Genomic DNA, 57,671 nt, shown 5'->3' with positions numbered 1-57,671 from the left:
GGTTTTCTGGCGGTCTATGTGGCGGGCATCGTTGCCGGCAACCGCAGGATTTTCGCCAAGGAGACCATCAGACGTTTCCATGAGGGGCTGACCTGGCTTGCCCAGATCATCATGTTCCTGATGCTCGGCCTTCTGGCCACCCCGTCGCAATTTCCGGCAATCGCCATCCCGGCCGTGCTGCTGGCGCTTTTCCTGATCTTCGTCGCCCGCCCGCTCGCGGTGTGGCTCAGCCTCATGCCCTTCAGCTATACCCAGCAGGAAACATCCTTCGTGGCATGCGTCGGCCTGCGCGGCGCGGTTTCCATCCTGCTTGCCATCATGCCCATTCTCGGTGGGCTCAACGATGCACAGATCTATTTCAACGCTGCCTTCATCATCGTTTTGGTATCGCTGCTGGTGCAGGGCTGGACCATCAAGCCGGTGGCGACAAGGCTCGGGCTGATCGTGCCCCCGCGCATGGGCGACGTCGACAAGCTGGAAGTGGACCTTCCCGGCACCGCCAATCACGAGCTGATTTCCTACCGTGTCGCCAAGGGCAGCGCCATCATGCAGGGCGAGCGCATTCCACGCTGGGCGATGCCCTCGCTGGTGGTGCGCGACGGCAAGTCGATCCGCTACCAATATGCCGGCCGGCTGCGCGAAAACGATCTCGTCTATCTTTTCATCGCGCCCGGCTATTCCCGCCTGATCGACCGGCTGTTCGCCAGCGCCCTGCCGGTTGCCGATGACGACGCCGATTTCTTTGGCACCTTCGCGATCTCCCCCGCCCGACCGGCCAAAGAGCTGGATGCGGCCTATGGTCCCGGCCTGATTTCTCAGACCGAACAAGCCATGAGCATCGCCGAATTGATCGAGGCGCGTCTTGCCGGAAAAGCCGATTATGCCGACCGCGTGCGCCTCGGTTCCATTGTCCTCATCGTTCGAACGCTGGACGAACATGAGGCCATCACCGGCATCGGCATCTCATTGGAACCGGTCGAGCCGGCCACCAGCCTGCCGATCTTCATCAGCTTCGGCGAGATCATCCGCCGGGTGCGCGACCATCTGGCGCAGCGGCGTCAATTGCGCTCCGGCAATGCCATCGAGGACACTGCCGCGCCTTCGAACGCAGTGAGAGAAAATGAGGCCTGACCGGCTTGCGTCGGCAATCAGGCATAGTATGGTCCGTGCCGAACTCGCAACAAATCAGGATCGACCTATGCCCGCTTTCAAGACCATCGACGACCTTAACGACATTGCCGGAAAGCGCGTTCTCGTCCGCGTTGATCTCAACGTGCCGGTTGCGGATGGCAAAGTAACGGACGCGACCCGTATCGAGCGGGTTGCACCGACCATTCTGGAGCTGTCCGGCAAGGGCGCGAAAGTCATTCTGCTTGCCCATTTCGGCCGGCCGAAGGGCGAACCGGTGGCCGACATGTCGCTTTCGCAGATCGTCCCCACCGTCGAGGAAGTGCTCGATCACGCCGTTTCCTTCGCAGCCGATTGCATTGGCGCGCCGGCAGCGGATGCGGTCGCGAAGATGAACGATGGCGATATCCTGCTTCTGGAAAACACCCGTTTCCACAAGGGCGAAGAAAAGAACGATCCGGCCTTCGTCGAGGCTCTGGCGGCCAATGGCGACATCTATGTGAACGACGCCTTCTCCGCCGCCCACCGCGCCCACGCGTCCACCGAAGGTCTTGCACGCCATCTGCCCGCTTATGCCGGCCGCACCATGCAGGCCGAGCTTGAGGCACTGGAGAAGGGTCTCGGCCAGCCGGTCCGTCCTGTGGTTGCCATCGTCGGCGGTGCGAAGGTTTCGAGCAAGATCGATCTCCTGATGAACCTCGTCAAGAAGGTCGATGCCCTCGTCATCGGCGGCGGCATGGCCAACACCTTCCTTGCCGCACGCGGCACCAATGTCGGCAAATCGCTGTGCGAACACGATCTGGCCGAAACCGCAAAACAGATCATGATCGAGGCGGCGACATCCGGTTGCGCCATCGTCCTGCCGGAAGACGGCGTGGTGGCCCGCGAGTTCAAGGCCGGTGCGGCCAATGAAACGGTCGATATCAACGCCATTCCCGCTGACGCCATGGTTCTCGATGTCGGCCCAAAATCGGTTGAAAGCATCAAGGCCTGGATTTCCCGCGCCGAAACATTGGTTTGGAACGGCCCGCTCGGCGCCTTTGAAATCGAGCCTTTCGATGCGGCGACCGTTGCAGCTGCAAAACACGCCGCCGAATGCACGAAATCGGGCAAACTCGTTTCCGTCGCCGGTGGCGGTGATACGGTCGCGGCGCTCAACCATGCCGGTGTTTCCGACGATTTCACCTATATCTCGACAGCGGGCGGCGCCTTCCTCGAATGGATGGAAGGCAAGGAATTGCCGGGCGTTGCCATCCTGACCGCCGCCAAGTAAACTCATTTCACTTGCCTGACACGAGGCCGGACAAGCCCTGCTTGGCCGGCCTTGTTTTTTGGTAAGCGCACATGGGAGGAAAAGTTTCAAACGATTGAAATCATTTCAATCGTTTCAATGAGTTAGCGTGCCATTTCCCTGCCCTGGAACTTCTGTTATCGGGAATTTATTGTGCCTTGGGAGAATAGCAAATGACCGAACGTCTCGAAGACATCGCAATCAAAATGGTCGCCGACGGCAAGGGCCTGCTCGCCGCCGACGAATCCACAGGAACGATCAAAAAGCGTTTCGACAGCATCAATCTGGAGTCCACCGAGACCGCCCGCCGCGACTATCGCGAGATGCTGTTCCGCTCCGACGACGCCATGAAGAAATACATCTCCGGCGTCATCCTTTATGAAGAGACCCTGTTCCAGAAGGCTGCCGACGGCACGCCTTTCGTGGATATCATCAAGGCGGCCGGCAGCCTGCCGGGCATCAAGGTGGATATCGGTGCAAAGCCGATGGCTTACCACCCACATGAATTCATCACCGAAGGCCTCGACGGTCTTTACGAGCGCCTGCGCAAATACCACGAGGCTGGCGCCCGTTTCGCCAAGTGGCGTGGTGTCATCACCATCGGTGAGCAGCGTCCGAGCTGGGGTTCGATCAAGGCTAACTCCCAGTCGCTCGCCCGTTACGCCGCTCTCTGCCAGCAGGCGGATATCGTGCCGATCGTGGAGCCTGAAGTGCTGATGGACGGCGAACCCGGCACGCACGACATCGATCGCTGTGCGGAAGTCACGCAATGGGTTCTCCAGACCGTCTTTGCGGACCTGTTCGACGCCCGCGTCAACCTTGAAGGCATGATCCTCAAGCCGAACATGATCATCGACGGCAAGAAGGCCCGCAAGGCTTCCGTCGAGGAAGTGGCGGAAAAGACCGTCAAGGTTCTGAAGGCGACCGTGCCCTCCGCCGTTCCGGGCATCGCCTTCCTTTCCGGCGGCCAGTCCTCCGAAGAGGCGACGGCGCATCTCTCCGCCATCAATGCCGGCTACGACCTGCCCTGGTCGCTGACCTATTCGTATGGCCGTGCCCTCCAGGATACAGCGCTCAAGACATGGGGCGGCAAGCAGGAGAATGTCGCTGCCGGCCAGCGTGCCTTCACGCACCGCGCCGCCATGAACAGCCTTGCCGCAAAGGGCAACTGGAAGCTGGAACTCGAAAAGGCCGCATAAGGCCAGGCCGACAGCCATGCCGAAAAATCAAAGCCGCCCCATGGGCGGCTTTTTTCTTTACGGGCGCAGAAGCAGCGTCGCCGACCAGATGACAAAGGCTGCGACCGCTATCTTCCAGCAATCGCCTCTTTTCTTAAGACCCGGCAGGCCGAGCGGCCGGATGATCTGGACCACCATGGCAAGCAGTAAAAAAAGGCCGATCGCCTTTGTCATTTATTGAGCCTTTTCTTTATTTCTGCATCGTCACAGGCTGGACATTTTTACCGTTCACCAGAAGAGTGCAACTCATTCGGGTAATCCCGTTTTGTGACCTGTCCGACCGCCCGTCCGAACGCATGAGAGTGTCTTCATGAGCAGAAATCTTCTACCCGTATTCGCTCTTTTATCCAGCACTCTGTTTCTTTTTCTCGGCAACGGCCTGCAGGGCCTCGTGCTGCCGGTTCGCGGTTCGGCGGAAGGTTACTCCAATGAAACCCTGGGCTTTCTCGGCACTTCCTGGGCGGCCGGCTTCGTCATCGGCTGCTTTGTGGCGCCCGCCATCGTTCGCCGTGCGGGGCATGTGAGGGCCTTTGGCTCCTTTGTCGCGCTCATCTGCCTGACGGTACTGATGACCGGCCTGATCGTCGATGATGTCTGGTGGATTGCCCTGCGCGCACTTACCGGCTTCTGCACGGCCGGCACTTCGATGATCATCGAAAGCTGGCTGAACGAGCGCGCCACCAATGAGAGCCGTGGCATGATCTTTTCGCTCTATATCGCCATCACGCTGCTCGGCGTCGTGGCGGGGCAGATGATCGTGCCGATGGGCGACATCAGCAATACGTCGCTGTTCATGATCTGCGGCATCATCTATTGCATCGCCATTCTGCCGGCCACGCTTTCCAAGGCGGCGAGCCCCCAACCCTTGCAGAAGGTCAGTCTGGATTTACCGGCGCTCTACCGCAATTCACCGGTGTCCTTCATCGGTATTCTGATGATCGGCATCGCCAACGGTGCGTATGGTACGCTCGGCGCCGTCTTCGGCGCGCGGGCTGGCCTGGACCCGACCATGATCGCCATCATGGTGTCCGTCACGATTTTCTTCGGCGCGCTGGCGCAATTTCCGGCAGGCCGTCTTTCAGACCGGATAGACCGCCGTTACGTGTTGGCTGGATTGGCCGGGCTTGGCGCCGTCGCGGGCCTTGCCGTTGCCGTGGTGCAGCCGCGTGATGTCTATGTGCTGATTTCCATGGTCGCCATTTACGGCGCCGCCGCCAACGCGCTTTATCCCATCGCCGTGGCGCATGCCAACGACTATGCCGCCGCTGAAGACTTCGTCAAGGTCTCGGGTGGATTGCTGCTGCTTTACGGCATCGGCACCATTATCGGCCCAACACTCGGCGGCGCGGTCATGACCTATTCCGGCCCTTATGCCCTGTTTTTTGTGACAGCCGTGGCCCACGTGCTGATCACCGCCTATGCCATCATCAGAAGCCGTCAGCGCGCCGCCCTTTCAACCGGCGAGAAGGACAATTTCTCGACGATGATGCCAACCACACCTTCACCGCTCGTCACGCCGGAAAGTATTGCGCTTGACCCCCGCGCGCCGCAATATCCCGAAGACGATGGCGACTATGTGGAAAAAGGAGCAGGCATATGAGCCTCTTTGACGATGACCGCCCACAAAAACCCGTGGCGCATGAGATCGGCAGCGATCTCAGCCTTCTTTCAGTCGATGAGTTGGGTAGCCGTATCGACCTTCTGCAAGCGGAAATCACCCGGCTGGAGGAGGAGAGGACACGAAAATCCGCCGGCCGACTAGCGGCGGAGAACCTCTTCCGATCCTGAGAGCAATTCAAGAAAAGGCCGCAGGCAATGCCCTTCGGCGGCAGTCTGCCGCGCTGATGGTAAACGGGAATAAATATTCTGGCGCAGTCTTTCGTTTACCATTAACCAAAAATTAAGCTTTCTGAGAGATTACTATACATGTCCAGTTCTTCTGGACCTCAGGCATCTTCTCCATTCGGCGAATTGGTCTGATTTTTCTCCCTGTTTTACCTTGAGAGCCGCTTTCGCGGCTCTTTTTTTACCGCGCACCGGATTCGGTAAAACTGTGGGTATTAACCCTTCTTTAATAATTGCCTTGCGCATTTCGGGTAAAGATACCATCCTGAAAACACTAAAAGGCCGGAACAAAACATCCGAGTCTTCGTTGCCTGACAGTGTGGTGCGTGAGCAGGGATTTAAAGAAATGTCGGAACAGGTTTTAAATACCATAAGCTTTGCGGGGCGCGCTGCTGCTTCCAACCAGTTCAAAACCCTCTATACTGAAGGCATGACTTTGGTTGAGGAAACGGCAAGCTATCTCGACGGCGCCGGCCGTGTTGCCTCGAAGGTTTTGCCGCGCATGGCATCGGTGCTATATGCAGCGGAATCGATGCGCCTTACCACTCGCCTGATGCAGATGGCCTCCTGGCTGCTTCTGCAGCGCGCCGTCAACAATGGCGAAATGACGCGAGACCAGGTTCTGAGCGAAAAGAGCAAGGTGCGTCTCGACAGCTTCAACGTCGACCGCAACGCGCCCGGCTGGAACGACCTGCCGGAATCCTTCCGCGATCTTATCGAGCGCTCGCTGCGCCTCCAGAACCGCATCGCCCTGCTCGACCGCGAAATCTATCGTCCGACCGAAGCCACCAAGGTGCCGGACAATGAAAACAGCGTGCAGGCGCAGCTCAATCTCCTGCGCACGGCTTTCTCGATCAACTGAGAAAAGACCACCTTATCCGGACAATTTGAAAAGCAGGCTCACCAGCCTGCTTTTTTGTGTCCGCCAATACCGTTTGTCGCCCCTGGAAACGGCAACAAAAAAGCCCGGTTTTACCGGGCTTTTTTAAACGATCCGTTCGCAAGAGAATCAGAAACCGAGGTTGCCGAAACGCTTGTTGAACTTGGAAACGCGACCACCGCGGTCCATAAGCTGCTGGTTGCCGCCCGTCCATGCCGGATGGGACTTGGGGTCGATTTCAAGGTTCATGACAGCGCCTTCCGAACCCCAGGTGGAGCGGGTTTCGTATTCGGTGCCATCGGTCATGACCACCTTGATCGTGTGGTAAGCGGGATGGATATCAGCCTTCATGACAATCTTCCTGGTTAAGTGACGTGCGGTCCATTGCCGCAATTGCGTCAATTGAGCCATTTCAATAAATGAAGCCATAGACCAGATGGGCTATGGCTTCCCAATTCGATGCGGAGCCTATACATGAAGGTCGCCGAGATAACAAGAGCCTGCCATACCCTTGTGAAAGGAGATGGCCGCTAGGGCAGGAATTTTACCGCACGCCGGAAATCTCTCCCTAAAAAGCCAAAAATGGCATGGAACGAGGAGCATCAGGCACGTGGCAGACATAGAAGAGCAGAAAGCGGCAAAACAGAGAAGCCTGAAGCCACTTTTCAGCCTGTTTCCCTATCTCAGGCGTTATCGCGGCCTGATGGCGGCCGCCCTTTTTGCGCTTGTTCTTTCTTCCGCCACCACACTGGCCCTGCCGCTTGCCGTTCGTCGCATCATTGACCACGGTTTCCAGACGCCGGATGGCGGCATGATCAACAGCTATTTCGCCGTGCTTCTGGCGATTGCCGTCCTGCTCGCGCTCGCCAGCGCCATGCGTTATTATTATGTCATGACCATTGGTGAGCGGGTCGTCGCCGATCTGCGTCACGATGTCTTTGCCCACCTCACCACATTGTCGCAGCAGTTTTTCGATAGCAACCGCTCCGGCGAACTGACCTCGCGGCTGACCGCGGATACGGTGCAAATACGCTCAGCTTTCGGTTCATCGGCCTCGGTGGCGCTGCGCAACATCATCATGTGTTGTGGCGCAGTGGCAATGATGATCTATACCAGCCCCGGCCTTTCCGGCCTCGCGCTGCTTGCCATTCCCTTCATCGTCTTTCCGCTGATCGCCTTTGGACGGTCTGTTCGCGCCCGCTCCCGCACGACGCAGGATACGCTGGCCAATTCCGCCGCCTATGCGTCCGAAACGATCGCCGCGAGCCGCACGGTGCAGTCCTTCAATGCCGAAGCGCTTGCGAATGCCCGTTACGGCGCCTCCGTGGAAGCGGCCTATCAGGGTGCACGCGCGGCGATCGGCGCCCGCTCCATCCTCACCGCGGTCGCCATTGCGCTGGTCTTCGGCAGCGTCGTCGGCATTCTCTGGTATGGCGCGCAGAGCGTCCTTTCCGGCGGCATGACGGCGGGTACGCTTGGTCAGTTCGTGCTTTATTCGGTCATCGCCGCAAGCGGCCTCGGCCAACTCTCGGAAGTCTGGGGTGAACTGGCGCAGGCGGGTGGTGCCGCCGAACGGCTTTCCGAACTGTTGAACGAGCGCTCGCCCGTCGCGGCACCCACGGCGCCCCTCGCCATGCCGCAACCGCCACGCGGCGAAGCGGAATTCGAAAATGTCGATTTTGTCTATCCGCTGGCGGCGGGACGCCCGACCCTTTCCGGCCTTTCCTTCAAGGTCGGCGCCGGTGAAACCGTTGCCATTGTCGGCCCATCAGGCGCGGGCAAAAGCACGGTGTTTTCGCTGCTGATGCGGTTTTACGATCCGCAACAGGGCCGCATCACGGTCGATGGCGCTGATATTCGTGACATCAGCCTTACCGATCTGCGCGCACGCCTGTCCATCGTTCCGCAGGATGTGGCGATCTTTGCCTCATCCATTCACGATAATATCGCCTTCGGCCGGCCGGAGGCGACTCGCGAAGAGGTCCGCGCCGCCGCCATCGCCGCCCAGGCCGACAGTTTCATCGAGCGCCTGACAGATGGTTACGACACGCAGGTGGGCGAGCGCGGTGTGACACTTTCCGGCGGCCAGCGCCAGCGCATCGCCATTGCCCGCGCCATTCTGCGCGACGCGCCGATCCTGCTTCTCGACGAAGCGACCTCGGCGCTCGATGCGGAAAGCGAAACGCTGGTGCAAAAGGCGCTCGATGAGCTGATGAACACCCGTACCACCATCGTCATCGCCCACCGCCTCGCCACGGTTCTGAAGGCAGACCGCATTCTGGTGATGGATGACGGCCGCATCATCGAGGAAGGCACACATCAGAGCCTCATTCGCCAGAACGGCCTTTATGCACGACTCGCCCGACTGCAATTCCAGACCGGCCCGGATGAGCTGCGCGCCCAGGCGTGAGCCGTTTAAGCCAACACGCTGCGCCCCGCAATGCGGCCTGAAAACAGGCAACCGCCAAGGAATGTGCCTTCGAGCGCATTATAGCCATGCATGCCGCCGCCGCCAAAACCGGCCACTTCGCCAGCGGCATAAAGGCCCGGCACCGGCTCACCGGCAGCATCCAGCACGCGCGCCTCAAGATCCGTATGCAGGCCGCCGAGCGTCTTGCGCGTCAGCACGTGCAGGCGCACCGCGATCAACGGCCCCATCGCCGGATCAAGCAAGCGGTGCGGTTTTGCGGTCCGCATCAGCTTGTCGCCGAGATAACGGCGCGCGCCATGGATCGCGGTTACCTGCGCATCCTTGCTGAAACCATTCACGATTTCCCGATCACGCGCTTCAATCTGCCGGCGGATATGATCGATATCCAGCCGCGCGTCGCCGCTGATGGCGTTCATTGCCACCACAAGCTCCTCCAGCGTGTCGCGGACAGCGAAATCCTCACCGTGTTCCATGAAAGCCCGCACCGGCCCCGGCGGCTCCTTGCCCAGCCTTTTGAGCAGCAGCCGCACATCCTTACCCGTCAGATCCGGGTTTTGCTCGGAGCCTGAGAGGGCGAATTCCTTCTTGATGATCGCCTTGGTCAGAATGAACCAGCTATGACCGCTGCCGCGCTCGCCCAGCATTTTTAGCGTGCCGAGCGTATCGAAGCCCGGCATGGCGGGGGCGGCAAGACGGTTTCCATCCGCATCGCACCAGAAGGATGAGGGGCCGGGCAGGATGCGGATACCGTGGCCCGGCCAGATCGGGTCGTGGTTCTTCACACCCTCGGTGTAGTGCCACATGCGATCAGGGTTGATGACGGCTCCGCCCGCCGCTTCGGTGATCCCGATCATGCGGCCATCCACATGTGCCGGCACGCCGCAGACCATATCTGCCGGCGGCTTGCCCAGCCGCTCCACCGGCCAGTTGCGCCGTACCAGCTCCTGATTACCGCCAATGCCACCCGAACTGACGATAATCGCCGCGGCCGAAAGGGTGAAATCGTCCTCAACTTCGCGGCTGCTCTGTTGCCCACGCAACACCGGATCCGTTGCAAGGACCGCACCGGAAACGCCAGTCACCCGGCCATCGATGATATCCAGATGGTCGACGCGGTGGCGGAAACGAAAGTTGAGCCGGCCACTTGCCGCCATGGCCTTCGCCTTTTCGATGAAAGGCGCCAGCACGCCGGGGCCGGTTCCCCAAGTCACATGAAACCGCGGAACGGAATTGCCGTGACCATCGGCCAGCGCCCCGCCACGCTCGGCCCAGCCGACCACAGGAAACCAGCGCATGCCGAGGCGGTGCAGCCATTCACGTTTCTCACCAGCGGCGAAAGTCAGATAGGCTTCAGCCCAGCGGCGTGGCCAATAATCCTCGGGACGGTCGAAACCAGCCGAACCGAACCAGTCCTGCCTTGCGAGATCGAGATTGTCACGCACCCGCATCCGGCGCTGCTCGGGGCTATCGACAAAAAACAGACCTCCCAGCGACCAGAAGGCCTGTCCGCCAAGGTTCTGCTCGCCCTCCTGATCCACGACACAGACGCTCAGTCCTCGTTCGGCCGCTTCGGTCGCCGCAACCAGCCCGGCAAGCCCTGCACCGACAACGATCACATCATATCGTTCCATCAACCCCTCCCAGATATGACGGAATTACCTTTACGCGAACGTAAATCCACTTCGGCAAGAAGGCAACCACCATGATGCGGCGGCGATGTCAGCGTTCGGTCAGCTTGAGTTCGATACGACGGTTCTGCTGCCGCGCATCAGGCGTATCGCCTTCTGCAATCGGCTGATATTCGCCAAAACCAGCGGCAACCAGCCGGTTTGCCGGCACACCCCTGGAGATCAGGAACTTCACCACCGAGGTGGCGCGGGCCGAGGAAAGCTCCCAATTGTCGCGGAAACGGCCCGAACCGGAAAGCTGGACATTGTCCGTATGGCCATCCACGCGCAGGACCCAGTTGATCTCCGCCGGGATTTCCTTGGCGAGATCGATCAGTGCAGCCGCGAGCTTCTCCATTTCAATTTGCCCTGCCGGATTGAGGTCGTTGCCACCGGAGGGAAACAAGACTTCGGACTGGAAGACGAATCGATCGCCGACGATGCGGATGTTTTCGCGGTCTGAAAGAATTTCACGCAGCCGGCCGAAAAAATCCGAACGATAGCGGTTCAGTTCCTGCACCCGCTGCGCCAGCGCGACATTGAGGCGGCGGCCGAGATCGGCGATCTTGACCTGAGAGGAAGTGTCCTTGGCTTCCGATGCCTGCAAGGCAGCTTCCACCGAAGCGATCTGTGCCCTCAGCGCCGCGATCTGCTGGTTGAGCAATTCGATCTGCGCAGAGGCACGGGAATTGGCCTGTTTCTGGTCGTCCAGTTCGCCGGTCAGGCTACCGATCCGGGCATTGGCGTTGGCATTGCTGCCCGATCCCGCATCGAGAAGCGCCTGCAGGCGCGACCGTTCGTTTTCCGATGACGCGAGCGTCGATTGCAGGCTTGCCAGCGCGTCCTCAATATCCTGCTTGTTGCCCTTTTCCATGGCCAGAAGTTCGGTCAATTCGGCAATCTGGCTGTTGAGGCGCGTCAGCACCTCGTCCTTGCCGGTAATTTCCCGCGACAGCACGAACTGCGCCAGCACGAAGACGGTCAGCAGAAACATGATGGCCATGAGCAGCGTCGACAGCGCATCGACGAAACCCGGCCAATAATCCACACCCCTGTCGCGGCGGCGGTTGCGCGCAAGCGCCATGGCTACTCGCTCCCGTTATCGTGCCGGGTGCGTCCGGGAGATTTTGTCTCGCTGTCGATCCGGGTCGATAATCGGTCAAGCGTGCGGCGGAGCGATTTCGATTCCTCCTGCTGCGCCTCGATCCAGTCGCGCAGCATCTGCTGTTCGCTGCGCATATTCTTGACGAGGCCCTGAATGCCTTCGGCAAGGCTGGTCATGGCCGCAAGCGAGCGCTCGGTGCTGACCATGGCGCCCGGTTCCGCCTTGAACTCCCTCGGTCCTTCCACGCCCGTATCCGTTACCGAAGACAGCCAGTTTTCAAGCTGGGTGTAAAAGCGGTTCTGCGCACGTCCCGCCTGAAGATCGAGAAAACCAAGGATCAGCGAGCCTGAGAGACCAAGAAGCGACGAAGAAAACGCCGTTCCCATGCCCGCCAGCGGTGCAGTGAGACCGGCCTTGAGCGAACCTAGAATATCGTTGCTGTCGCCGGCGCTCGGGTCGAGCGACTGGATGACATTGCTGATGGCGCCGATGGTGCCGATCAAGCCCCAGAAGGTGCCGAGCAGGCCGAGAAACACCAGAAGGCCAACGAGATAACGCGATGTATCGCGGGTCTCATCAAGGCGCGTCGCGATGGAATCGAGAATGGTCCGCTGCGTGACGGCGGAAAGCCTGACTTCACCGCGCTTGCCGATCAGCGTGCTCATGGGGGCGAGCAATTTCGGCGCGCGGCCAACCTTTTCGGCGCTGCCGGCGGCGCGGAAAGCATTAAACCAGCGCACTTCGGAACGCAGGCTCATGGTTTGGGTAAACACCAGAATGATGCCGATGGCGAGAACGCCAAGAATGAAGCCGTTGAGACCGGGATTGGTCATGAAGGCGGTATGCGCCTGCCGGTAAAGAATGGCCGCCAGAAAACCGACGAGGATCAGAAACAGAACCATCGTCCACAGAAACGGTGTGGGGCTGGACAGCTTGTGGCTGTATTGCCGCGTGGCCACCGGTTTCTCGACGCCGAGATCAAGTAACTCCGAATCCGCCATAACGTTCGCATTCCCTTCGGTCACGTATCTAGCGGAAGCTATTTGAAAATTGCGACGATTTGAAGCGAAAAGCCGGTCTTTCGTCACAGGCATTTTACAAAACCGGAAGCGGACCGTGCGAAGAAAAACAAAAACGCCCGGCAGGGGTTCGCCGGGCGCCTGAAACTTGCATTAAACGGCAGGTTTTCTGCCGAAATCGATCAGCGGCCCGGTATCGGGCGGTTCGCGACTTCCACAAGCGACTTGTGGATATATTCATTTCCAGCTGCAACAGTGCCGCTGCCGAAGATATCCGTGCCGCCCTTGATGTCGGAAGCAAAGCCGCCGGCCTCACGAATCAGCACCAGGCCGGCCGCCATATCCCAGGGCGAAAGTTCGGCTTCCCAGAAACCATCGAGACGGCCCGCTGCGACATAAGCAAGGTCGAGTGCTGCAGCGCCCATACGGCGGATGCCAGCAGCTTCGCCCATGACGTGACGAAGCTCGACGAGGAATTTGCCGTGATTGCCGCGGCCGAGATGCGGAACGCCGCAGCCGATGACGCAATCGGTCAGCGCCTTGCGCGCAGCAACGCGAATGCGGCGATCGTTGAGGAAAGCGCCGCCGCCGCGCTCGGCGGTGTAGAGTTCGTCGGTGGCTGGATTGAAGATCACGCCGGCAACGACTTCCCCGTTGCGCTCCAGCGCAATGGAAACGGCGAAATGCGGAATGCCGTGAAGGAAATTGGTTGTGCCATCAAGCGGATCGACGATCCAGCGATGCGCACCATCCGAGCCCTTTTCCTCGCCGCCTTCCTCGCCCAGAAAGTCGTAGGTCGGGCGGGCTTTCATCAGCTCGTCGCGCACGATCTTTTCGGCTTTCAGGTCTGCCTGCGAGACGAAATCGCTCGGTCCCTTGACTGAAACCTGAAGGTTCTGCACTTCACCGAAGTCACGCGACAAAGACTTACCCGCCTTGATGGCGGCCTGAACCATGACATTGAGAAGGGCTGAACGGGCCATCGAATTTGTTTCCTGGAAAGCTTGCGAACCGCCCGAAAGCGCATCGGGCAGGCACGTCATTATTTTCTTGAATTGAAAGTTTGCGGTTCAAGACCACAAAACGCGCGGAAATTCAAGGCAAAAAGCCCGCATCGGCAAGCTGGCACCGGAAGACCGGGCCTGCATTACGTTGGGCGGAAACGATTTGCGGCCTCGATCCCCTTTTTCTGCTGCTCGTCGGTGATGCCGAGATAAAAATCCTCGAGAGCCGGATCCTTCAGCCCGGCGCGGCGGGAAAGCACATACCATTTGGCCGCTTCCACCGGATCGGGCCGGGTGCCAAGCGCCTGAATGTAAAGATGCGCCACCTTGTTCTGCGCAATGACATTGCCGCGCTGCGCTGCGCCATAAAGCCAGCGGAAGCCCTCTTCCAGATTTCTCTCGCCACCAAAACCGTTGACCAGCCAGATGCCGAGATCGACCTGTGCAGTATCGTATCCTGCCTTTGCGGCTCGCATCAGCCAGTCCCGCGCCTTGGCCTTCTTGTCTGCCGGCACATCCTTGACCGACCAGTAAATCTGCGACACCGCATATTGCGCGTCGGCAATGCCCTGCTCGGCAGATTTTTCGTAAAATGGCATGGCCATCAGCAAGCCCTTGGCGCCGGGATTTTCCGAAACCAGTATCTGCCCCCAGTTGAACTGGGCGGACGCATTGCCGGCTTCCGCTGCACGGCGCATGAAATCGTCGGCCTTGACCTTGTCGCGGGTGACGAATTTGCCTTCCATCAGGATCAGGGCGAATTTGAACATGGCGACGGGATCGCCACCCTGCGCCGCCTGCTGATACCAGAAGGCCGAGGTCTTCTCATCGCGGGCAATGCCGAGGCCGCGCGACATCATTTCGGCGACCAGCGTCTGTGCGGACGCGTCGCCGTTCTGCGCGCGGTTCAGCGCCTTGTCGAGCGCCTGCACATATTCGCCGCGCTGGAAATGCCCGTAGGCCTCATCCACTCGCCCCTTGAATTCCTTCTCAGGCGGCAGTGCCGGCAGGTCCGCGCCCATGCGCTGATAGACATTGACGCCCTGCGACGGTTGCAGATCCTTCTGTTCCTCGGATTGCACCCTGCCCTGACGGGAAGGCTGCGCCTCATCCTCCATCTGGCGGGAGAGCGCATTGCTTTCGCTCTGCGGCCCGGATTGAGCAAAGGCAACGCCCGCCGGCGGGCCGAAAACGAGCGCCAGCAGCGAAACGGAGAAGCAAAAAGGAACCGAGCGCATGAACATCGCCTGTATCAACCGCCAAACCGTGGCGCTTTTTCGTCAAGCAAAGCGTTGATTTCAGAAACGGCCTGGGCGGCACCGGCGGCATTGTCGAAAACGCCTCCGCGCATCGCCACAAATTCCACGCCGGTTTCAGCCACGGCAACCACCGACGACGGATCCGTACCGCCCATGACGATGGCCGGGATTTCGATCATCGACGCCCACCACTCGCCGAGCGCCAGGTTTTTGGGATGCGCCTCCGGTTTGATGTCACCTTCCAACTTGCCAAAAAACACATAGTCCGGATTGGACTCGCCCATCTCCAGAGCCTTGTGGCGGTCATCCGCATTGCCGCCGCCGACAATGAGCTTCGGCGTAAAGTTTTCCACGGCCTCGGCAAGCGCCTCGGCATTACCAGCCACATGCAGGCCATCCGCCTTCACCCGGCTGGCGACGCGGCTGTCGCCGGCGATGAGGGCAGCAGCACCCACCTTCTGAACGATCGGCACAATGAGTTCGGCCCATTTCTGAAAAGAGGCGTCATCCAGGTCGTATTGCGGGATGATGACGGAAGCCACATCGCCGCCACGCAGTGCGCCCTCCAAATCTGTCGCCTGCTTTTGCGCATCGCCCGATTGCGGGACGATCAGGACAAGGCGGCAACGGTCGTCAACTATGGTCATCGGTTCGTCCATTTCAGGCAGAAGACACTTCCGGCGCGATCTGCACTCGTTTTGATAAGATAAATCCGATAAACCGGACCGGCGAAAGGATCAACCATCCATCCATGCTGACCGATTTTCATTTTTTTCTCGTCGCCATTCCCGCAGTCGTGCTTGTCGGCCTTTCCAAGGGTGGACTGGGCGGTGCGCTGGCACTAATGGGCGTGCCGCTTATGGCGCTTGCGATCCCGCCCGTGCAGGCTGCGGCGATCTTCCTGCCGATCCTGATCGTCATGGATCTGGTTGCGCTCTGGGCCTGGCGGCACCACAATCATCGCCAGACGCTCCTCATCATGCTACCCGGCGCAATCGCCGGCATTACGCTCGGTTGGGCCACCTCGAGCCTCATATCGGCAGACGCCATGCGCCTTGTCGTCGCCTCGGTTACCATCCTCTTCGTCATGCGTTATTTTTACGAGAGCTTCAAAAGCCGAAGGGGACAGGCAATTCCGGCGAAACCGCAAAGACCGACAGCCGCAACGCTCTGGTCCAGCCTGTCGGGTTATGCAAGCTTCGTGGCCCATGCCGGCGGCCCGCCTTTCCAGATCTATGTCCTCCCCCTGAAGCTCGATCCCAAAACCTATACCGGCATGAGCGTCCGTTTCTTCGCCATTATGAACGCGATCAAGCTCATCCCATACTTCGCACTGGGCGCGCTGGACGCCACCAACCTCAAGACATCGGCAAGCCTGCTGCCGGTGGCGATGCTGGCGACACTTGCCGGCGCAAAGGTGGTGAAATACATGAAACCGGCGGTGTTTTATCCGCTCATGTATGCCATGGCGCTTGTCGCGGCGCTGAAACTGCTATGGGACGGACTGCCTTTATAGCCTTCGAGCCAATAAAAAGCCCCGGCTGCACCGCGGTGCTGCCAGGGCTTAAAGAAATCCAACCGTCAGCCCTTCATTTTATCGAAGGCTGCGGTTTGTCATTATTCAATGCCTAGTGGAGGCTTTGAGCCTCTGCAATTCGTCCTTCAGGCGCAGTTTACGACGTTTGAGGTCGGCAATCTCCGTATCGTCCGAAGACGGGGAAGCAAGAATACTTTCGAGCTGCTCCTCCAGAGCGCCGTGTTTCTTTTCGAGCGATGCAATATGAGCCTGAATGGTCATGCGGCACGTCCTTCCTTTTTTAAACCTACCTCCAGCTCTCCATCGCTGGAGTTTCAGGTTTGCGACGACAATGTGACATGGATTACCGATATTGTCGAAGGCGAAATGAAGGCAATAAGTGGGCAATTTGGTCGCAAGGGATAACTTCCCGTTACCGCGATTTGATGATAGAGGCTCGTGAACGATGACATACGCGCCGGAGGCTATCCGGCTGGCATAAAATGGGGATGACAAGATGCCCGATCAGGACCAGGCGGACATCAGGCTCACGCTGGCGCGGCTGCGCCAGGAGCATGAGGACTATGACGCGGCGATCAACGCGATGATCCAGACCAGCTGCGACGCGCTGCGGATACAGCGCATGAAAAAGAAGAAGCTGGCCGTCAAGGACAAGATGACCCAGATCGAAGATCAGGTCATTCCCGATATCATCGCCTGATCTGGAGAAATCACGTGACAGCAGAGACACCCCCCGTCGCCATCATCATGGGCAGCCAGTCTGACTGGGAAACCATGAAGAACGCCGCCGATACGCTCGATGCGCTTGATGTGGAATATGAAGCGCGCATCATTTCCGCCCACCGCACGCCGGACCGGCTTTATGACTTCGCCAATGGCGCCAAAGACGAAGGATTCAAGGTCATCATCGCAGGCGCGGGCGGCGCCGCCCATCTACCGGGCATGACGGCCGCCATGACGCCGCTGCCTGTCTTCGGCGTTCCCGTACAGTCCAAGACCATGTCCGGACAGGACAGCCTCTATTCCATCGTGCAGATGCCCGCCGGCATTCCTGTCGGCACGCTTGCCATCGGCAAGGCCGGCGCCATCAATGCCGCACTCCTTGCGGCCGCGGTTCTGGCGCTTGGCGACGACGATCTGGCCGACCGGCTGGATGCATGGCGCGCACGCCAGTCGGCGGCTGTCGCCGAATATCCGATGGACAGCGCCCAGTGATGGCGAAGATGAATGATCTGACCATCGGCATCATTGGCGGCGGGCAGCTTGGCCGCATGCTGGCGATGGCGGCGGCGCGCCTCAACCACCGTACCATCGTGCTGGAACCGCAGGTTGATTGTCCGGCCGCCCAGGTTTGCAACGACCAGATCGTCGCAGATTATGACGATGAGCGCGCCCTTGCGGAACTCGCCCGTCGCTGCGATGTCGTGACCTACGAATTCGAGAACGTGCCTGTGGCGGCAGCCGAAACGCTCGCCGCCTCCGTTCCCGTCTATCCGCCGCCGCAGGCGCTCAACGCCTCACAGGACCGGCTGACCGAGAAACGCTTCCTAAACGGTTGCGGCATTCCGACGGCCGATTTTCGCGCCGTGGACAGCCAGGAAGAACTGGAGGCCGCCTTGGCAGCTTTCGGCGGCAAGGGCGTGCTGAAAACGCGCCGCATGGGTTATGACGGCAAAGGACAGCGCCTGTTCCGCGGCGGCGAGGACAGCACGGGTGCTTTCGACGCGCTCGGTGGCGTGCCGCTCATCCTTGAGAGCTTCGTCGCCTTCGAGCGGGAAATATCGATCATCGCCGCTCGCTTCAGGGACGGCACCGTCGTCTGCTACGATCCGGCTGAAAACGTCCATCTGAACGGCATTCTGCACACATCGACCGTGCCGGCAGCGCTCTCCGAAGCGGCTGCGGCAGTTGCCGTCCAGTCTGCGGAGAAGCTTCTGGCGGCGCTCGATTATGTCGGCGTCATCGGCATCGAATTCTTCGTGCTTCCCGATGGCTCTCTGGTTGCCAATGAAATGGCGCCGCGCGTGCACAATACCGGCCACTGGACGGAAGCAGCCTGTGTGATCTCGCAATTCGAGCAGCATATGCGCGCGGTATCTGGCCTTGCCCCCGGCAGCGCGGTCCGTCATTCGGATTGCGTCATGACCAACCTCATCGGTGACGACATTGATGATGTTCCGGCATGGCTGTCGAAAAAAGACTGTCTCGTGCACCTCTACGGCAAGACGGAAGCACGGCCCGGCCGCAAGATGGGCCACGTGACCGAGCTTTTGCACACAGGAAAAGCCTCAGTCTTTTAAGGCAAAGACACCGGAAAGTGTTGACAGGCAGGGGTCAAACGGGTAATTGCCTGCCAACCGAAAAGAGCGCGCCCCGTTGCGCGCTTTTGATTGTTTGAATAAGCACGGTAAAAGCCGTGCAAAACTGCGGACCAGTAAAATGAAAATCAAGAATTCGCTTAAAGCGCTTAAGGCCCGTCATCGCGATAACCGCCTGGTTCGCCGCAAGGGCCGCGTCTACATCATCAACAAGCAGAACCCGCGCTTCAAGGCTCGTCAGGGCTGATTGACTGCGACTGCGGTTCGCGATCAATGTCGCGGATCACTTTGTTGACAGAGCAAAACTTTGCATTTGATATTGGGCGCAGGCGGGTTAATCTTTAGCCCATGCGCCCAAATCGTTTTTGCATGGCTATTATCGTCGCTCAGGGTCTCCTGTTATCAGGACTGACTTCCATTGCTCATGCCGCGGACGGACAAACGCCTGCGGCGGCGGAAGCCGCGCCTTTACCGGTCGGAACCATCGACACGCTTTTTGCATCGCTGAAAAAAGAGCGAAATGCGGTCAAGGCGCGCAGCATCGCCAACCAGATCGCGTCCGAGTGGAACGATTCCGGCAGCGCGACGATCAATCTCCTGATGCAATGGGCAGGCGAAGCCTCCGACGAAAAGCGCAATGCCGCCGCCTATGATTTTCTCGACCAGATCATTCTGCTCGATCCGGACTATGTGCAGGCGCCCTATCGCCGCGCCATGGTGCATTTTGCCGATGGCGACACCCGCAAGGCCATGGCGGACATAAACCTGACGCTGGAAAAGGAGCCGCGCTATTTTCCGGCGCTGGCAAGCCTCGCCAATATCCTCGAAGCCTCCGGCCGCGAAGAGCTGGCGCTGAAGGCTTGGGAGCGTTATCTGGCGCTTTATCCTGCCGACAAGGATGCCCGCAAACAGGCCATCGATCTTTCCGAGAAGCTTGCCGGTACACGCGGCTAAGTCCTAAGGGACCAAACAAAAATCGCCGCAAAAGCGGCGATTTTTTATTGAGCGATCGTCAGCCGATCATTCCATGCCAAGTGCCGCCATATAGGTCTGCAGGATGGTTTCTTCCTCGATACGCTCGTTGGCGTCCTTCTTGCGCAGGCGGATGATGGTGCGGATTGCCTTGGTGTCGTAACCACGACCCTTCGCCTCACCCATGACATCCTTGATATCACCCTGAATGGCAGCCTTTTCTTCTTCGAGACGCTCGACGCGCTCAATGAACTGGCGCAGTTCTGCGGCGGCGACGGTTTCGGTGGTGCTCGTTTCGTCCATCATATCATCCTTCGTAGTGGCGGCTCGTCTGAGCCTTGTTCATTCGATCCGGTTGGAAGCTCCCACCGGTCGCCGCCACTCGGGCGGCACAAATTCAGGCCTGTGAACTGCCCATTGCCGGGCCTCACGTCAAGTCGTTTCCATCGATCGGGGGTTATTCCTTGGGTCTGTTCTGCTCGAAGGCGGCTTTCTGGGCGTCGCTCGCCTCCGCCTGATGTTTTTCCTTCCAGTCGTCATAGGGCATGCCATAGACGATTTCGCGAGATTGCTCCTTGCTGAGCGGAACACCCGCCTCCTCAGCTGCTTCCCGGTACCAGTTAGAAAGGCAATTGCGACAGAAGCCCGCCAGATTCATCATATCGATGTTCTGCACATCGTGGCGCTCGCGAAGATGCTGCACCAGACGGCGGAAGGCGGCTGCCTCGAACTCGATCTGCCTGTTGTCATTCTCTTTCGTCATAGGGCAACTCCAGACTCAGTACGGGCCGGTGCGGGAGGCGAACAGCTGATATTCATGCAAAACCGGATCGTCGTTCATTGCGGCAAAAATGGGAGCGAGCCGGTCCGACCAGGCCGCAATCCCCTCCTCATCCGCGATCAGATCCTGCCGAACCTCAAGAAGCGCATGCGGTATGCCCTTCATCATGCAGTGGCGATACATGGTATCGCCTTTCAGCGCTCCGTCATAGGGTTCGTTGTCGCCGACGAGAATGTCGCCGGTGGCGCGCAGATGCGCCAGGAGCGGGTCGACCGCACGGTTATCCGTGTCCCACAGAACCGCCGCATGCCACGGTCGCGGTGTTTCTTTCCAGAAGGGCGTGTAGGAATGCACCGACAGAACAAGCGGCGCTTCACCCGAAGCGTCGGCAACACCGGTCAGCACGCGATCAACGGCATCGTGATACGGCCGGTGAAAAATCTCGATGCGCCTTTGCCATTCATCATCCGAAATCGGGTGATTGCCGGGAATGATAGCCCCGTCCGAAATTTTCATGATGAGAGTGGGATCATCCTCACCGCGATTCGGGTCGATCAGCAGCCGAGAAAACCGTCCGAGCACCGCCGGAACGCCAAGACGGGCCGCGAGCGAGCGCGTCAGCCCTTCTATGCCAATATCAAATGCGATATGCCGATGAAAAGCGGTTTGCGGAAGGCCAAGTTTGCCGTAGTGTGCCGGCAGAAGGTTCATCGCGTGGTCCGCCAGAAGAACCATGCCTTTGTCATATTCGCCTTCTATGATTTCATAAGGTATGAAGTCGTTCATCGATGATTTTCTGGGGCAGGATTGAGGAGAAAAGCTTGATGGCATGGCTTGAGGCCGGGCGCAAGTTTCGGCGGAAGAACAGCCATCTACCTTACCGCACTCACGATCCCACGAACAATATAATCGATTAAACTCGCGTTGACTTTCTTTGGCGGCCACGCCAAGAAGTGTGTTCATTATAACCATGGAATCCGGATGGAAGCCGTGACTCAGTCATCTCTCGCTCGTCCTCGCCACTTTCGGCATCTCGCCCGTCTTTTTTCCGCAGCGGCATTGTTTATGACCCCGTTTGTGTTCGTGGAAACCGCACATGCGGATTTTCGCGTCTGCAACAGCACGCAAAATCTCGTGGGGGTCGCAATCGGCTATCGGGCACAGGAGGGCTGGGTCAGCGAAGGCTGGTGGCAGGTCCCCTCCTCGACCTGCGCGACGCTGATCGAGGGTGAGTTGCAATCGCGTTATTATTATCTTTATGCCGAAGATGCCGCCCATGGCGGCCGCTGGACCGGTGACGTCAACATGTGCGTGGCGGAAAACGAGTTCAAGATCGGCGGCGTAGATGATTGTTATGCCCGCAGCTTCCAGAGAATGGGTTTCAAGGAATATGACACGGGCAGACAGGGCAGCTGGATGGTCCAGCTTTCCGATACGCCAGGCACACAGGGAAATCAAAACTGATGAAGCGTAACCGCAAAGTCAAAATTCTTGCAACTCTCGGCCCAGCCTCTTCGGAAGAGGCGATGATCGAGAAGCTGCATCTCGCCGGCGCCGATCTCTTCCGGATCAACATGAGCCACGCGAGCCATGACGTGATGCGGACGCTCATTCAGCGTATCCGCTCGGTCGAAAGCCGTAACGGTCGTCCCATCGGTATTCTGGCCGACCTGCAGGGTCCCAAGCTGCGCGTCGGAAAATTCGCCGAAGGCAAGGTCGATCTCGTTGCAGGCCAGACCTTCACGCTGGATAATAACGACACGCCCGGCCACAATACCCGCGTTTTCCTGCCGCATCCCGAAATTCTCGAAGCGGTCAAGCCAGGCCACCGTCTGCTGATCGATGACGGCAAGCTGCATCTGCGCGCTGAAAAATGCGACGGCAAGAGCATCGTCACGACCGTTGTTTCCGGCACCAAGATTTCAGACCGCAAGGGCATCAGCCTGCCCGACACCCTGCTCGGCGTCGGCGTTTTGACCGATAAGGACCGCGTCGACCTTGATGCCGTTCTCGCCACCAACGAGGTGGACTGGGTTGCGCTTTCCTTCGTCCAGCGCCCTGAAGACCTTGCCGAAGTGCGCAAGATCGCGCGCGGCCGCGTTGGCCTGATGTCGAAGATCGAAAAGCCGCAGGCCGTCGAGCGTATCGAGGAAATCATCGAGCTTTCCGACGCCTTGATGGTCGCACGCGGCGATCTTGGTGTCGAAATGCCGCTCGAAGCAGTTCCGGGCATCCAGAAGCAGCTGACGCGCGCCTGCCGCCGCGCCGGCAAGCCGGTCGTCGTCGCCACTCAGATGCTGGAATCGATGATCACCGCGCCCGTCCCAACCCGCGCGGAAGTGTCTGACGTCGCCACCGCCGTCTTCGAAGGCGCTGATGCCATCATGCTCTCGGCTGAATCCGCCTCCGGCGATTACCCGGTCGAAGCCGTTTCCACCATGGCCTCCATCGCCAGCACCGTGGAACAGGATCCGCATTATTCCAACATCATCTATGCGCAGCGCGCCCAGCCGGAGCCGACGGGCGCCGACGCGATTTCGCTCGCCGCCCGCCAGATCGCCGAAACGCTGAAACTGTCGGCGATCGTCACCTATACCTCGTCCGGCACGACGGGTCTGCGCGCAGCACGCGAACGGCCGCAGGTGCCGATCATTGCCCTTTCACCGATCATCCAGACCGCACGCCGCCTGTCGGTCGTCTGGGGCCTGCACTGCGTCGTCACCGGTGATGCGAGCGATCTCGATGACATGGTGAACCGCGCTTGTCGCATCGTTGTTTCCGAAGGTTTCGGCAAGCCGGGTGACCGCATCATCATCTCTGCCGGCGTGCCGCTCGGCACCCCCGGCGCCACCAATATGGTGCGCATCGCCTATATCGGCTCGGACGGCCAGAGCGGCGTCTGATAAAGGAATATCCAGGAATTAAAAAACCCGCCGGCAACGGCGGGTTTTTTATTGGCCTTTCGGCCATATCAGAAAAAACAGGGTTCAGTGCATCTTCACCGGTGTGCTGAAGCGGCTGGACTCGATTGCTGCCGCACCCGGCTTGAAGCTCGCCGATGTGGCCGAAGCCGACATATCGTGGCTGAGCATGCGGTTGGCAATAACACGCGGCGCCTTTACCGAGCGTCCGGTCGTACCCTTGTTCTGGTTGAGCGCCCAGTCAGAGATCGAATCCTGCGTCAGGCGACCACCACCGACCATCGCCTGGTGGGAAACGGCCGCATCCTGCTTGCTCGGGCGCGAGCCCTTGGTCGGCAGGCCAGCGGTGAGACCACCATTGATGGCGGGCTTCAGATCGAAAGCGTCACCGAAACCTTCCTGCGGCTCCGCCTTGGCGGTTTCAGCAGGTGCAACCGTGACCTTGTGGTTGACGGCAGCCGGGAATTGCGCGGCGGTCGGCATGGCAGCGGACTGAACCTGCGAACGGGCAGCCTGGCCGCTCTGCTCCAGAGCCGCAACAACCGTCGGAGAAAGCGTATCCTGCCGAGCCTCGGCGAGATCGTCTTCGCCTTCCGGATCGGCATTGGCGGCAGCAAGAAGGGCTTCAGCCACTGCCGGACGATTGGCGGGAACCGGAACCGAGGCAAGCTCACCGGTCGCCGCAGGGGTCGCACCATCGGCGGACGCCGTCAGGATCGATCCTTCCGCATCGCCTCTCATGCCACGCGGCCCGAGAAGGGTGGGCACAGGCACGGAGACCTCAGCCAGATCGGCGAATTGCTGGCGCTCGGCCGGAGCGGAAGCGGGCGTCGGCGTTGTCGCGGCCTGAAGAGCATCCTGCGCGGCATTGCGGGCCGGCGAATAGAGCGCTGTCGCGAGACCGGTATTGGCCGGCGGCTGGTTGCCGAAGGCAGGGCGAGCCGTCGGCAGCGGCGCATCGTTCACGCCAGGAAGGGATTGTGCCGAAGCAACCGCAATCGTCGGTTCAGGCTCGGGAGCGGCCTGTGGCGGCGTTGCCGGGCGAGCAACAGCCGGGCGTTCTGCGGGTTCCGGCGCTGCGATGCTATCGGGATCTTCATCCTCGTCGCCACCGCCGCCAAAGAGCGCCTGCAACAATGTCTTGCGCTTGCCGCCGCCACCCGAGGAGGCCGGGCCGGAGCCGGCGCTGGACGCAACCTGAATGGAGGAAGAGCTGACGCGCTTCTTGTAGTCCGCCAGCGCCTGCTCATAACCGGGAAGCGGCTTGCCGTCGGAAGGAAGATGCAGCGTGTTGCCGTTCGGGAAGATACGCACCAGTTCCTGGCGGCTCATGCGCGGCCAGGCGCGAACGCCGCCGACATCCATGTGCACGAAGGGAGAACCGGAACTGGGATAAAAGCCGACGCCACCGATCTGCATCTGCATGCCGACTTCGCGCAGGCGGGAGAGCTTGACACCAGGAATGTAGAAATCCATGGCCTTGCCGAGCATATGCTGGCTTTTTTCCGCGACACCCTTGGTGCGTGTCCGCAGCAGACCATTGGTTTCCGGCGAGCGGAAAGCAGAAACGACATTGATATAATCGGTCGCGCCACTGCGGCGATAAACTTCCCAGACGAGATCGAAAAGGCGCGGGTCCATGCGCGTCGGCTGGTTGCGACGCCAGTCGCGCAGGAAGCGGTTCAGCTCCTGCAAGCCCTTCTGGTCGTATTTTCCATTGCGCTTGAAGGTGATGACCGCCTTCTCGCGTGTATGGATATAATACAGTTTGAGGCTGCGCGTTTCGGCGGCGGCTTCCGTCGCCGAAACACCTACGAAGGGCATTGCGGCGAGCATCAGGCAGGCAAAGGTGACAGCGCGCGCCGACAGCTTCGTGCATATATCCTTGATCAAGCCGCGCGCAATCTTTGTCGAAAGCGCGTTATTCCGATGCAGATATGGCAATTCGATCCCCGCCTGGAAGACAATTTATGTCACATTGCCTCAAATGAACGTCAAATACGGTGACACGATGGCAAAATTGCCACACACATGCAACCTTCCTCTACATAGTGAATCAGCCACTAACAAGAGGTTTATAGACGGTAAGCGGATATCCTTGCTCAGAAGTTAACAAATTTCACGATCTGCCGGGCAATGCGCCATTTGCGGCGTCATGCGGCGTCTCGAAGAGGATCATCGGGATCGATGCCATAATCCTTCAGTTTCCGATAAAGCGTCGAACGGCCGATGCCGAGTTTTCTGGCGACCTGGCTCATCTGCCCGCGATAGAAACGAAGCGCGAAGCGGATAAGCTCTTCTTCGATCTCGGCCAGCTTTCGAATATTGCCCGCCTCGTCCATGCTCGAGATCAGGTTTCCGCCCCGGTATATGGTGGTGGAAACATCCGTTGCCTCTTCCACAACAGCGTGGCTTTCGGCAAGCGGAGGCGGCGGCGAATAGGCGGCCAGCTTCAGCGACGACCCGGATGGGGAACGGATGGCATCACCCGTATCGTCCATCGCCGCGAATTCCGGCAGCTGCAGCGCGATCTGCGGAAAATCGGTATCCGCCAGTTCCTCGCCCTGCGACAGGACAACGGCGCGGAAGACCGCGTTTTCAAGCTGGCGGATGTTGCCGGGCCAATCATAGGCCGTCAGAAGCGCCAGCGCGCTGGCATCGAGGCCAACAGGATTGGACAATTTCTGTTCGGCGGAAAAACGCTCGGCAAAAACCCGCGCCAAATGAGGAATGTCTTCCTTACGGCGACGCAGCGCCGGAATGGTGATGGGGAAAACGTTGAGACGGTAATAAAGGTCTTCCCGGAAACGGCCTTCCTTCACCTCTTCGATCAGGTTCTTGTTGGTGGCGGAGATCAGCCGGACATTGACCTTCTGCACCCGCGCCGAGCCGACGGTTTCGATTTCACCCTGCTGAACCGCGCGCAACAGCTTCACCTGCACGTCCAGCGGCAGGTCGCCGATTTCATCGAGGAACAGCGTGCCGCCATCCGCTTCCATGAATTTGCCGATGTGTTTTTCCGTCGCACCGGTAAAAGCGCCCTTCTCGTGGCCGAACAGGATGCTCTCCACCAGATTATGCGGGATGGCACCGCAATTGACGGTGATGAACGGCTTGTTCGCCCTGTCGCCTGCCGACTGGATAGCGCGGGCGACCATTTCCTTGCCGACACCGGATTCGCCTTCCAGCACCACGGGAATGCTGGACTGGGCGGCGCGCTGCGCCAGTTCTATGACCCTCAGCATGGCCGGGCTGGCGGAAACGATATCGGTAAAATTCACTGCATTGCTCCGTCCACGCCTGCCCGTGCGGGCCTTTGCCTCTCTCCTGTCCAGCTTGAGGGCATTGGAAATGGCCGCGCCTATCCTTTCCGGCGAGACTGGCTTGACGACGAAATCAAAAGCGCCGGCGCGCATGGCCTGCACGACGGTATCGATGCCGCCCTGGCCGGTCTGAACGATGACGGGAACGTCGGTGCCAAGTTCACCAACGGCTTTCAGAAAAGAAAGACCGTCCATTTCCGGCATCATGAGGTCGAGGACGATGACATTGATCTCGCCGCTATATTGCTTGAGCAGCTCCAGCCCCGCCCTGCCGTTTTCGGCAAGCAAGGCCAGATGCCCATAACGTTCCACCGCATTTTTGAGCAGGCGGCGCTGGACGGGATCATCGTCTATCACGAGAACATGCGCGGTCATTTTTGGCTCCGGTTTCCGGTTTATGGACCTGCGTCATGCGGTCCCTTGTGCCGCACTCTGGCACGGGAGACTTGAACATCCAGTTTTGAGATTTGCTTGCATTTTATCCATTGCTGCGGGAAACAAAGGCCCCATATGCTTCGCAAGCATAATCAGAAGGACGCGTTCGATGACCCTCAATCGCCTCACCCCGCAGCCCGCATTCTCCCTTGCCGAAGCCTCCGGTCCCGTGCTCGGTGACCTGCCCGGCTGGAAGCTCTCGGATCTCTACCCGTCGGGCGATTCACCGGAATATAAGGGCGATATCGAGAAAGCGGCGGCAATGGCGACCGCTTTCGAGGATAAGTGGAAGGGCAAGCTTGAGGCAGCCGCAAAGGCCGCTGGCGAAAAAGGCATCGGCGCGGCGCTGAAGGAATATGAGGCGCTGGACGATCTTATCGGCCGTATTGGTTCCTTTGCCGGACTGACCTATTTTTCCGATACATCCAACCCGGCAAACGGCAAGCTATATGGGGATGCCCAGGCGAAGCTGACGGATATTTCCGCACATCTCCTGTTCTTCACGCTTGAACTCAACCGCATCGATGATGCGACGATGGACGCCTGCATGGCGAATGACGCCGCTGCGGGCCACTACCGGCCATGGCTGGTGGATTTGCGCAAGGACAAGCCGCACCAGCTAGACGACCAGCTGGAGCAGCTGTTCCTCGAAAAATCGATGACCAGTGCGGCGTCCTTCAATCGCCTGTTCGACGAAACGATGGCCGATCTACGTTTCGACATTGACGGCGCGAGCCTTCCCCTGGAAGTGACGCTCAACATGCTGCAGGAGCCGGAGCCTGAAACCCGTAGGAAGGCGGCACAAGCGCTGAGCGCCACCTTCAAGGAAAATCTGCGCGTTTTCACCCTCATCACCAACACGCTCGCCAAGGACAAGGATATTTCCGACCGCTGGCGCAAGTTCGAGGATATTGCCGATAGCCGCCATTTGGCCAACCGCGTCGAGCGCGAAGTGGTCGATGCATTGGCCGCCGCCGTAAAGAAAGCCTATCCGCGTCTTTCGCATCGATATTATGCCATGAAGGCGAAGTGGCTCGGCATGGAGCAGATGAATTACTGGGACCGCAACGCGCCACTTCCCGATACCTCGAACACGATCATTCCATGGGATGAAGCGAAGGACACCGTCCTTTCCGCATACGGAAACTTCGCACCTGAGATGGCCGATATCGCCCGCCGTTTCTTTGACGAGGAATGGATCGACGCCCCCGCCCGTCCGGGTAAGGCGCCGGGCGCATTCGCGCATCCGACCGTGCCTTCGGCCCACCCTTACGTGCTCGTCAATTATCTCGGCAAACCGCGCGACGTGATGACGCTCGCCCATGAGCTTGGTCATGGCGTGCATCAGGTGCTGGCCGGTCAGCAGGGCGCCTTGATGTGCGCCACGCCGCTGACGCTTGCCGAAACCGCTTCCGTCTTCGGTGAAATGTTGACCTTCCGCAAGCTGCTCGACGACACGAAGGATGTGAGGGAGCGCAAGGCCATGCTCGCCCGCAAGGTCGAGGACATGATCAACACGGTCGTGCGCCAGATCGCCTTTTACGAATTCGAGCGCAAGCTGCACACCGCCCGCAAGCAGGGGGAACTGACCTCCGAACAGATCGGCGAATTGTGGCTTTCCGTGCAGGCTGAAAGCCTCGGCCCGGCAATCCGCATTTCCGAAGGGTACGAGACATGGTGGACATACATCCCCCATTTCATCCATTCGCCCTTCTACGTGTATGCCTATGCCTTCGGCGATTGCCTGGTAAACTCGCTCTATGCGGTTTACCAGAAGGCCGAGACGGGCTTTCAGGAGAAATATTTCGAACTTCTGAAGGCAGGCGGCACCAAGCACCATTCGGAGCTTCTCAAACCCTTCGGCCTCGATGCGACCGATCCTTCCTTCTGGGACAAGGGGCTTTCGATGATCGAGGGATTGATCGACGAGCTGGAAGCGCTGGACAATAAACAGGCTTAACCTCGTCAGCCGGCAGGGCTATCCTATTTCGGACAAGCTTTGCCGGTTGATAGTGCCGGCGCAGAAACCGACCATGATGACAGGCGACGAGCACAGGCAATGAAACGCAAACCTGCCGATCTGACCTTGAGGGAAACCCTGCGCTGGGAGCCGCAAACCGGCTTTCAGCGCATCGACCAGCATATGCGCCGGCTGCTGCGTTCGGCCGATGCGCTCGGTTTCCGCGCCCCGGCCAATGCCGTTCAGGCGCTGGAAAAGACGGTGGGCGGCGAAAAACCGCTCTGCGTCAGGCTGGTTATGAACTACAAGGGCGAACTCGATATCGAGGCGGCCGATTTCAGTCCCGTACAAACAAATGCGGTCTGGCGCGTTCGTATCGCAACAAAAACCACGCTCGATTCCACGGATACCTTCTATCGCCACAAGTCGTCGCGCCGTGAGCCCTACGATGCCGCCCGCGCCGAGTTTTCAGCCGAGGAAGCGGATGAAGTTCTTCTGCTCAATGAACGCGGCGAATTGTGCGAGGGATCATCGACCAGCGTTTTCGTCGAAATGCCGGATGGGCAGCTGCTGACGCCGCCGCTCGACAGCGGCATCCTGCCGGGCGTGCTGCGCGCCGACCTGATCCGCGAACGCAAGGCGCGCGGACAGGCGCTGAAACCGCAGGACGTCGCCGGGCGGCGGCTGTTCGTCGGCAATTCGCTGCATGGGCTTATTGCGGCTGAGTTGATTTAAACAGTCACCGCCAGAAGCCGGTCGCGGCCTTTTTCCTTGGCCGCATAAAGAGCCTGATCGGCACGCATAAAAACATCATCGGCGCTTTCCGCCATCCGATAGGTCGTCATGCCGGCCGAGCAGCTGTAAGAAAAATCGGGAAAATCGGCCAGAGGTCTTGAAAGCCGCACCCTCTGCAGCAGCCGCTCGACGATTTCCCGGCCCTCCGCCACGGTGCTGCGCGGCAGGACGAGCATGAATTCTTCACCGCCGATCCTGCCGAAAAAATCCACCCGCCGGATGACGGAATGGGCGATGCCGACAAAATCGCGCAGCACCGCATCACCACATTTATGGCCGAAACGATCATTGATCTGCTTGAAAAAATCGATGTCGAGCGTGCAGAGGCAAAAGGGTGCTTCAAGCCCCTTGCCGACCCGTTCCACCTGTAGTGCCAGCTTGGCGAAAACGAAACGGCGGTTCGCCGTTCCCGTCAACTCATCCGTCTGCGAGGCGCGCACCGCCAGGTCCCGGTCCTGCCGCAGCGCCCGGTAACCCTGGCGTAGTTCGGTCACGTCACTGGCAATGCACAGCATCCAGCCATCCTGCTGCACCGTTTCCGTCATCCAGAACCAGCGACCGTCATACATGTCCATCTCGAAGGCGCGGTAGGGCAGCTTGCCGCGCCGGGACTGCGCCGACAGGAGCCAGCCTTCGAAATCCCTATGTCGAACGACAACACCGGTTTGCAGGCGATGGTTCAGCCGCATGATATCCGCCCAGGTCGGAAATTCTTCCGGGGTAATTTGGAAGCTTTCCTGAAATGACGGGTTGGCATGCCGCAGCCGGTCTTCGGAATCATAAAGGGCAATCAAAACGGGGGTGGCACCTTGAAGCGCTGCGACACGCTCGATGAAACTGTCCAACAGGCAATTCTCCTGTGATGGCGAAAACTCCTTGTCGTCCTCCGGCCAAAGCCCCCCAGCACCTGGTCTCAACGCGAAAAGAAGAACTTGATTATAAACGCAGTCTCTAAAATGCGAAGGGGCAGAATGCGCCTGCATGTGTGCTTTCACCCCAACCGTCATATGTCCGTCATCCACCTGCCCTTTATTGTGGCACGCTTTTGTGATCTAGCTTACTTATTGGCTGAAAAAGGAAAATTGACGAATGACGGACGCAAACCATCCGATTTACGGCGATATTGACGGCCCCATCATCATGATCGGCTTCGGCTCCATCGGGCGCGGTACTCTTCCGTTGATCGAACGTCATTTCAATTTCGACAAGACCCGGCTCGTCGTCATCGATCCGCGCGAAGATATCGCCGCGTTTCTGGCCGAGAGGAATATTCTCCACATCCGCACGCATCTGACCAAGGAGAATTACAAGGAAGTTCTGAAGCCGCTGCTCAAGGGCGTTCAGGGCCAGGGCTTCTGCGTCAATCTTTCGGTCGATGCCGCTTCCGTCGATCTGATGCGGCTCTGCCGCAAACACGGCATGCTCTATATCGACACGGTGGTTGAGCCATGGCCGGGCTTTTATTTCGACGCCGATGCCGACAATGCCTCCAGAACCAATTATTCGCTTCGCGAGACCATGCTGAAGGAAAAGGCACGCAAGCCGGGCGGCACGACAGCCGTTTCCACCTGCGGGGCGAACCCCGGCATGGTGTCGTGGTTCGTGAAGCAGGCGCTGATCAATCTCGCCAAAGATACCGGCCTTGATATCGAAGAACCGCAGCCGCATGACCGCGAAGCCTGGGCAAAGCTCATGAAGCAACTCGGCGTCAAGGGCGTGCATGTGGCTGAACGCGATACGCAGCGGGCAAAAGATCCCAAGCCCTTCGGCGCTTTCTGGAACACCTGGTCGGTGGAAGGTTTTATCGCCGAGGGTTTTCAGCCCGCCGAACTCGGCTGGGGCACCCATGAAAACTGGATGCCGAAAAACGCAAAAAAACAGAAGAAGGGCAGCAAGGCGGCGATCTATCTCGACCAACCCGGCGCCAATACACGAGTGCGGACATGGTGTCCGGGACAGGGGCCGCAATATGGCTTTCTGGTCACCCACAATGAAGCAATCTCGATTTCCGACTATTTCACGGTCCGCAATGATGATGGCGACGTGACTTATCGGCCGACCTGTCATTATGCCTATCACCCCTGCAACGACGCCATTCTTTCGCTGCATGAACTTTTCGGCAACGGCGGCATCCCGCAGCCGGTACAGCATGTGCTGGGCGAAGACGAACTGGTCGACGGAGCCGACGAGCTGGGCGTTCTGCTTTATGGCCACGACAAAAATGCCTATTGGTACGGCTCACGGCTGAGCCTGCAGGAGGCGCGTTCGCTCGCCCCCAACCAGAATGCGACCGGACTGCAGGTCAGTTCAGCGGTGCTGGCCGGAATGGTCTGGGCCATCGAAAATCCGCAGGTCGGCATCGTCGAGGCGGATGAAATGGATTATCGCCGATGCCTGGAGGTGCAGCGCCCCTATCTAGGCCCGGTCGAAGGACACTACACCGACTGGACACCGCTTGACGGCCGCCCCGGCCTGTTTCCGGACAATATCGACACCGCCGATCCATGGCAGTTCCGCAATATTCTGGTGCGGTGAGGAAAGCGGCGTCTCATATTTGTCACATCCATGCTTTCATGCGGCAGATGAGGAACCGGCAGGAGCAAACAACGTTGCCTTGAAATAAGGAACGCTTCACGGCATGGTCGAAACACAGAGAGTTTCATCGAATCGCAGGAGAACAGGCTCATGAACTTCAAGACAAGCGCTGCTTTGCTTTGTGCCGCCATCGCGGTGTCTTCATGCGTCGCGCCGGGTCCCTCGCAGCAGACCTCGATGGCGCCTTCGCTTTCCCGCGGCCCGGCCGTGGATGGCCGCTGGATCGACCGCAACGGCATCGTGTCGACCTTCCAGAACGGCGCCTTCTCCACCCGTTCGACCGACACCAACACGCTTCTGGCCTCCGGCACCTATGTGACGATTTCGCCGACGCTTTACGAAATCAACATGACATCGCTGGTGCGCAACACGCAATCGCGCGTCAACTGCGCCCTCGTCTCGCCTTCACAATTAAACTGCACGACAGACAGCAACAGCCAGTTCTCGCTGACCCGCCAAGGCTGATACTTCCAATTTTTCAATGTGATGACCTTTTGAAACGCACGCTTCCAGCGTGCGTTTTTGTTTGTTGCGCACCTGTCATAATTTCGCTTGCGGCAATTGCCGCTAAATGGAAACATCCGGCTTTGAAAGCCTGACATACTTTCAGATTAAAGAATGATCGGAGCACGGGCGGATGAAGATCGGGAAGCCCGGCTTTCGCCTTGAACAGGGGATAGGACCATGAAGAAAATTTTGGGACTGGGCATGCTGAGCGTTTCGGCGATAACGCTTTCAGCCGGAGCAGCTCTGGCCGATTACGAACTCAACATTCTTCACATCAACGATTTTCACTCCCGTATCGAATCGATCAATAAATTCGACTCGACCTGCTCGGCGGAAGAGGAAGGCAAAAACGAATGCTTCGGCGGCGCTGCCCGCCTCCTGACCGCAATCAACCAGACCCGTGACGCGCTGAAGGCTGAAGGGAAGAACGTTCTGCTGCTCAATGCCGGCGACAACTTCCAGGGATCGCTGTTCTACACCACCTACAAGGGCACGGTGGAAGCGGAAGTGCTGAACGCCATGAAGTTCGACGCCATGACCGTCGGCAACCATGAGTTCGACGACAGCGAGGACGGACTTGCCGGCTTCCTCGACAAGGTGCAGTTCCCCGTCGTGACCGCCAATGTGGTGGCCACCGCCGCCTCGAAAATCGGCGACCGCGTCAAGCCCTCCATCGTGCTTGAAGTCGGCGGACAGAAAATCGGCATCGTCGGTGCTGTCGCCAACGACACGGCTGAACTGGCAACGCCCGGCCCTAACATCACCATCGCCGAAGATGTCGCGAAGATCAGCGAACAGGTGCAGAAGCTGAAGCAGGACGGTGTTAACAAGATCATCGCGCTCACCCATGTCGGATATCCGCGCGACCTCGAATTCATCGCGAAAATCCCTGACGTCGACGTCGTGGTCGGCGGCCACACGCATACGCTGCTTTCCAACACCGACCAGAAGGCCGAAGGCCCTTATCCGACCCTCGTTGACAATCCCGGTGGTTACAAGGTTCCGGTCGTTCAGGCCGGGCAATACAGCAAATATCTCGGCGACCTGAAAGTCGTCTTCGACGACAGCGGCGTGGTCAAGGAAAGCAAGGGCGATCCCATCCTGATCGATTCCTCCTTCAAGCCCGACGAAGCCACACTCAAGCGTATCGATGAGCTGAAGGCCCCGATCGAGGCACTGAAAACCAAGGTCGTTGGTTCCTCGGAAGGTCCGATCGAGGGCGACCGCAAGGTTTGCCGCGTCAAGGAATGCTCCATGGGCAATCTGGTAGCGGATGCAACGCTTGCACGCGTCAAGGATCAGGGTGTCACCATCGCTTTCGCCAATAGCGGCGGGCTGCGCTCCTCCATCGATGCCGGCGATGTTTCCATGGGCGAAGTTCTGACGGTTCTGCCGTTCCAGAACACCGTTGCAACCTTCCAGTTGAAGGGCGAGGATATTCGCGCCGCCCTCGAAAACGGCGTCAGCCAGATCGACGACGGTGCGGGCCGCTTCATGCAGGTTTCCGGCATGAAATATTCATTTGACCGGTCGAAGCCGGCTGGCAGCCGCGTCATTTCGGTTGACGTCAAGGAAGGCGAGGCCTTCGTGCCGCTCGACCCGGCCAAGACCTATATCGTTGCGGCCAATAACTATGTGCGCACCGGTGGCGACGGCTTCAAGGTCTTTGCGACCAAAGCGATCAACGCCTATGACTTCGGCCCCAACCTGGAGGAAGCGGTCGCGGCCTATATCAGCGCCAACAGCCCCTACAAGCCCTTTACGGACGGCCGCATCAGCGAAGTGACGCCGGCCGGTTATGTGGCTCCCGCGAAAGAGGCTGCACCGGCCGCGCCTGCGCCAGCTGCCCCGGCGCCAGCGCCAGTGGCCACACCGGCCCCGGCCCCCACAGCGCCTGCGGCAACCGCACCGGCCACCACTGCTCCTGCCGCAGCAGCAGCCGCAGCCAGCAAATATGTTGTCGAAAAGGGCGACTCGCTCTGGAAGATCGCAGCGGAAAAATATGGCAATGGCGCGCTTTGGACCCGAATTGCCAAGGCGAACACGCTGCAGCATCCAAACCATATCGAAATCGGCAAGGAACTTGAACTTCCGGCTCAATAAGCCGGACACCGAAAGACAGGGCAATTTGCCGCAGACCGGAAGCCGGCCCTCACCAATGGGGCCGTCTTCTTATTTTTCCTTAAAAAACAGTCCGTTGCGCGCTACGACTTGCCAAAACGCAGCGTGCCCCTTCATTGAAGGCGCAAATCACACCCGTTGGTGGTTCAATCCTGAAAAAATTCGTCTAGAACACGTGAACAAATCGACGACACGGGCGTATAGCTCGTGCATTTCCGGCAAAAGCCATCAAGGTTTGCGTCCGGTATGCATAAATAGAAGATGGAGCCTCTCCGCCGCTATCCCAAGCGGAAAAGCTCTCATGCAACCAGTCCGAGTTTCAGGTGTCATTCATGGCGACAGAACTATCCGCACTCCCCGTAGACCATCCCCGCATAACGTTCGGCAAGGTTGGCGTTTTGCTCGTTAATCTCGGCACACCTGACGGTACGGACTACTGGCCGATGCGCCGTTATCTGGCGGAATTTCTGAGCGACAAGCGCGTCATCGAGTGGTCGCGACTTTATTGGTATCCGATCCTTTACGGCATCGTTCTCAACAAGCGCCCGCAGAAGGTTGGCAAGGCTTATGAGGAAATCTGGAACCACGAGCGTAACGAAAGCTATCTGCGCACCTTCACCCGCAGCCAGGGCGAGCTGATGGCACGGGCGCTGACGGATCTGCCCAATGTCGTCGTCGACTGGGCGATGCGCTACGGCCAGCCGTCCATCGCCTCGAAAATCGACGCGTTGAAGGAACAGGGTTGCGAAAAAATCCTGCTTTTCCCGCTTTACCCGCAATATGCCGCTTCGACCACGGCAACGGTGAACGACAAGGCATTCGAACATCTGATGAAGCTGCGCTGGCAGCCCGCCATTCGCACGGTGCCGCCTTATCACGACGACCCGGCCTATATCGAGGCGCTAGCAGCTTCCGTCAAAAACCATCTGGCAACGCTGGATTGGGAGCCGGAGATGCTGATCACCTCCTTCCACGGCATTCCGCAATCCTATTTCAAAAAGGGCGATCCCTATTATTGTCATTGCCAGAAAACCGCACGCCTGCTGCGGGAGGCTCTTGGCTGGACTGACAAGAATTTCATGATCACCTTCCAGTCGCGTTTCGGGCCGGAAGAGTGGTTGCAGCCCTATACCGACAAGACCGTGGAAAAGCTGGCATCCGAGGGCATCAAGCGCATCGCCGTCATGAACCCCGGCTTCGTCTCGGATTGTCTTGAGACGCTGGAGGAAATTGCCGGTGAAGCCGGAGAAATCTTCCTGCACAATGGCGGCGAGAAATTCACCCATATTCCGTGTCTGAACGACAGCGCCGAGGGCATGAACGTTCTCGAAAAGGTTGTAAGACAGGAGTTGCAAGGCTGGGTATAATCTTGCCATAACGCTACTGGGGTAAAACCCTGACGGTTCTGATCCTTGGAGGGAAAGTGATGATTGCATTGGGCGGTTTTGACATCGTCGTCATAGCGGCGGTTGTTCTGGTTATTCTGGTGCTGTTTGCCGGCATCAAGACCGTACCGCAGGGGCATCGTTACACGGTTGAACGGTTCGGGCGTTACACCCGCACGCTCGAACCCGGCCTGAACCTCATCGTGCCGTTCTTCGAAAGCATTGGTTCGAAGATGAATGTTATGGAGCAGGTGCTCCATATTCCGACCCAGGAAGTCATCACCCGCGACAATGCCAGCGTCTCTGCTGATGCCGTCACTTTTTATCAGGTGCTCAATGCTGCACAGGCCGCTTACCAGATCTCCAATCTGGAAATGGCGATCGAAAACCTGACAATGACCAATATCCGTTCGGTAATGGGCTCGATGGACCTCGATGAGTTGCTGTCGAACCGCGATGCCATCAACGATCGCCTTCTGCGCGTGGTGGATGAGGCGGTGGGACCATGGGGCATCAAGGTCACCCGCATCGAGATCAAGGACATCGCGCCCCCGAAGGATCTCGTTGATTCCATGGCGCGGCAGATGAAGGCCGAGCGCGAAAAGCGCGCGCAGGTGCTGGAGGCTGAAGGCTCCCGCAACGCCCAGATTCTGCGCGCCGAAGGCGCAAAACAATCCGCCATTCTGGAAGCCGAAGGCCAGCGCGAGGCAGCATTCCGGGACGCCGAAGCCCGTGAGCGTCTCGCGGAAGCCGAAGCCAATGCCACCCGGATGGTGTCGGAAGCCATCGCCGCCGGCAATGTCCACGCTATCAACTATTTCGTTGCCCAGAAATACACCGAGGCGCTGGCAGAAATCGGCACGGCGAAGAATTCCAAGATCGTGCTGATGCCGATGGAAGCCTCGGCGCTGATTGGCTCGCTCGGCGGCATCGGCACGATTGCGAAAGAGGTTTTTGGCGATAGGGGCGATGCGCCGTCCGCCCCGGCTCCGGCCCGCTCCGTACCTCCGACGCGGCCTTCCCCCTTCGGTTCTTCATCGGAGAAGTGACGATGCTGCAACGGCTTGCCACTGAGCTGGGACCATGGAGCTGGTGGATCGTCGGCTTTGTGCTGCTGGCGGCCGAGCTCGTCGCTCCGGGCGTTTTCCTGATCTGGATCGGGCTTGCCGCGCTTGTCATTGGAGCGCTTTCGCTGCTTTTATGGGATGCGGCATATTGGGCCTGGCAATTGCAGCTGGTGCTGTTTGCCGCGCTCTCCATCGTCTTTGCCCTGCTCGGCCGGAAATATTTCGGCAGGAACCGGGCCGCCACCGATGAACCGTTCCTCAATCAGCGCGAGGCAAGCCTTGTCGGCCGCACAGCGACGCTGCAGGAACCAATTGTCGAAGGACGCGGCCGGATAAGACTGGACGACACATGGTGGCCAGTAAATGGCGAAGACCTTCCAGCCGGAACCCGTGTCAGGATCGCATCAGCACGCGGCCGCACGCTGACGATCGAACCGATAGACCAATAGCAGAACCGAGCGGGCCTCAGGCCACGCCGATTCGCAACAGATCGTGGAAATGCACCAGGCCGATCGGCAGGTTGTCATCATCCACCACGATCAGCGCGCCGATATGGAATTTTTCCAGTGTCGCCAGCGCGCTGGTCGCCAGCACCGACTTTTTGACCGTCTTCGGGTTGCGGGTCATGATATCGTCCACCGTCAATTCGGCGAGATTGCGCGACAGGTTACGGGCCAGATCACCCTCGGTGACAATGCCGCAAAGACGTCCATCCTCATCCAGAATGCCGACACAGCCGAAATGTTTGCGGGAAAGAACGCCAACCGCTTCCGGCATGGCTGTTCCCTTGGCCACCAGCGGCACACGGTCGCCGGTATGCATGATATCGCTGACCAGTGTCAGACTGGCGCCCAGTTTGCCGCCGGGATGAAACACCCGGAAATCACCGGCAGTGAAATTGCGGGCTTCCAGAAGTGCCACGGCAAGAGCATCACCCAGCGCCAGCTGCATCAAGGTGGAGGTGGTGGGTGCCAGACCAAGCGGACAGGCTTCCTGTTCATTGGGAACCAGCAGCACGATATCGGAGGCCTTCGCCAGCGATGAAGCCTCGGAACAGGTGAGTGCGATCAACGGAATGGAGAAGCGGCGCGAATAGTTGATGATGCTACGCAGTTCCGCACTTTCACCACCCTTGGAGATCGCCAGAACCACATCGTCACCGCCGATCATGCCCAGATCGCCATGATTGGCCTCGGCCGCATGCACAAAAAACGCCGGTGTGCCGGTGGAGGCGAAGGTGGCTGCAAGCTTTGCGCCGATATGGCCGCTTTTGCCGACCCCGGTGATGATGAGACGGCCATTCGACTGACCGATTGTTTCAATGGCTTTGCAGAAAGGCTCGGAAAGACCGTTTGTGAGAGCGGTCTCAAGGGCGGCAAGACCAGCCCGCTCCATCGAAATCGTCCGCACAGCGGATGAGATGGCATTGTCTTCGACCAGTTTGACGGCGCGCGTAATCATGGCCGACTGTTACTCTTTCACCTGAAAGAAGTCCACTCTTCAGCCAGCCAGTGCTGCTTTTTAGTGCCGCAGGTCCGGCGGAGAGATTTCCTCCATCGTTCCCAGCCGCTTGAAAGGGATGTTTTCTTCATCGACGAGATATCTCCCGACTGTCCTTACCCATGATACCGAACCGTCGTCCCGGCGCACGGCATATTCCTGATTGTAAAAGCTTGCCGCTTTCAGGGTGATCAACGCGGTCTCGATCACACGATTTCGGTGATCCAGATGCACTTTTTCGAGCATCTGAAAAATGCTGATGCCCTGCATCGCCTGTCTCAACGGAATTCCAAAGAGTTCCGCACAGACCTCATCCAGATAGAATCGGTCGTTGGTAATATCCCAGCAATAAAAACCGACCTGCTTGATGTTCAAAACGGGATTCATGAAACGACGCTGTCACATAAAATAAAAATCAATAGAATTTACCAAGCAATAGAAAGACCTTTACCCCTAAATCATAGGGCGATTCCGTGCGAAATTGAAACGTTTAAATCTTATCATATTAGAAATATTTTGCACTGCGGCACGTTTTTCCAGTTCTCCGGTTGGCAGCATTCTGAATACAAGCAGTTAGCGCGAGGCCCGCCGATTTTCACGTGCTTGCCAAAACTCTGAAATCTCATCGATCTTTATCAACTGTTAACCATAAAAAACCTATTGTTAAAGTGATGTTAAAACTTGCGTCGCCTGTCTGGTCCCTGGTTTGTCCACGTCATTTCATCGGCCTCTCATTCATTTGGCCCGGGGAAGTGTTTTGGCAAATTATCGATCGGGCATCGGCCAAATTCGCCGGGTGAAGAGGAATGAATGTGAAGGGCGCCGCCACACGTCTGCAGACGTCGCGGAAAGCAGCAACCCTGTTGCTTGCCTGCACGCTTCTTTGCTCCACCACGGCAAGCCTTTTCGCACAAACTGCCGTCACAGCCACACCCTTATTGCCCGGCGTTCCTCCCGCCGGTGACGGAACAACTTCGGCCACCCCAGCGACGAGCGATGGAGCAGCGACAGATGCGCGGCAGACTGCACCTGCGGCAGCGCCTGCGCCACAGCAGCTCTGGCGTCCCTCGAACAATCCCGGCGACCCGATTTACGAACAGCAGGACGATGCGGGCCAACCCTATGCCGAGGCTGAAAACCCCTATGAGCCGACGGTGGATGGCGGTGAAAATCCGCAGATCGCGGCTGAGCCTGGCCAGACCCCGGGCATCCGGATCGGCACATTCCTGCTGCGTCCCGCGATCAGCCAGACCATCAACACGGAAAAACAGACGAACACCGGCGGTCCCTCCAGACGCAACTATCTGACAACAGGCATCCGCGGTACGCTTACCAGCGACTGGTCTCGCCACGCACTGACCGTGACGGGCGACGGCGCCTGGGAGAGAAACTTCGGCGGCGACAAGGATGGCGAAGAGCCCCGGGCGCGGATAGAGGCCGATCTGCGCCTTGATCTCGGCGAAGAGACGAAGGCCAATCTCAAGGCCGGTTACGAATTCAGCCGCGAAGACACAACAGACCCCAATGCTCTGACCGGCGCTGCCGTGCAGGGTGGTGAACACCGTTTTACGACCGGCGCTTCGATAGAGCGGGACTTCGGCAAACTGCGTGGGCTTGCGGCGCTCGATCTCTCCCGCACGGTCTATACGGATGCGAAAGGCCTTGATGGCAGGCCGATCAGCCTCAGCGACCGCGACCAGAACGGCGTGAACCTGCGCGGGCGCATTGGTTACGAATTGTCGCCGGCGCTGATCCCGTTCCTGGAACTGAACGCGGGAAAGACCAAATATGACAGCCGTCTGGACAATTCCGGTTACGCCCGCTCCTCCAACTCCTATGGCGCGAAGATCGGAACCGAGGTCGATCTCGGCGAAAAGACCCGTGGCGAGGCCGCGATCGGTTATCTGCGCAAGCAATATGACGATGACCGTCTCGCCGCCATCGGCGCTTTGACGCTGGACGGCGAACTCAACTGGTCGCCGCAGCGCGGCACGAATGTCAATCTCGGCCTGCGCACGACGATTGAGGATTTTGCCGGCGGTCCGCAGGGCGGCTGGATTTCCTATCGGCTGGATGCCGGGCTTACCCACGAATTACGCAACAATCTGGTCGCACGTTTGACGGGACAGATCGTGCACCGCACATTCCCCTCCTCCGACACCGAGAATGCCGTGGAATATACGGCAGGCGCCGGCCTGACGTGGGGGCTGAACCGCTATCTCGACCTGACCGCCGACGTCAGCTACCAGTGGACACCGGTCTATGACAGCAACGAATTCCGCGTCGGTGCAGGACTTGTCCTGAAGCGATGATCGCCAAACAAAAATCCCGGCGCGAAGGCCGGGATTTTATTGCGTTCTGGTCGGTTACTTCAATCCGTCGATCAAGGCCTTGATCGGCTCTTCGATCGCCGGACGAATATCACCACGTTCAAGAGCGAATGCAACGTTGGCCAGGATGAAGCCGTCCTTGGCGCCGCAATCGAAAGTCTGGCCGCGGAAATGATAGCCGGCGAACTCCTGCGACTGGGCAAGCGTCAACATGCCGTCCGTCAGCTGGATTTCATTGCCTGCACCCCGTTCCTGATTTTCGAGAATATCGAAAATTTCCGGCTGAAGAATATAACGACCGTTGATGTAGAAATTCGATGGCGCCGTACCCTTGGCAGGCTTTTCCACCATTTCAGTGATCTTGAAACCTTCGCCCACGGCATCACCCACACCAACGATACCGTATTTGTGGGTCTGGTCGGGAGCGCATTCCTGCACCGCGATCACATTGCCGGCGGTCTGGTCGTAAAGTTCGACCATGCCTTTCAGGCAGCTTTTCTGTGAATGCATGATCATGTCTGGCAAAAGCACGGCGAAAGGCTCGTCGCCGACGATATCACGGGCGCACCAGACCGCATGGCCAAGACCGAGCGGCACCTGCTGGCGCGTGAAGCTTGCCGTGCCCGCCTTGGGCAGAAGGCCGGCCAGCAATGTCAGCTCGGCATTCTTGTTGCGCTCACGCAGCATCTGTTCAAGTTCAAATTGAATATCAAAATAATCTTCGATCACCGCCTTGCCGCGGCCGGTGACAAATACGAAATGCTCGATGCCCGCTTCCGCCGCCTCATCGACGACGTATTGAATGACCGGCTTGTCAACGACAGTGAGCATTTCTTTCGGAACCGCTTTGGTTGCGGGCAGGAAACGGGTACCGAGACCTGCGACTGGAAATACGGCCTTCCGAATTTTTTTCTGTTCTACCACATATCCCTCCTGAGAGATAAAACTTGATCACAATCCCCGCACGCTGTTGTTATTTCAAAAATAACAACGTTTTGTAAAGGGTGACGCTACCATCTATTAATGGTAAAGAATTTGTTGACGTTCTTTTGTTATCCATGACGACGCCCGATGCGTTTTCGCAATCGAAATGACATTCGAGAGAACGAAAGACTGACGATGACAAAGATGATCCTTTCAGATGTCCGCAAATTCGGCTGCATGATGGTTGCAGGCCTGGTGATTTCTCTGGCACCCGTTTCGGCCCATGCCGATGCCGGATTCAGACAGTGGATCAACCAGTTCTATGCAACAGCCGCGAAAGAAGGCATCAGCAAGGCAACCTATCAGAAGGCCTTCGCCGGCGTCAGCGAACCGGATCCGGATGCGCTGCGCAAGGCAACCTTTCAGCCGGAATTCACCAGCCAGGTCTGGGATTATCTCGATTCCCGCGTCAACCCCTATACGGTGCGGATTGGCCGCGAGATGAAGATGAAGCATGCGACGACCCTCAACTGGATCGAGCGCAACTTCAATGTCGACAAGCACGTCATTCTCGCCATCTGGTCGATGGAATCGAATTACGGCGCGGTTCTCGAAAAGCCGGAGCGGCTGCACAATATTCCGCAGGCACTGGCGACGCTTGCCTATTCCGATCCCAAACGCGGCAAGTTTGCGCGCACGCAATTGATCGCCGCCCTCAAAATCCTTCAGGCGGGCGATGTCACGCCGAAGCAGCTGACGGGCTCGTGGGCGGGCGCGATGGGCCACACCCAGTTCATTCCGACCAGCTACCTGCTTTATGCGGTGGATGCCGACGGCAACGGCAAGCGCGACATCTGGCATTCGGTTCCCGATGCGCTGGCGACGGCCGCCAATCTGCTTTCCAAGAACGGCTGGGAACCCGGCCGGACCTGGGGTTATGAAACCGCCGTACCGCGCGGCGGCGCGCGTTACGAAGGCCAGACGAAGACGATTTCGGAATGGACAAAGCTCGGCTTTGCCCGCCCGAACGGCAAGAACTTCACCCGCGGTTCTGATCGCGCCATGCTGAAATTGCAGGGTGGAGCAAACGGTCCTGGCTTCCTGATGATGAAGAACTTCTTCACCATCAAGAAATATAACGCGTCGGACAGCTATGCGCTGGCCGTCGGCCTGCTCGCGGATGAAATCGCCGGTTATGGCGGCATGCAGCAGAAATGGCCGCGCCCGGATGGCACGCTCGACATTCGCGAAAAATTCGAACTCCAGACCCGCATGAAGGAACTCGGTTATTATGATGGCGAGATCGATGGTAATTTCGGCTCCGGTTCGAAAGCCGCCATCAGCGCCATCCAGTCGCGTATGGGCATGGAAAATGACGGCCAGCCGTCGCAGAGATTGCTGAGAGCCCTGCGCAATTGATAATATGCCGGCGAATTCGGCGGAGGTTCACCACCGCCGAAGCATCCGGAAAGGTCGATGTTATGAATAGGAAACCTGCGGTGAATAGCGGAAAGACCGGATGGCGCATCTGCGCCATCATTCTTTCTGCTGCCCTTTGCGTGCCGCTCGTTCCATCCCAGACCTTTGCCCAGGAACAGCGGCGCACCCTGTTTGAAATGCTGTTCGGCAGGCCGGTTGGTCGCGATGGCGGATCCGGGCGTGAATACCAGCCCCGCAACCGGCGGGATTTCCCCTCTGCCCCGCGCGAAAGATCGGTTACTCGCCCTCAACCCGCCCGAAAGGCACCTTCGGTGGTTCAAATGCGAACCGCAAAGCCGGAGCCAGCCGCCAAGCTTGAAAACGCAAGGCGCGTTCTGGTTATCGGTGACTTCCTGGCCGGTGGCATGGGGGAAGAGCTGGTCAATGCCTTTGCCAGTTCACCGGCAATTGCCGTCGATGTGCGTGCGAATGGTTCTTCCGGTCTCGTCCGCACGGATTATTACGACTGGTTTTCCAACCTGCCGCAATTCATAAGCGAGACCAATCCGGCCACCATCGTCATCATGATGGGCTCGAACGATCGTCAGCAAATGCAGATCGGCGATATCAGGGAAAAATTCGGCACCGATGTCTGGTTCAAGGAATATGAACGGCGGATCGATGAACTTCTGACCCTTGCCGGCCGCCCGAAAGTGCCGCTGCTCTGGGTTGGCCTGCCCGCCTTCCAGTCCCCCTCGCTCACAGCAGATCTCGTCGGCTTCAACCGGCTCTACCGCAACCATGTCGAAAAATATGGCGGCGAATTCGTGGATGTGTGGGACGGCTTCGTCGATGAGGGCGGAAAATTCGTCATCACCGGATATGATATGAACGGCCAGCAGGCCCGTCTGCGCGAGGCTGATGGCATCGGTATGACGCAGGCCGGCAAGCGCAAGCTCGCCTTCTACGTCGAGAAATTCGTGCGCCGGCACCTCGACAGCGCTGGCCCTGATCTCGTGAAACTGGACGGCAGTAATCTTCCAGCACTCACCTCGCTGCCGGCGCTTGGCATCGATGCGGGGCAGGTGCGCACGCAGCCGATCAGCCTCACCGATCCCAATCTCGATGGCGGCGACAAGCTGCTGGGCGATGGGCCTTTGACAGCCGGGCCGACACGCGTCTCGGTGGTGGAATCGCCGCGTGAACGGCTGACAAAGCGTGGCGAAATGGCCGATGCGCCGGCGGGCCGCATCGATGACTATCGGGTCGTCCCGGAGAATGTGCAAGCCCGACAATAGGCGCTTCTGCACCGGCATTACAAACGCAAGCGGGCGTAATGTTTAGGCAATGCGAAAATGGCAAGATAACTGAAGTTCTACAGAGATGCGGGCTGTAGCCGCATTTTGTATGGCGATATTTCTTCGTTACCACCAAAAAGCTGTCATTTTTACTTCATGCACGGCCCGCGGGAGCCGCGTCAAGATTTTGCCGAGACCAATTCATGCGCCTGCTGCTAGTTGAAGACGAACGCGAAATGGCAGCAGCCCTGTCCGCCGCGCTCCACCGGTTCGATATCATCGTGGATAATGTCGGCACGCTGGATCTTGCCCGTCATGCCATCATGGATGGTGTCCACGATCTTGTCGTGCTCGACCGGCAATTGCCCGATGGAGACGGTATCCAGCTTATAGAGGATCTACGCCTCTTGCCCGTCACCCCGCCGGTGATCGTATTGACGGCGCAGGGTGCGCTTGCCGACCGCGTGAAGGGCCTGAACCTCGGTGCGGATGACTATCTGGCCAAGCCCTTCGCCGTCGAAGAGCTTCTCGCCCGCATCCGCGCCCTGATGCGACGACCCGCCAGCGCCGTGACGATGACGGCGAAGCTGGGTAAGCTGGAGTTTTGCTTCGAAACCCGTGAAGTCCGCATTGCGGGCGAGTTTCTTGCCCTGACCAGGCGGGAACTGCTCATCCTTGAAGCGCTGTTGCGGCGACAGGGCCGAACGGTGCTGCGTTCGCTGCTCGAGGAAGCCGTCTATAATTTCGATGATGAAATCCAGTCTAACGCCCTCGATTCCCACATTTCCCGTTTGCGCCGCAAATTGCTGGCCGCCGATGCGGGGGTGGAGGTCCATGGCATTCGCGGCGTCGGTTATCTTTTGAGGGCGACATCATGAAACCGGCCAAGAGGAAATCGCTCAAACGCCGCCTGACCATTCAATTGCTGCTGTTCCAGATCGGCAGCCTCTTCATCGTCAGCGCCGGCTTCGTCGCCTATCTGTCCACCGGCGGCGGGGGCAGTGCACTGCTCAGCCCACAGGCAGCCCAGATTACCGCCAATGCGCTGGTGCGGGACAAGGATGGCCGGCTGGTCCTCAAGGAAACGAGTGAATTCGTGCAGTTGCGCAGCAACACACCCGATTTCTGGTTCGTCGCCGTCAGCGAAACAGGGGAGATCGTGCAGGGCGGGCAAGTGCCAGAAGCATTCAGCAACATGGATCAGCAGCTGAGCGACGTTAAGCTCTCCGATATACGCGATGCGGCATTGTCCTATTCCTATCTCGCCGTCGTACGTATCGCCGTCGTTCGCCGCGTTTCCGGGCCGGTGGGCGAATTTGCCATGATCGGCAAAGGCGGACCGTTCAGCATGACCTTCCCCGTGCTGCTGTTTTCCAACATATTGATCATGCCGATCCTCATTCTCATGTCGATTGTAACGATCGTGACCATTCCCTGGATCATCCGCAGGGAATTTCTCGCCCTCTCCGCCATTGCACGCACAGCGGAGACCATCGACATCGACAAACGCGGATATCGATTGCCGGATGGCGATATTCCAAGAGAAGTGCAGCCACTGGTGCATGCCGTCAACGGCGCGCTGAAACGGCTGGACGATGGTTACGAGCGGCACAAGCGCTTCATTCTTGACGCGGCCCATGAATTGCGAACCCCCGTCGCCATTCTCCAGACCCGTGTCGAAACGCTGCTGGACGGCCCATCCCGGAGCAGGATATTGGCCGATGCCAGCCGCATCGCCGTGCTGGCCGAACAATTGCTCGATCTGCAGCGCCTGGGCGGACAGAAAGCGCCGCTTATTCCGCTCGATCTTGTCAGCCTCTGCAGGTCGGTTGTAGCTGACATGGCACCGCTTGCCATCTCCCAGGGGTATGAGCTTTCCTTCGAGCCGGAAGAAGAACCGATCCTTGCTTTGGCCGATGACGCCTCATTGCAACGCGCCCTTATGAATATCGTGCAAAACGCCATCGAACATGGCGGCAATCGCGGAACAATCACCATAAAGGTCGCCGCCAACCGCGTTATCGACATATGCGACGAAGGCAGCGGGATTCCAGAAGAGGACAGGGAGCTGGTGTTTGATGCATTTCACCGCTTGAGGCCGAAAGATCGCGGCACCGGGCTTGGTCTCAACCTCGTTCAGGAAATCATCCGTTACCACGGCGGAGAAATCACCATCAGTGATTCATCGACCGGGGGTGCCTGTTTCCGTATCAGCCTCCCCTATTGCTGACACACCGTTTTTCGTAAAAAAGCTGCTTTTTGAAAAACTCGTAATGCCGGTGTAATTCACAGGCACGATATTTTGCCCGTCCCCATGAATGCGACACCCCAATCGCATTTTTGGTCGTCCAGTCGAACGAAAGGCCTGTTGTGTTTCTCACAACAGGCCTTTTGTTTTTCTTTGTGCGGCTTACGCCCGCATCGATCCGCTCAACGTGGCAATAGGCTTGCACCCATCAAGGCTTCATCGATCGCACGTGCCGCCTGACGGCCTTCGCGGATCGCCCAGACCACCAGCGACTGGCCACGGCGAACGTCACCCGCCGCCCAAAGCTTATCGACGGAGGTTTTATAGTCAGTCTCATTGGCGATCACATTGGTGGAACCGCGACGGTCGGTGTTGAGCGCCAGCTTGCCGTTCATTTCCTTCAGCACGCTGTCAGTGAAGGGACCGGAGAAGCCGATGGCGATGAAAGCGAGATCAGCCTTGATGATGAATTCCGTTCCGGCAATCGGCTTGCGACGATCATCCACCTGACAGCACTTCACGCCGGTCAACACGCCGTCTTCACCGACGAACTCAAGCGTCGCCACCTGGAACTCGCGAATGGCACCTTCGGCCTGCGAAGAAGAGGTGCGCATCTTGGTTGCCCAGAAGGGCCAGACAGCCAGCTTGTCTTCCTTTTCCGGCGGCATGGGACGAATGTCGAGCTGCGTGACTTTCACCGCGCCCTGACGGAAAGCGGTGCCAACGCAGTCAGACGCCGTATCACCGCCGCCGACAACGACAACATGCTTGCCGCCGGCGAGGATCGGATCGGCCGGCCAGCCGACGCTGTCGATGTTCTCACGGCCAACACGACGGTTCTGCTGCACGAGATAGGGCATGGCGTCGTAGACACCATGCAGATCTGCACCGCCGATGCCGGCAGGGCGTGGGGTTTCCGAACCGCCGCAATAAAGCACCGCATCGTGATCAGCCAGGAGCGCCTCGACGGTTACATCGACGCCGACATTAACGCCGTAATGGAAGGTGACGCCTTCACCCTTGATCTGCTCGACGCGGCGGTCGATGAAGTTTTTCTCCATCTTGAAATCCGGAATGCCGTAACGCAGCAGGCCACCGGCCTTCGATTCACGCTCATAAACATGAACCTCGTGACCGGCGCGGCCAAGCTGCTGCGCAGCCGCCATGCCGGAAGGGCCGGAGCCGATGATGGCAACCTTCTTGCCGGTATGAATGGTCGCCGGCTTCGGTACGATGAAACCCAGCTCATAGGCCTTGTCGGCAATCGCCTGCTCGACGGTCTTGATCGCGACCGGCGCATCCTCGAGGTTCAGCGTGCAGGCTTCCTCGCAAGGCGCGGGACAGACGCGACCGGTAAACTCCGGGAAGTTGTTGGTGGAATGGAGGTTGCGGATCGCCTCTTCCCAATTGTTGTTATAGACCAGATCGTTCCAGTCGGGGATCTGGTTGTGCACGGGACAGCCCGTCGGGCCATGACAATAGGGAATGCCGCAGTCCATGCAGCGTGCCGACTGCTTTTGCACTTCGGCATCCGACATCGGAATGGTGAATTCGCGGAAATGGCGGATACGGTCCGATGCGGGCTGATACTTGCCCACCTGCCGGTCGATTTCCAGAAAACCTGTTACCTTGCCCACGTTTATGTCCTCACATCAAAGCGGAGCGCCTGTCGGGCCCCAGTACCAGTAGGCGAAACCGAAAGCCGCCCCCAATACGATGAACTCAAATCCGATCTCGCCGCTCGTCCAGTAGGTCGCCGTGGGAACGGCGACCGCTGTTATCAGCGAGATCAGTTGGTGTAGTATCTTCACGCGGCGGATTACTCCGCCGCCACGCCCATGCGCATACGTTCCATTTCCTCAAGTGCGCGGCGGTATTCGACCGGCATGACCTTGCGGAACTTCGGACGGAACTCGCTCCAGCGGTCGAGTATATCCTTGGCACGCGACGAGTTCGTGTAGTGGAAGTGGTTGGAGATCAGCTGGTAGAGGCGCTCCTCATCGTGGCGCGTCATGTCTTCGGAAACGTCCACGCGTCCCTTGTGCATGAGGTCGCCGCCGTGATGGTGCAGCTTCTCCAGCATGTCGTCCTCTTCCGGAACCGGCTCCAGCTCGACCATCGCCATGTTGCAGCGGGTGGCGAAATCGCCCGTCTCATCGAGAACATAGGCCACGCCGCCGGACATGCCGGCCGCGAAGTTGCGGCCCGTCTCACCGAGAACGACGACGATGCCGCCGGTCATATATTCGCAGCCGTGGTCGCCCACACCTTCGACAACCGCAACAGCGCCGGAGTTACGCACCGCGAAACGCTCACCCGCGACACCGCGGAAATAGCACTCGCCGGTGATCGCACCGTAAAGCACGGTGTTGCCGACAATGATCGAGTTTTCAGCGACGATGCGGGTGTTTTCCGGCGGGCGCACGATGATGCGGCCACCCGACAGACCCTTGCCGACATAGTCGTTGCCATCACCCACCAGATCGAAGGTGATGCCGCGTGCCAGGAACGCACCGAAGGACTGGCCGGCCGTGCCGCGCAGCGTCACGTGGATCGTATCGTCCTTCAGGCCCTTGTGGCCCCAGCGCTTGGCAAGCGCTCCCGACAGCATCGCGCCGGCGGAGCGGTCGACGTTCTTGATAGGCACTTCGAAAACCACGGGCTCGCGGTTTTCGAGCGACGGCAGCGACTTCTCGATCAGCTTGCGGTCGAGAATGTCGTCGATCGGGTGCTTCTGGCGCTCAGTCCAGAAGGTTGCCTCCTTGGGAGCCTCGACCTTGTGGAAGATGCGGCTGAAATCCAGCCCCTTGGCCTTCCAGTGAGCCAGCATCTCATCCTTCTCAAGCAGTTCGGAAGCGCCGATGATTTCGTCCAGCCTGGTAACGCCAAGCGAGGCAAGGATTTCGCGCACTTCTTCAGCTACGAAGAAGAAATAGTTGATGACGTGTTCCGGCGTGCCCTTGAAACGCTTGCGCAGAACCGGGTCCTGCGTCGCGACGCCCACCGGGCAGGTGTTGAGGTGGCACTTGCGCATCATGATGCAGCCCGCTGCAATCAGCGGCGCTGTGGCAAAGCCGAATTCGTCCGCACCGAGCAGAGCGCCGATGATGACGTCGCGGCCGGTCTTTAGACCACCATCCACCTGCAGCGCAACGCGTGAGCGAAGGCCGTTCAGCACCAGCGTCTGCTGGGTTTCGGCAAGGCCGATTTCCCAAGGGCTGCCTGCATGCTTGAGCGAGGTGAGCGGCGAAGCGCCTGTACCGCCATCAAAACCGGAAACGGTGATGTGGTCGGCGCGGGCCTTGGCAACGCCGGCCGCAACCGTACCGACGCCGACTTCCGACACCAGCTTCACTGAAACATCGGCTTCCGGGTTGACGTTCTTCAGGTCGTAGATCAGCTGCGCCAGATCTTCGATGGAATAGATATCATGATGCGGAGGTGGCGAAATGAGGCCGACGCCCGGCGTGGAGTGACGGGTCTTGGCAACGGTTGCATCCACCTTGTGGCCGGGTAGCTGTCCGCCTTCGCCGGGCTTTGCACCCTGCGCCACCTTGATCTGCAACATATCGGCATTGACGAGATATTCCGTCGTCACACCAAAGCGGCCCGACGCAATCTGCTTGATGGCCGAGCGTTCCGGGTTCGGTTTGCCGTTGAGCAACGGCAGGTAGCGGTCGGATTCCTCGCCGCCTTCGCCGGTATTGGACTTGCCACCGATGCGGTTCATGGCAACGGCCAGCGTCGCATGCGCCTCACGGCTGATGGAGCCGAAGGACATGGCGCCGGTAGAGAATCTCTTGACGATATCGGCTGCCGGTTCGACGTCATCGATGGAGACCGGCTTGCGGCCGAGCGCTTCCGCTGACTTGACGTTGAACAGGCCGCGAATGGTGTTCATGCGCAGCGCCGTGTCATTCACCATGCCGGCGAATTCGCGGTAGCGATCCTGGCTGTTGCCGCGCACGGCATGTTGCAGCGAAGCGACGGCATCCGGCGTCCAGGCGTGGCTCTCGCCACGCATGCGATAGGCGTATTCGCCGCCGATATCGAGCGTATTGGCAAGGATCGGATCCTTGCCGAAAGCCGCGGTATGGCGCGTTACGGTTTCTTCGGCGATTTCCGTCAGGCCCACACCTTCGATGGAGGTGGCGGTGCCGAAAAAATATTGCTCGACGAATTGCGAAGACAGGCCGACGGCGTCGAAGATCTGCGCACCGCAATAGGACTGGTAGGTGGAAATGCCCATCTTGGACATGACCTTGAGAATGCCCTTACCAACCGCCTTGATGTAGCGATAAACGACTTCGTCGTCGGACACTTCCTTCGGGAAGGCGCCGTGCTTGTGCATGTCGAGCAGCGTATCGAAGGCGAGATAGGGGTTGATCGCTTCGGCACCATAACCGGCCAGCAGACAGAAATGGTGGATTTCTCGCGGTTCGCCGGTTTCCACGACGAGGCCGACCGAGGTGCGCAGACCCTTACGGATCAGGTGATGGTGCACGGCAGCCGTTGCCAGCAGCGCGGGGATCGCGATGCGATCAGGGCCGAGCTGACGGTCGGAAAGCACGATGATGTTGTAACCGCCGCGTACGGCGGATTCCGCCCGCTCGCACAGGCGGTCCAGCATATCAGGCATGCCTTCCGCGCCACGTTCCACATCATAAGTGAAGTCGAGCGTCTTGGTGTCGAAGCGGTCTTCTGTGTGGCCGATGGAGCGGATTTTTTCCAGATCGCCATTGGTCAGGATCGGCTGGCGCACTTCCAGACGCTTGGCGCGGGCCGCACCTTCGTGATCGAGAATGTTGGGGCGCGGACCGATGAAGGAGACGAGGCTCATGACGAGCTCTTCACGGATCGGGTCGATCGGCGGGTTCGTCACCTGCGCGAAGTTCTGCTTGAAATAGGTGTAGAGCAGCTTCGACTTGTCCGACATGGCCGAAATCGGCGTATCCGTGCCCATCGAGCCGATGGCTTCCTGACCGGTCGTCGCCATCGGCGACATCAGCAGCTTCGTATCTTCGCTGGTGTAGCCGAAGGCCTGCTGGCGGTCGAGCAGCGACACGTCGCGGCGCAGCGCGCGGGGTTCGACCGGCTTCAGCTCTTCAAGGATAAGCTGCGTGCGGTCGAGCCAGGTGCGATAGGGGTGCTTGGCGGCAAGTTCATGCTTCACCTCCTCGTCGGAAATGATCGAACCCTTTTCCATGTCGATCAGCAGCATCTTGCCGGGCTGCAGACGCCACTTCTTGACGATGCGCTCTTCCGGCACCGGCAACGTGCCGGCTTCAGACGCCATGATGATGCGGTCGTCGTCGGTGACGAGATAACGTGCCGGGCGCAGGCCGTTGCGATCAAGCGTCGCGCCGATCTGCTTGCCATCGGTGAAGGCAACGGCGGCCGGGCCATCCCACGGCTCCATCAGTGCTGCGTGATATTCGTAGAATGCCTTGCGTTCAGCCGACATGGACTGGTTACCGGACCAGGCTTCCGGGATCAGCATCATCACGGCATGGGCCATGGAGTAACCGCCGCGCACGAGGAATTCCAGCGCGTTGTCGAAGCAGGCGGTGTCCGACTGGCCTTCATAGGAGATCGGCCAGAGCTTGGAGATATCGTCGCCGAACAGCGCCGACGAGACGGATGCCTGACGCGCCGCCATCCAGTTGACGTTGCCGCGCAGCGTGTTGATCTCACCGTTATGGGCGACCATGCGGTAGGGGTGCGCAAGCTTCCACGACGGGAAGGTGTTGGTGGAGAAACGCTGGTGCACGAGGGCGACGGCGGATTCAAAACGCGGATCGGCCAGATCCTTGTAATAAGCACCCACCTGATAAGCGAGGAACATGCCCTTATAAACGATGGTGGAGGAGGAGAGCGACACGGGATAGAAATCCTGCGTCTCCTTGCCGCCGCCCTCGTCATAGATGCGGTTGGACAGCACCTTGCGGATCAGGAACAGCTTGCGCTCGAAATCGGCATTGGTCGCGGCATCGCGCCCGGCACCGATGAAGACCTGAACATGGTGCGGTTCTGTCCCGGCAATATCCGGGGCCTTGGACAGCGAGGAATTGTCAACCGGCACATCACGAAAGCCGAGGAACTGCTGCCCTTCTTCGCCGATTACGTCGACGATAACTTTCTTGTAGTGCTCGATGCGCGACGGATCGCGCGGCATGAAAATGTGGCCGACGGCATATTCGCCAGCCTTGGGCAGCGTCACGCCCTGGCCCGCCATTTCCTCGCGGAAGAAACGGTCGGGGATCTGCACGAGAATGCCGGCACCATCGCCCATCAGCGGATCGGCACCGACAGCGCCGCGATGCGTCAGGTTTTCGAGGATGAACAGGCCGTCCTTGACGATCTGGTGCGACTTCTGACCCTTCATATGGGCAACAAAGCCAACGCCGCAGGCGTCATGTTCATTGGCAGGATCATAAAGACCCTGCTTTTCCGGCAGGCCGCCCGCGAAACGCGCCTTCGCAGAAACGGGTGCGGCCACGGCCGCGGTGGGACAGTCAGTGGTCAGGGTTGCGGCGGCGATCTCTGCCTGCGGCTTGTGCGTCATTTTTGTCCCTCCTGCAAAATTACTTGCATGGTTTCATGCGAAGATCCGGCTCGACCACGAATTCTCGCTTCCCGCAAAAATCGCACTCAACCCGGTTCGAGCAAATTTAGGACAGCAAAGCTGTCTCAATTCACGAGGATTTTGGCAGAAACCGGCGGAATTGGCAAGGGTGCGAATCCAATTAGTCGGACGGTCATTTTGCAGTGAAGTTTCGATACTGACCTATTGCGCGAAACTTTCTTGTCACAAAATGGGCCGAGCTATTGCTTTCATTACCGGATTTGCCAATCGCAAGGTTAGGTCCTAGAACTTTCCCCGTCATCGCTTCACGCAGCCCCAAAACAGACACTCAGCTATCGGAAAGCCTTCAGAGATGTTTTTTGCTTCAGACAATTGGGCTGGCGCCCATCCGGCCGTCAACGAACGGCTTTCGCGGGAATCCACCCGCTTTGCCGCAGCTTACGGCACCAGCGAACTCGATCTCTCCATCGAAAAACGCTTCAACGAGATATTCGAGCGCGAGGTCGCGGTGTTTTTCGTCGCCACCGGCACGGCGGCCAACTCGCTTTCGCTGGCCAGCATCGCCCGCCCCGGCGGCCTGACCTTCTGTCATTCGGAAGCCCATGTGATTGAAGACGAATGCGGCGCGCCTGATTTCTTCAGCGGCATGCGCATGGTCGCCGTTGAAGGGCCTGATGGCAAGATGTTGCCGGAAAACCTGATCGAACGCATCGCGCGCTATCCGCAGGATGCCGTTCACCATGGCCGCGCCGCCGCCATCACCATGACGCAGGCGACCGAGGCCGGCACGGTCTATACGCTCGATGAAATCGATGCCATCGCCAGGATCGCCAAAGACAACGGCCTGCCACTGCACATGGATGGCGCGCGGTTTGCCAATGCGCTTGCCGCACTCGACACCACGCCGGCCGAAATGACCTGGAAACGCGGCGTCGACGTGCTGTCTTTCGGCGGCACGAAAAACGGCTGCTGGTGTGCGGAAGCGATCGTGTTTTTCGATCCTTCGCTCGCCCGGGACTTCTCCTTCCTGCGCAAGCGCACCGCCCAGCTTTTTTCGAAATCGCGTTTCATCGCCGCGCAGTTCGAAGCCTATCTGCAGGACGATCTGTGGCTCAGTCTCGCCGGCCACGCCAATGCCATGGCCAACCGGCTGCGCGCCGGCTTCGGCTCGCTCAACAGCGCCCGTCTCGCCTGGCCGACGCAGGCCAACGAAGTGTTCGCCATTCTGCCGAAGGCCGCCGCCGAAGCCGCAACGGCCAAGGGTGCGAAGTTCTATGACTGGCTGGAGCCGCGCGACATGCCGGAAAAAGTCGGCAAGGACGAATTGCTGATCCGCATGGTCACCAGCTTTGCGACGACCGAGGCCGACGTGGACGAATTCCTGTCGATCTGCGCTTCTGTCTGACACAACATTTGAGGGCGTCCCATAACGGCGCCCTCAAACCTCCTGAAGCCGGTAACCGACACCGGTTTCCGTCAGGATATAGCGTGGCTGGTCCGGAATTTTTTCGATCTTCTGGCGAAGCTGGCGCACATAGACCCGCAAATATTGGACGTCGGTCAACTCGTCCCACGCATGCTCAAGCAAAAATCGGTGCGTCAGCACCTTGCCCGCATGTTGCACCAGAACCCGCAGAATATCATATTCCTTGGGCGAGAGTTTCACCTCGCGGTCCTCCACCTTGACGATGCGCCGGACAAGATCGACCGAAAGGTCACCGGTTTGAAATACCGGCCTTTCCCCCTGGCTCTGCAGGCGGTGGCGCAGGGCGACGCGGATGCGGGCGACAAGCTCGTTCATGCCGAAAGGCTTGGCGATGTAATCATCCGCTCCTAGTTCCAGCGCCTTGACGATACCCGCCTCATCCGTGCGGCTGGAGAGAATGATCACCGGCAGCGCCAGCCCTTCGCCACGCCATTTCGCCAGGAGATCATGTCCAGATATATCCGGCAACCCGAGATCGAGAACGACGAGATCGGGTTTGTCCTCACCGACAAGCTCCATCGCCACCTTCGCATTCATGGCCTCGCTCACCGCATATCCTTGAGTCGACAGCCCCACCCGCAAAAGCTTGCGGATCGGCGGTTCATCGTCGACGATCAGAATGCGGACGGCGGAATTGGTCATTCCCGATCTCCTTTAGCGACACGACGAAGCACGTGAATGATTCTCTTCTGAAATCGCGCCCTAATCATGATCTAGCACGGGTGCGTCTTGAGGAGCTGGCAGGCTTATGGTAAATTGCGCGCCTGAGCGACCCGACCTGTTTTCCGCCCGGATCGACCCGCCCATGGCCTCGATGAAACCCTTGCAGATGGATAGCCCGAGACCCGTGCCGGCCTGCACATGATCCGCCTTGCGCACCCGGTAGAAACTGTCGAACACCCGCTCCGTATCATCAGGGGGAATGCCCGGCCCCTCGTCCGCAACGGACAGGAAGACATGCATGCCCTGCCGCCACCCCCTGATCTCGATAGCCGTCTGTTCGGACGCGTATTTAGCCGCGTTGTCGATCAAATTAAACAACACCTGTTCGAAAAGCACCGGATCGACCTTCAGCATCGGCAGATCGGATGGAATATCCAGAATGATCTCGTGCCGGGCAACAATTTTCGCCGCGCGCGAAAGCGCCGTGCCGACCATATCGCCGACGAAATGCAGCCCGTAATTTGGCTCCATCGCCCCTGAACCAATTCTTGTCATATCCAGCAGGTTGGAGATGAAACGGTTAAGCCGCTCGGACTCCTCAATGATTGTCGAAAGTAACTCAGTCCGCGCATCGGGCGGAATGTCGTCCGCAAAATCCTTTAGCGTTCCGGCCGAACCCAGAATGGCCGCAAGTGGTGTTTTCAAGTCATGAGAAATGGAGGTGAGGAGAGCAGTGCGTAGCCGGTCGGTTTCCGCCGCAAGCCTTGCCCGGTCGACATCCGAGGCAAGCTGGATACGTTCGACGGCAAGGGCCGCCTGATCGGCCAGCGCATCGAAGAGCCGCTGCTGCTCCGGTGTCAAAAGCGGGCCAACCCGGTCATCATCCAGCCCCACCACGCCGATGGCGCCGCTGCCGGTGCGCAATGGCAGATAAAGACGCTTCGCACCCGGCAGCGTATCCGCGCCGCGGCCCGTGGCTCTGTTATGCTCCCATGCCCATTGCGCGGCGGCGATATCGGCATCCGCCAAAGTATCATCCGGCGGATAACCCGCCTTGACGGTGATCGTATTGTTTTCCGGCAGCAGCAGAACAACCCGGACCTTCAGCATCGAAGCCATCTGGTAAGCGGTTGCCCACAACACATCATCCAGTGTGCTAGTGCCTGCCAGTTTTTTTGAAAACAGATAGAGGTCCTCGGTGGTTCGCGCCCTCGCCCGCGCCGACGCCGCCTGCCGCTGCACGGCGACGGCCAGATTGGAGGCGACCAAGGCCACTCCGAAATAAAACAGCAGCGCCACGACGCTGTCCGGTGCGCTCACCGTCAGCGTGTAGCGCGGCTCCAGAAAGAAGAAGTTGAAGGCGAAGGCGCCAAGCAATGAAGCATAGAGCGCCGGCCCCAGCCCGCCGCGCACGGCAGCGGCCAGAACCGCCATCAGGAAGACCAGCGCCAGATTTCGAACATCGAGCATCTGGTCCAGCCCGATGCCGACAATGATAGCCACCGCCACCAGCAACGTGCTGCTGAGATAAGCCTTGAGCAGATTGCCACGACGCGGAGACGCCTGCTTCACCGTCTGCACCGGCTTTTCCGCCGTCTTGTCGCCGGAAATGACGTGGACGCTGATATCGCCC

Annotated in this window: 51 protein-coding genes and 1 pseudogene (2 of these 52 cut by a window edge); 29 read left to right on the top strand and 23 right to left on the bottom strand. The window is 59.0% G+C overall.

The window, feature by feature from the left end; translation table 11 throughout:
• From AKG12_RS15215 to AKG12_RS15205, 3 genes are all read left to right on the top strand, one after another.
• Window positions 1-1,131 carry the 3' portion of a potassium/proton antiporter gene (locus tag AKG12_RS15215; RefSeq protein ID WP_052819683.1) on the top strand. Its footprint begins 735 nt before the window's first position, so 1,131 of the gene's 1,866 nt are visible here — the last part of the coding sequence; its start codon lies off the left edge, out of view; it ends in the stop codon at window positions 1,129-1,131.
• A gap of 67 nt (window positions 1,132-1,198) precedes the next feature.
• Window positions 1,199-2,401: a phosphoglycerate kinase gene (locus AKG12_RS15210; RefSeq protein ID WP_052819448.1), complete on the top strand. Its 1,203-nt coding sequence runs from the start codon at window positions 1,199-1,201 to the stop codon at window positions 2,399-2,401.
• A gap of 191 nt (window positions 2,402-2,592) precedes the next feature.
• A complete protein-coding gene (locus AKG12_RS15205) occupies window positions 2,593-3,618 on the top strand; it encodes a class I fructose-bisphosphate aldolase (protein ID WP_052819447.1) in 1,026 nt (341 codons plus the stop codon).
• A gap of 57 nt (window positions 3,619-3,675) precedes the next feature.
• Here AKG12_RS15205 and AKG12_RS30745 read toward each other — a convergent pair whose 3' ends face one another.
• On the bottom strand, window positions 3,676-3,831 hold the full coding sequence (locus tag AKG12_RS30745; protein ID WP_003497629.1) for a hypothetical protein: 156 nt from the start codon (window positions 3,829-3,831) through the stop codon (window positions 3,676-3,678).
• Window positions 3,832-3,967: 136 nt separating this feature from the next.
• Here AKG12_RS30745 and AKG12_RS15200 point away from each other — a divergent pair, with 136 nt between their 5' ends.
• From AKG12_RS15200 to rcdA, 3 genes are all read left to right on the top strand, one after another.
• Window positions 3,968-5,257 carry an MFS transporter gene (locus AKG12_RS15200; RefSeq protein ID WP_052819446.1) on the top strand — a complete coding sequence of 430 codons (1,290 nt, stop codon included), beginning with the start codon at window positions 3,968-3,970 and terminating at the stop codon, window positions 5,255-5,257.
• Window positions 5,254-5,445, top strand: coding sequence for a DUF1192 domain-containing protein (locus tag AKG12_RS15195; RefSeq protein ID WP_046799919.1), 192 nt, complete (start codon window positions 5,254-5,256; stop codon window positions 5,443-5,445). The genes AKG12_RS15200 and AKG12_RS15195 overlap by 4 nt, the downstream gene beginning before the upstream one ends.
• Window positions 5,446-5,848: 403 nt before the next feature.
• A complete protein-coding gene (gene rcdA / locus AKG12_RS15190; protein ID WP_046799920.1) occupies window positions 5,849-6,364 on the top strand; it encodes a protease adaptor protein RcdA in 516 nt (171 codons plus the stop codon).
• A 147-nt stretch (window positions 6,365-6,511) separates the two neighbouring features.
• Here the strand turns inward: rcdA and rpmE are convergent, their stop codons facing one another.
• The gene (gene rpmE, locus AKG12_RS15185; RefSeq protein ID WP_046799921.1) at window positions 6,512-6,733 is read right to left on the bottom strand and encodes a 50S ribosomal protein L31; all 222 of its coding nucleotides are present in this window, start codon (window positions 6,731-6,733) and stop codon (window positions 6,512-6,514) included.
• A 259-nt stretch (window positions 6,734-6,992) separates the two neighbouring features.
• Here rpmE and AKG12_RS15180 point away from each other — a divergent pair, with 259 nt between their 5' ends.
• Window positions 6,993-8,792, top strand: coding sequence for an ABC transporter transmembrane domain-containing protein (locus tag AKG12_RS15180; RefSeq protein WP_052819445.1), 1,800 nt, complete (start codon window positions 6,993-6,995; stop codon window positions 8,790-8,792).
• Between the two features lie 5 nt (window positions 8,793-8,797).
• On the opposite strand, the gene AKG12_RS15175 is transcribed toward AKG12_RS15180, so the two are convergent.
• The 6 genes from AKG12_RS15175 to AKG12_RS15150 all read right to left on the bottom strand — a co-directional run bounded on the left by AKG12_RS15175 (window position 8,798) and on the right by AKG12_RS15150 (window position 15,514).
• Window positions 8,798-10,444, bottom strand: coding sequence for an FAD-binding dehydrogenase (locus AKG12_RS15175; RefSeq protein ID WP_052819444.1), 1,647 nt, complete (start codon window positions 10,442-10,444; stop codon window positions 8,798-8,800).
• An 88-nt stretch (window positions 10,445-10,532) separates the two neighbouring features.
• The gene (locus AKG12_RS15170) at window positions 10,533-11,564 is read right to left on the bottom strand and encodes a peptidoglycan -binding protein (protein WP_046799924.1); all 1,032 of its coding nucleotides are present in this window, start codon (window positions 11,562-11,564) and stop codon (window positions 10,533-10,535) included.
• Between the two features lie 2 nt (window positions 11,565-11,566).
• Window positions 11,567-12,586 carry a hypothetical protein gene (locus AKG12_RS15165; RefSeq protein ID WP_046799925.1) on the bottom strand — a complete coding sequence of 340 codons (1,020 nt, stop codon included), beginning with the start codon at window positions 12,584-12,586 and terminating at the stop codon, window positions 11,567-11,569.
• 200 nt (window positions 12,587-12,786) lie between these two features.
• Window positions 12,787-13,587, bottom strand: coding sequence for an inositol monophosphatase family protein (locus AKG12_RS15160; protein WP_046800033.1), 801 nt, complete (start codon window positions 13,585-13,587; stop codon window positions 12,787-12,789).
• A 164-nt stretch (window positions 13,588-13,751) separates the two neighbouring features.
• On the bottom strand, window positions 13,752-14,852 hold the full coding sequence (locus AKG12_RS15155; protein WP_052819443.1) for a tetratricopeptide repeat protein: 1,101 nt from the start codon (window positions 14,850-14,852) through the stop codon (window positions 13,752-13,754).
• Between the two features lie 8 nt (window positions 14,853-14,860).
• On the bottom strand, window positions 14,861-15,514 hold the full coding sequence (locus tag AKG12_RS15150; RefSeq protein ID WP_052819682.1) for a thiamine phosphate synthase: 654 nt from the start codon (window positions 15,512-15,514) through the stop codon (window positions 14,861-14,863).
• Window positions 15,515-15,618: 104 nt separating this feature from the next.
• Between AKG12_RS15150 and AKG12_RS15145 the strand changes: the two genes are divergently transcribed.
• Window positions 15,619-16,383: a sulfite exporter TauE/SafE family protein gene (locus tag AKG12_RS15145; RefSeq protein WP_046799927.1), complete on the top strand. Its 765-nt coding sequence runs from the start codon at window positions 15,619-15,621 to the stop codon at window positions 16,381-16,383.
• A gap of 105 nt (window positions 16,384-16,488) precedes the next feature.
• On the opposite strand, the gene AKG12_RS15140 is transcribed toward AKG12_RS15145, so the two are convergent.
• Entirely contained in the window at window positions 16,489-16,665 is a 177-nt protein-coding gene (locus AKG12_RS15140) for a YdcH family protein (protein WP_046799928.1), read from the bottom strand.
• A gap of 235 nt (window positions 16,666-16,900) precedes the next feature.
• Here AKG12_RS15140 and AKG12_RS15135 point away from each other — a divergent pair, with 235 nt between their 5' ends.
• The 5 genes from AKG12_RS15135 (at window position 16,901) to AKG12_RS15115 (ending at window position 19,676) form a co-directional block, all read left to right on the top strand.
• The gene (locus AKG12_RS15135; RefSeq protein WP_006314698.1) at window positions 16,901-17,104 is read left to right on the top strand and encodes a YdcH family protein; all 204 of its coding nucleotides are present in this window, start codon (window positions 16,901-16,903) and stop codon (window positions 17,102-17,104) included.
• Between the two features lie 14 nt (window positions 17,105-17,118).
• Window positions 17,119-17,619 (top strand): 5-(carboxyamino)imidazole ribonucleotide mutase, encoded by a 501-nt coding sequence (gene purE, locus AKG12_RS15130; RefSeq protein ID WP_077767952.1) that lies wholly within the window; start codon window positions 17,119-17,121, stop codon window positions 17,617-17,619.
• A complete protein-coding gene (locus tag AKG12_RS15125; RefSeq protein WP_046799929.1) occupies window positions 17,619-18,704 on the top strand; it encodes a 5-(carboxyamino)imidazole ribonucleotide synthase in 1,086 nt (361 codons plus the stop codon). The genes purE and AKG12_RS15125 overlap by 1 nt, the downstream gene beginning before the upstream one ends.
• 139 nt (window positions 18,705-18,843) lie before the next feature.
• Window positions 18,844-18,969: a type B 50S ribosomal protein L36 gene (ykgO, locus tag AKG12_RS15120; protein WP_003497670.1), complete on the top strand. Its 126-nt coding sequence runs from the start codon at window positions 18,844-18,846 to the stop codon at window positions 18,967-18,969.
• A gap of 101 nt (window positions 18,970-19,070) precedes the next feature.
• Window positions 19,071-19,676, top strand: coding sequence for a hypothetical protein (locus tag AKG12_RS15115; protein ID WP_046799930.1), 606 nt, complete (start codon window positions 19,071-19,073; stop codon window positions 19,674-19,676).
• 66 nt (window positions 19,677-19,742) lie between these two features.
• Here AKG12_RS15115 and AKG12_RS15110 read toward each other — a convergent pair whose 3' ends face one another.
• The 3 genes from AKG12_RS15110 to AKG12_RS15100 form a co-directional block, all read right to left on the bottom strand.
• Window positions 19,743-20,000, bottom strand: coding sequence for a DUF2312 domain-containing protein (locus AKG12_RS15110; protein WP_006314683.1), 258 nt, complete (start codon window positions 19,998-20,000; stop codon window positions 19,743-19,745).
• 151 nt (window positions 20,001-20,151) lie between these two features.
• Window positions 20,152-20,457: a DUF1244 domain-containing protein gene (locus AKG12_RS15105; protein WP_052819442.1), complete on the bottom strand. Its 306-nt coding sequence runs from the start codon at window positions 20,455-20,457 to the stop codon at window positions 20,152-20,154.
• A 15-nt stretch (window positions 20,458-20,472) separates the two neighbouring features.
• Entirely contained in the window at window positions 20,473-21,261 is a 789-nt protein-coding gene (locus tag AKG12_RS15100; protein ID WP_052819441.1) for an N-formylglutamate amidohydrolase, read from the bottom strand.
• A gap of 279 nt (window positions 21,262-21,540) precedes the next feature.
• Between AKG12_RS15100 and AKG12_RS15095 the strand changes: the two genes are divergently transcribed.
• Window positions 21,541-21,939 (top strand): DUF1036 domain-containing protein, encoded by a 399-nt coding sequence (locus AKG12_RS15095; protein ID WP_225244082.1) that lies wholly within the window; start codon window positions 21,541-21,543, stop codon window positions 21,937-21,939.
• The gene (pyk, locus tag AKG12_RS15090; protein WP_052819440.1) at window positions 21,939-23,378 is read left to right on the top strand and encodes a pyruvate kinase; all 1,440 of its coding nucleotides are present in this window, start codon (window positions 21,939-21,941) and stop codon (window positions 23,376-23,378) included. The genes AKG12_RS15095 and pyk overlap by 1 nt, the downstream gene beginning before the upstream one ends.
• An 84-nt stretch (window positions 23,379-23,462) precedes the next feature.
• On the opposite strand, the gene AKG12_RS15085 is transcribed toward pyk, so the two are convergent.
• A complete protein-coding gene (locus AKG12_RS15085) occupies window positions 23,463-25,340 on the bottom strand; it encodes a peptidoglycan L,D-endopeptidase MepK (RefSeq protein ID WP_052819439.1) in 1,878 nt (625 codons plus the stop codon).
• 209 nt (window positions 25,341-25,549) lie between these two features.
• Entirely contained in the window at window positions 25,550-27,094 is a 1,545-nt protein-coding gene (locus AKG12_RS15080) for a sigma-54-dependent transcriptional regulator (protein WP_052819438.1), read from the bottom strand.
• A 169-nt stretch (window positions 27,095-27,263) separates the two neighbouring features.
• Here AKG12_RS15080 and AKG12_RS15075 point away from each other — a divergent pair, with 169 nt between their 5' ends.
• Both AKG12_RS15075 and AKG12_RS15070 read left to right on the top strand, forming a co-directional pair.
• Complete coding sequence (locus AKG12_RS15075; RefSeq protein ID WP_052819437.1) at window positions 27,264-29,114, top strand: M3 family oligoendopeptidase; 1,851 nt, start codon at window positions 27,264-27,266, stop codon at window positions 29,112-29,114.
• Between the two features lie 99 nt (window positions 29,115-29,213).
• A complete protein-coding gene (locus tag AKG12_RS15070) occupies window positions 29,214-29,849 on the top strand; it encodes an aminotransferase class IV family protein (protein ID WP_052819436.1) in 636 nt (211 codons plus the stop codon).
• Here the strand turns inward: AKG12_RS15070 and AKG12_RS15065 are convergent.
• Entirely contained in the window at window positions 29,846-30,754 is a 909-nt protein-coding gene (locus tag AKG12_RS15065) for a sensor domain-containing diguanylate cyclase (RefSeq protein ID WP_052819435.1), read from the bottom strand. The genes AKG12_RS15070 and AKG12_RS15065 overlap by 4 nt on opposite strands.
• Window positions 30,755-30,998: 244 nt before the next feature.
• On the opposite strand from AKG12_RS15065, the gene AKG12_RS15060 reads away from it, so the two are divergent.
• The 6 genes from AKG12_RS15060 (at window position 30,999) to AKG12_RS15035 (ending at window position 38,033) form a co-directional block, all read left to right on the top strand.
• Window positions 30,999-32,444: a homospermidine synthase gene (locus tag AKG12_RS15060; RefSeq protein WP_052819434.1), complete on the top strand. Its 1,446-nt coding sequence runs from the start codon at window positions 30,999-31,001 to the stop codon at window positions 32,442-32,444.
• 150 nt (window positions 32,445-32,594) lie between these two features.
• Entirely contained in the window at window positions 32,595-32,969 is a 375-nt protein-coding gene (gene omp10 / locus AKG12_RS15055; protein WP_046799940.1) for an outer membrane lipoprotein Omp10, read from the top strand.
• 219 nt (window positions 32,970-33,188) lie between these two features.
• Window positions 33,189-35,114, top strand: a complete 1,926-nt coding sequence (locus AKG12_RS15050; RefSeq protein ID WP_052819433.1) for a 5'-nucleotidase C-terminal domain-containing protein — start codon at window positions 33,189-33,191, stop codon at window positions 35,112-35,114.
• A 350-nt stretch (window positions 35,115-35,464) separates the two neighbouring features.
• Window positions 35,465-36,499, top strand: coding sequence for a ferrochelatase (gene hemH / locus AKG12_RS15045; RefSeq protein WP_052819681.1), 1,035 nt, complete (start codon window positions 35,465-35,467; stop codon window positions 36,497-36,499).
• 59 nt (window positions 36,500-36,558) lie between these two features.
• Window positions 36,559-37,566 (top strand): SPFH domain-containing protein, encoded by a 1,008-nt coding sequence (locus tag AKG12_RS15040; protein ID WP_046799942.1) that lies wholly within the window; start codon window positions 36,559-36,561, stop codon window positions 37,564-37,566.
• Between the two features lie 2 nt (window positions 37,567-37,568).
• Window positions 37,569-38,033, top strand: coding sequence for an NfeD family protein (locus AKG12_RS15035; RefSeq protein WP_052819432.1), 465 nt, complete (start codon window positions 37,569-37,571; stop codon window positions 38,031-38,033).
• Between the two features lie 16 nt (window positions 38,034-38,049).
• Here AKG12_RS15035 and AKG12_RS15030 read toward each other — a convergent pair whose 3' ends face one another.
• Complete coding sequence (locus AKG12_RS15030) at window positions 38,050-39,045, bottom strand: KpsF/GutQ family sugar-phosphate isomerase (protein ID WP_052819431.1); 996 nt, start codon at window positions 39,043-39,045, stop codon at window positions 38,050-38,052.
• 60 nt (window positions 39,046-39,105) lie between these two features.
• Window positions 39,106-39,471 (bottom strand): PAS domain-containing protein, encoded by a 366-nt coding sequence (locus AKG12_RS15025; RefSeq protein ID WP_046799945.1) that lies wholly within the window; start codon window positions 39,469-39,471, stop codon window positions 39,106-39,108.
• Window positions 39,472-39,890: 419 nt separating this feature from the next.
• Here AKG12_RS15025 and uppP point away from each other — a divergent pair, with 419 nt between their 5' ends.
• The gene (uppP, locus tag AKG12_RS15020) at window positions 39,891-41,396 is read left to right on the top strand and encodes a polysaccharide biosynthesis protein UppP (RefSeq protein ID WP_052819430.1); all 1,506 of its coding nucleotides are present in this window, start codon (window positions 39,891-39,893) and stop codon (window positions 41,394-41,396) included.
• 54 nt (window positions 41,397-41,450) lie between these two features.
• On the opposite strand, the gene galU is transcribed toward uppP, so the two are convergent.
• The gene (galU, locus tag AKG12_RS15015) at window positions 41,451-42,338 is read right to left on the bottom strand and encodes a UTP--glucose-1-phosphate uridylyltransferase GalU (protein ID WP_046799947.1); all 888 of its coding nucleotides are present in this window, start codon (window positions 42,336-42,338) and stop codon (window positions 41,451-41,453) included.
• A 195-nt stretch (window positions 42,339-42,533) separates the two neighbouring features.
• Here galU and AKG12_RS15010 point away from each other — a divergent pair, with 195 nt between their 5' ends.
• From AKG12_RS15010 to AKG12_RS14995, 4 genes are all read left to right on the top strand, one after another.
• Window positions 42,534-43,757 carry a lytic murein transglycosylase gene (locus tag AKG12_RS15010; protein WP_052819429.1) on the top strand — a complete coding sequence of 408 codons (1,224 nt, stop codon included), beginning with the start codon at window positions 42,534-42,536 and terminating at the stop codon, window positions 43,755-43,757.
• A 62-nt stretch (window positions 43,758-43,819) separates the two neighbouring features.
• Window positions 43,820-45,055, top strand: coding sequence for an SGNH/GDSL hydrolase family protein (locus tag AKG12_RS15005; protein WP_052819428.1), 1,236 nt, complete (start codon window positions 43,820-43,822; stop codon window positions 45,053-45,055).
• Window positions 45,056-45,258: 203 nt separating this feature from the next.
• Window positions 45,259-45,933: a response regulator transcription factor gene (locus AKG12_RS15000; protein WP_046799950.1), complete on the top strand. Its 675-nt coding sequence runs from the start codon at window positions 45,259-45,261 to the stop codon at window positions 45,931-45,933.
• Entirely contained in the window at window positions 45,930-47,285 is a 1,356-nt protein-coding gene (locus tag AKG12_RS14995) for a sensor histidine kinase (RefSeq protein ID WP_052819427.1), read from the top strand. The genes AKG12_RS15000 and AKG12_RS14995 overlap by 4 nt, the downstream gene beginning before the upstream one ends.
• A 200-nt stretch (window positions 47,286-47,485) precedes the next feature.
• On the opposite strand, the gene AKG12_RS14990 is transcribed toward AKG12_RS14995, so the two are convergent.
• The 3 genes and pseudogenes from AKG12_RS14990 to gltB form a co-directional block, all read right to left on the bottom strand.
• Window positions 47,486-48,940 (bottom strand): glutamate synthase subunit beta, encoded by a 1,455-nt coding sequence (locus AKG12_RS14990; protein ID WP_046799952.1) that lies wholly within the window; start codon window positions 48,938-48,940, stop codon window positions 47,486-47,488.
• Window positions 48,941-48,955: 15 nt separating this feature from the next.
• On the bottom strand, window positions 48,956-49,114 hold the full coding sequence (locus AKG12_RS30260; RefSeq protein ID WP_156316059.1) for a hypothetical protein: 159 nt from the start codon (window positions 49,112-49,114) through the stop codon (window positions 48,956-48,958).
• Between the two features lie 8 nt (window positions 49,115-49,122).
• A pseudogene (gene gltB, locus AKG12_RS14985) lies at window positions 49,123-53,769 on the bottom strand (glutamate synthase large subunit); the annotation flags it as partial.
• Window positions 53,770-54,241: 472 nt separating this feature from the next.
• On the opposite strand from gltB, the gene AKG12_RS14980 reads away from it, so the two are divergent.
• Entirely contained in the window at window positions 54,242-55,294 is a 1,053-nt protein-coding gene (locus AKG12_RS14980) for a threonine aldolase family protein (RefSeq protein WP_052819425.1), read from the top strand.
• Between the two features lie 33 nt (window positions 55,295-55,327).
• Here AKG12_RS14980 and AKG12_RS14975 read toward each other — a convergent pair whose 3' ends face one another.
• Complete coding sequence (locus AKG12_RS14975; protein WP_046799955.1) at window positions 55,328-56,017, bottom strand: response regulator transcription factor; 690 nt, start codon at window positions 56,015-56,017, stop codon at window positions 55,328-55,330.
• Between the two features lie 60 nt (window positions 56,018-56,077).
• Window positions 56,078-57,671, bottom strand: the 3' portion of a protein-coding gene (locus AKG12_RS14970) for a DUF4118 domain-containing protein (RefSeq protein ID WP_052819424.1). It continues 1,109 nt past the right edge of the window; only the last 1,594 of its 2,703 coding nucleotides appear in the window; its start codon lies off the right edge, out of view; it ends in the stop codon at window positions 56,078-56,080.

Origin of the sequence: Agrobacterium sp. SUL3, from assembly GCF_001263295.1 — a bacterium.
GTDB classification, from domain to species: domain Bacteria; phylum Pseudomonadota; class Alphaproteobacteria; order Rhizobiales; family Rhizobiaceae; genus Agrobacterium; species Agrobacterium tomkonis.
The sequence above is the reverse complement of the archived record's forward strand: the minus strand, read 5'-3'. Positions and strand labels throughout refer to the sequence as shown.

Excerpts from the sequence above, each read along its gene's own strand:
- AKG12_RS15210 (WP_052819448.1), top strand. The coding sequence starts at position 1,199 with ATGCCCGCTTTCAAGACCATCGACGACCTTAACGACATTGCCGGAAAG.
- AKG12_RS15205 (WP_052819447.1), top strand. The coding sequence starts at position 2,593 with ATGACCGAACGTCTCGAAGACATCGCAATCAAAATGGTCGCCGACGGC.
- AKG12_RS30745 (WP_003497629.1), bottom strand. The coding sequence starts at position 3,831 with ATGACAAAGGCGATCGGCCTTTTTTTACTGCTTGCCATGGTGGTCCAG.
- AKG12_RS15200 (WP_052819446.1), top strand. The coding sequence starts at position 3,968 with ATGAGCAGAAATCTTCTACCCGTATTCGCTCTTTTATCCAGCACTCTG.
- AKG12_RS15195 (WP_046799919.1), top strand. The coding sequence starts at position 5,254 with ATGAGCCTCTTTGACGATGACCGCCCACAAAAACCCGTGGCGCATGAG.
- rcdA (WP_046799920.1), top strand. The coding sequence starts at position 5,849 with ATGTCGGAACAGGTTTTAAATACCATAAGCTTTGCGGGGCGCGCTGCT.
- rpmE (WP_046799921.1), bottom strand. The coding sequence starts at position 6,733 with ATGAAGGCTGATATCCATCCCGCTTACCACACGATCAAGGTGGTCATG.
- AKG12_RS15175 (WP_052819444.1), bottom strand. The coding sequence starts at position 10,444 with ATGGAACGATATGATGTGATCGTTGTCGGTGCAGGGCTTGCCGGGCTG.
- AKG12_RS15170 (WP_046799924.1), bottom strand. The coding sequence starts at position 11,564 with ATGGCGCTTGCGCGCAACCGCCGCCGCGACAGGGGTGTGGATTATTGG.
- AKG12_RS15165 (WP_046799925.1), bottom strand. The coding sequence starts at position 12,586 with ATGGCGGATTCGGAGTTACTTGATCTCGGCGTCGAGAAACCGGTGGCC.
- AKG12_RS15160 (WP_046800033.1), bottom strand. The coding sequence starts at position 13,587 with ATGGCCCGTTCAGCCCTTCTCAATGTCATGGTTCAGGCCGCCATCAAG.
- AKG12_RS15155 (WP_052819443.1), bottom strand. The coding sequence starts at position 14,852 with ATGTTCATGCGCTCGGTTCCTTTTTGCTTCTCCGTTTCGCTGCTGGCG.
- AKG12_RS15150 (WP_052819682.1), bottom strand. The coding sequence starts at position 15,514 with ATGACCATAGTTGACGACCGTTGCCGCCTTGTCCTGATCGTCCCGCAA.
- AKG12_RS15145 (WP_046799927.1), top strand. The coding sequence starts at position 15,619 with ATGCTGACCGATTTTCATTTTTTTCTCGTCGCCATTCCCGCAGTCGTG.
- AKG12_RS15140 (WP_046799928.1), bottom strand. The coding sequence starts at position 16,665 with ATGACCATTCAGGCTCATATTGCATCGCTCGAAAAGAAACACGGCGCT.
- AKG12_RS15135 (WP_006314698.1), top strand. The coding sequence starts at position 16,901 with ATGCCCGATCAGGACCAGGCGGACATCAGGCTCACGCTGGCGCGGCTG.
- AKG12_RS15125 (WP_046799929.1), top strand. The coding sequence starts at position 17,619 with ATGGCGAAGATGAATGATCTGACCATCGGCATCATTGGCGGCGGGCAG.
- ykgO (WP_003497670.1), top strand. The coding sequence starts at position 18,844 with ATGAAAATCAAGAATTCGCTTAAAGCGCTTAAGGCCCGTCATCGCGAT.
- AKG12_RS15115 (WP_046799930.1), top strand. The coding sequence starts at position 19,071 with ATGCGCCCAAATCGTTTTTGCATGGCTATTATCGTCGCTCAGGGTCTC.
- AKG12_RS15110 (WP_006314683.1), bottom strand. The coding sequence starts at position 20,000 with ATGATGGACGAAACGAGCACCACCGAAACCGTCGCCGCCGCAGAACTG.
- AKG12_RS15105 (WP_052819442.1), bottom strand. The coding sequence starts at position 20,457 with ATGACGAAAGAGAATGACAACAGGCAGATCGAGTTCGAGGCAGCCGCC.
- AKG12_RS15100 (WP_052819441.1), bottom strand. The coding sequence starts at position 21,261 with ATGAACGACTTCATACCTTATGAAATCATAGAAGGCGAATATGACAAA.
- AKG12_RS15095 (WP_225244082.1), top strand. The coding sequence starts at position 21,541 with ATGACCCCGTTTGTGTTCGTGGAAACCGCACATGCGGATTTTCGCGTC.
- pyk (WP_052819440.1), top strand. The coding sequence starts at position 21,939 with ATGAAGCGTAACCGCAAAGTCAAAATTCTTGCAACTCTCGGCCCAGCC.
- AKG12_RS15080 (WP_052819438.1), bottom strand. The coding sequence starts at position 27,094 with ATGACCGCGCATGTTCTCGTGATAGACGATGATCCCGTCCAGCGCCGC.
- AKG12_RS15075 (WP_052819437.1), top strand. The coding sequence starts at position 27,264 with ATGACCCTCAATCGCCTCACCCCGCAGCCCGCATTCTCCCTTGCCGAA.
- AKG12_RS15070 (WP_052819436.1), top strand. The coding sequence starts at position 29,214 with ATGAAACGCAAACCTGCCGATCTGACCTTGAGGGAAACCCTGCGCTGG.
- AKG12_RS15060 (WP_052819434.1), top strand. The coding sequence starts at position 30,999 with ATGACGGACGCAAACCATCCGATTTACGGCGATATTGACGGCCCCATC.
- omp10 (WP_046799940.1), top strand. The coding sequence starts at position 32,595 with ATGAACTTCAAGACAAGCGCTGCTTTGCTTTGTGCCGCCATCGCGGTG.
- AKG12_RS15050 (WP_052819433.1), top strand. The coding sequence starts at position 33,189 with ATGAAGAAAATTTTGGGACTGGGCATGCTGAGCGTTTCGGCGATAACG.
- hemH (WP_052819681.1), top strand. The coding sequence starts at position 35,465 with ATGGCGACAGAACTATCCGCACTCCCCGTAGACCATCCCCGCATAACG.
- AKG12_RS15040 (WP_046799942.1), top strand. The coding sequence starts at position 36,559 with ATGATTGCATTGGGCGGTTTTGACATCGTCGTCATAGCGGCGGTTGTT.
- AKG12_RS15035 (WP_052819432.1), top strand. The coding sequence starts at position 37,569 with ATGCTGCAACGGCTTGCCACTGAGCTGGGACCATGGAGCTGGTGGATC.
- AKG12_RS15030 (WP_052819431.1), bottom strand. The coding sequence starts at position 39,045 with ATGATTACGCGCGCCGTCAAACTGGTCGAAGACAATGCCATCTCATCC.
- AKG12_RS15025 (WP_046799945.1), bottom strand. The coding sequence starts at position 39,471 with ATGAATCCCGTTTTGAACATCAAGCAGGTCGGTTTTTATTGCTGGGAT.
- uppP (WP_052819430.1), top strand. The coding sequence starts at position 39,891 with ATGAATGTGAAGGGCGCCGCCACACGTCTGCAGACGTCGCGGAAAGCA.
- AKG12_RS15010 (WP_052819429.1), top strand. The coding sequence starts at position 42,534 with ATGACAAAGATGATCCTTTCAGATGTCCGCAAATTCGGCTGCATGATG.
- AKG12_RS15005 (WP_052819428.1), top strand. The coding sequence starts at position 43,820 with ATGAATAGGAAACCTGCGGTGAATAGCGGAAAGACCGGATGGCGCATC.
- AKG12_RS15000 (WP_046799950.1), top strand. The coding sequence starts at position 45,259 with ATGCGCCTGCTGCTAGTTGAAGACGAACGCGAAATGGCAGCAGCCCTG.
- AKG12_RS14995 (WP_052819427.1), top strand. The coding sequence starts at position 45,930 with ATGAAACCGGCCAAGAGGAAATCGCTCAAACGCCGCCTGACCATTCAA.
- AKG12_RS14980 (WP_052819425.1), top strand. The coding sequence starts at position 54,242 with ATGTTTTTTGCTTCAGACAATTGGGCTGGCGCCCATCCGGCCGTCAAC.
- AKG12_RS14975 (WP_046799955.1), bottom strand. The coding sequence starts at position 56,017 with ATGACCAATTCCGCCGTCCGCATTCTGATCGTCGACGATGAACCGCCG.